Origin of the sequence: Campylobacter sp. US50a, from assembly GCF_004379015.1 — a bacterium.
GTDB lineage: Bacteria > Campylobacterota > Campylobacteria > Campylobacterales > Campylobacteraceae > Campylobacter_D > Campylobacter_D jejuni.
This window is the reverse complement of sequence record NZ_RYYJ01000011.1, coordinates 1-57,671: the sequence shown is the minus strand read 5'-3', so window position 1 is coordinate 57,671 and position 57,671 is coordinate 1. Positions and strand designations below refer to the sequence as shown.

58 protein-coding genes and 2 pseudogenes (1 of these 60 running past the window's edge) are annotated in these 57,671 nt (G+C 29.9%); 37 read left to right on the top strand and 23 right to left on the bottom strand.

What is annotated here, in order from left to right; translation table 11 throughout:
- Together flgL and ELQ11_RS07915 are read left to right on the top strand one after the other, a co-directional pair.
- Positions 1–1,469: the 3' portion of a flagellar hook-associated protein FlgL gene (gene flgL / locus ELQ11_RS07920; RefSeq protein ID WP_134225234.1), read on the top strand. The gene continues 781 nt to the left of window position 1, outside the view; the window shows 1,469 of its 2,250 coding nt (coding positions 782–2,250); its start codon lies beyond the left edge, outside the window; it ends in the stop codon at positions 1,467–1,469.
- A gap of 107 nt (positions 1,470–1,576) precedes the next feature.
- Positions 1,577–4,417: a DNA translocase FtsK gene (locus ELQ11_RS07915; protein ID WP_044779241.1), complete on the top strand. Its 2,841-nt coding sequence runs from the start codon at positions 1,577–1,579 to the stop codon at positions 4,415–4,417.
- 85 nt (positions 4,418–4,502) lie between these two features.
- Here the strand turns inward: ELQ11_RS07915 and rpsO are convergent, their stop codons facing one another.
- A complete protein-coding gene (gene rpsO / locus ELQ11_RS07910) occupies positions 4,503–4,775 on the bottom strand; it encodes a 30S ribosomal protein S15 (protein WP_002852579.1) in 273 nt (90 codons plus the stop codon).
- Between the two features lie 174 nt (positions 4,776–4,949).
- Between rpsO and ELQ11_RS07905 the strand changes: the two genes are divergently transcribed.
- The 5 genes from ELQ11_RS07905 to ELQ11_RS07885 are packed head-to-tail and all read left to right on the top strand — an operon-like array spanning position 4,950 to position 9,431.
- A complete protein-coding gene (locus tag ELQ11_RS07905) occupies positions 4,950–5,360 on the top strand; it encodes an RrF2 family transcriptional regulator (protein ID WP_052950063.1) in 411 nt (136 codons plus the stop codon).
- Positions 5,347–7,521 carry a flagellar biosynthesis protein FlhA gene (gene flhA / locus ELQ11_RS07900; protein WP_002852599.1) on the top strand — a complete coding sequence of 725 codons (2,175 nt, stop codon included), beginning with the start codon at positions 5,347–5,349 and terminating at the stop codon, positions 7,519–7,521. Before ELQ11_RS07905 ends, flhA begins: the two co-directional genes overlap by 14 nt.
- Positions 7,522–7,529: 8 nt before the next feature.
- A complete protein-coding gene (locus tag ELQ11_RS07895; protein ID WP_044779242.1) occupies positions 7,530–8,576 on the top strand; it encodes a DHH family phosphoesterase in 1,047 nt (348 codons plus the stop codon).
- Positions 8,560–8,802 carry a hypothetical protein gene (locus ELQ11_RS07890; RefSeq protein ID WP_070242824.1) on the top strand — a complete coding sequence of 81 codons (243 nt, stop codon included), beginning with the start codon at positions 8,560–8,562 and terminating at the stop codon, positions 8,800–8,802. Before ELQ11_RS07895 ends, ELQ11_RS07890 begins: the two co-directional genes overlap by 17 nt.
- The gene (locus ELQ11_RS07885; RefSeq protein ID WP_002861507.1) at positions 8,799–9,431 is read left to right on the top strand and encodes a hypothetical protein; all 633 of its coding nucleotides are present in this window, start codon (positions 8,799–8,801) and stop codon (positions 9,429–9,431) included. Before ELQ11_RS07890 ends, ELQ11_RS07885 begins: the two co-directional genes overlap by 4 nt.
- Here ELQ11_RS07885 and ELQ11_RS09920 read toward each other — a convergent pair.
- Positions 9,409–9,559: pseudogene (locus ELQ11_RS09920) on the bottom strand (hypothetical protein). The gene ELQ11_RS07885 and the pseudogene ELQ11_RS09920 overlap by 23 nt on opposite strands.
- A 201-nt stretch (positions 9,560–9,760) precedes the next feature.
- Here ELQ11_RS09920 and ELQ11_RS07880 point away from each other — a divergent pair.
- Positions 9,761–10,747, top strand: a complete 987-nt coding sequence (locus tag ELQ11_RS07880; protein WP_044779283.1) for a c-type cytochrome — start codon at positions 9,761–9,763, stop codon at positions 10,745–10,747.
- Between the two features lie 34 nt (positions 10,748–10,781).
- On the opposite strand, the gene ELQ11_RS07875 is transcribed toward ELQ11_RS07880, so the two are convergent.
- The 3 genes and pseudogenes from ELQ11_RS07875 to dsbI all read right to left on the bottom strand — a co-directional run bounded on the left by ELQ11_RS07875 (position 10,782) and on the right by dsbI (position 13,026).
- Positions 10,782–11,423 (bottom strand): thiol:disulfide interchange protein DsbA/DsbL, encoded by a 642-nt coding sequence (locus ELQ11_RS07875; protein ID WP_044779244.1) that lies wholly within the window; start codon positions 11,421–11,423, stop codon positions 10,782–10,784.
- An 87-nt stretch (positions 11,424–11,510) separates the two neighbouring features.
- Positions 11,511–12,050: pseudogene (locus ELQ11_RS07870) on the bottom strand (aryl-sulfate sulfotransferase); the annotation flags it as partial.
- Between the two features lie 184 nt (positions 12,051–12,234).
- Positions 12,235–13,026, bottom strand: coding sequence for a protein-disulfide oxidoreductase DsbI (gene dsbI / locus ELQ11_RS07865; RefSeq protein WP_044779246.1), 792 nt, complete (start codon positions 13,024–13,026; stop codon positions 12,235–12,237).
- Between the two features lie 560 nt (positions 13,027–13,586).
- On the opposite strand from dsbI, the gene ELQ11_RS07860 reads away from it, so the two are divergent.
- From ELQ11_RS07860 to ELQ11_RS07835, 6 genes are all read left to right on the top strand, one after another.
- Positions 13,587–14,651 carry a tyrosine-type recombinase/integrase gene (locus ELQ11_RS07860; RefSeq protein WP_126229096.1) on the top strand — a complete coding sequence of 355 codons (1,065 nt, stop codon included), beginning with the start codon at positions 13,587–13,589 and terminating at the stop codon, positions 14,649–14,651.
- On the top strand, positions 14,641–16,425 hold the full coding sequence (locus tag ELQ11_RS07855; protein ID WP_070261307.1) for a bifunctional anthranilate synthase component I family protein/aminotransferase class IV: 1,785 nt from the start codon (positions 14,641–14,643) through the stop codon (positions 16,423–16,425). The genes ELQ11_RS07860 and ELQ11_RS07855 overlap by 11 nt, the downstream gene beginning before the upstream one ends.
- Positions 16,422–16,988: an aminodeoxychorismate/anthranilate synthase component II gene (locus ELQ11_RS07850; RefSeq protein ID WP_044779249.1), complete on the top strand. Its 567-nt coding sequence runs from the start codon at positions 16,422–16,424 to the stop codon at positions 16,986–16,988. Before ELQ11_RS07855 ends, ELQ11_RS07850 begins: the two co-directional genes overlap by 4 nt.
- 126 nt (positions 16,989–17,114) lie before the next feature.
- Positions 17,115–17,543 carry a flagellum-secreted nonflagellar protein FspA2 gene (gene fspA2, locus ELQ11_RS07845; RefSeq protein WP_044779250.1) on the top strand — a complete coding sequence of 143 codons (429 nt, stop codon included), beginning with the start codon at positions 17,115–17,117 and terminating at the stop codon, positions 17,541–17,543.
- A 65-nt stretch (positions 17,544–17,608) separates the two neighbouring features.
- A complete protein-coding gene (murA, locus tag ELQ11_RS07840; RefSeq protein ID WP_052950050.1) occupies positions 17,609–18,865 on the top strand; it encodes a UDP-N-acetylglucosamine 1-carboxyvinyltransferase in 1,257 nt (418 codons plus the stop codon).
- Positions 18,862–20,022 (top strand): molybdopterin molybdotransferase MoeA, encoded by a 1,161-nt coding sequence (locus ELQ11_RS07835; protein WP_070252950.1) that lies wholly within the window; start codon positions 18,862–18,864, stop codon positions 20,020–20,022. Before murA ends, ELQ11_RS07835 begins: the two co-directional genes overlap by 4 nt.
- A 21-nt stretch (positions 20,023–20,043) precedes the next feature.
- Here ELQ11_RS07835 and lepB read toward each other — a convergent pair whose 3' ends face one another.
- Complete coding sequence (lepB, locus tag ELQ11_RS07830; RefSeq protein WP_070242820.1) at positions 20,044–20,892, bottom strand: signal peptidase I; 849 nt, start codon at positions 20,890–20,892, stop codon at positions 20,044–20,046.
- Positions 20,893–20,901: 9 nt separating this feature from the next.
- The gene (gene folD, locus ELQ11_RS07825) at positions 20,902–21,750 is read right to left on the bottom strand and encodes a bifunctional methylenetetrahydrofolate dehydrogenase/methenyltetrahydrofolate cyclohydrolase FolD (RefSeq protein ID WP_052858680.1); all 849 of its coding nucleotides are present in this window, start codon (positions 21,748–21,750) and stop codon (positions 20,902–20,904) included.
- Between the two features lie 79 nt (positions 21,751–21,829).
- Between folD and ELQ11_RS07820 the strand changes: the two genes are divergently transcribed.
- Genes ELQ11_RS07820 through ELQ11_RS07790 form a run of 7 tightly spaced genes read left to right on the top strand, consistent with a single transcriptional unit; the run spans position 21,830 to position 27,962 of the window.
- Positions 21,830–22,177 carry a c-type cytochrome gene (locus ELQ11_RS07820; protein WP_002852485.1) on the top strand — a complete coding sequence of 116 codons (348 nt, stop codon included), beginning with the start codon at positions 21,830–21,832 and terminating at the stop codon, positions 22,175–22,177.
- Positions 22,174–23,448, top strand: a complete 1,275-nt coding sequence (gene hemL / locus ELQ11_RS07815; RefSeq protein WP_126234965.1) for a glutamate-1-semialdehyde 2,1-aminomutase — start codon at positions 22,174–22,176, stop codon at positions 23,446–23,448. Before ELQ11_RS07820 ends, hemL begins: the two co-directional genes overlap by 4 nt.
- Positions 23,445–23,774 (top strand): AtpZ/AtpI family protein, encoded by a 330-nt coding sequence (locus ELQ11_RS07810; protein WP_044780763.1) that lies wholly within the window; start codon positions 23,445–23,447, stop codon positions 23,772–23,774. Before hemL ends, ELQ11_RS07810 begins: the two co-directional genes overlap by 4 nt.
- Positions 23,774–24,277 (top strand): hypothetical protein, encoded by a 504-nt coding sequence (locus ELQ11_RS07805; protein WP_070293593.1) that lies wholly within the window; start codon positions 23,774–23,776, stop codon positions 24,275–24,277. The genes ELQ11_RS07810 and ELQ11_RS07805 overlap by 1 nt, the downstream gene beginning before the upstream one ends.
- Positions 24,255–25,442 carry an MFS transporter gene (locus ELQ11_RS07800; protein WP_070293592.1) on the top strand — a complete coding sequence of 396 codons (1,188 nt, stop codon included), beginning with the start codon at positions 24,255–24,257 and terminating at the stop codon, positions 25,440–25,442. Before ELQ11_RS07805 ends, ELQ11_RS07800 begins: the two co-directional genes overlap by 23 nt.
- Positions 25,435–27,684: a flagellar hook-length control protein FliK gene (locus ELQ11_RS07795; protein ID WP_134225233.1), complete on the top strand. Its 2,250-nt coding sequence runs from the start codon at positions 25,435–25,437 to the stop codon at positions 27,682–27,684. Before ELQ11_RS07800 ends, ELQ11_RS07795 begins: the two co-directional genes overlap by 8 nt.
- Positions 27,681–27,962: a FlhB-like flagellar biosynthesis protein gene (locus ELQ11_RS07790; protein ID WP_002852641.1), complete on the top strand. Its 282-nt coding sequence runs from the start codon at positions 27,681–27,683 to the stop codon at positions 27,960–27,962. The genes ELQ11_RS07795 and ELQ11_RS07790 overlap by 4 nt, the downstream gene beginning before the upstream one ends.
- On the opposite strand, the gene ELQ11_RS07785 is transcribed toward ELQ11_RS07790, so the two are convergent.
- Both ELQ11_RS07785 and ELQ11_RS07780 read right to left on the bottom strand, forming a co-directional pair.
- Positions 27,959–28,759, bottom strand: a complete 801-nt coding sequence (locus ELQ11_RS07785; protein WP_134225232.1) for a phosphatidylserine decarboxylase — start codon at positions 28,757–28,759, stop codon at positions 27,959–27,961. The genes ELQ11_RS07790 and ELQ11_RS07785 overlap by 4 nt on opposite strands.
- Entirely contained in the window at positions 28,756–29,880 is a 1,125-nt protein-coding gene (locus tag ELQ11_RS07780) for a metallophosphoesterase (RefSeq protein ID WP_070233334.1), read from the bottom strand. Before ELQ11_RS07780 ends, ELQ11_RS07785 begins: the two co-directional genes overlap by 4 nt.
- A gap of 85 nt (positions 29,881–29,965) precedes the next feature.
- On the opposite strand from ELQ11_RS07780, the gene gltX reads away from it, so the two are divergent.
- The 3 genes from gltX to ELQ11_RS07765 are packed head-to-tail and all read left to right on the top strand — an operon-like array spanning position 29,966 to position 33,167.
- Complete coding sequence (gene gltX / locus ELQ11_RS07775; protein ID WP_126222663.1) at positions 29,966–31,261, top strand: glutamate--tRNA ligase; 1,296 nt, start codon at positions 29,966–29,968, stop codon at positions 31,259–31,261.
- Between the two features lie 2 nt (positions 31,262–31,263).
- Complete coding sequence (locus tag ELQ11_RS07770; protein WP_002852501.1) at positions 31,264–31,545, top strand: YggT family protein; 282 nt, start codon at positions 31,264–31,266, stop codon at positions 31,543–31,545.
- Complete coding sequence (locus ELQ11_RS07765; RefSeq protein ID WP_072223938.1) at positions 31,542–33,167, top strand: lytic transglycosylase domain-containing protein; 1,626 nt, start codon at positions 31,542–31,544, stop codon at positions 33,165–33,167. Before ELQ11_RS07770 ends, ELQ11_RS07765 begins: the two co-directional genes overlap by 4 nt.
- Here ELQ11_RS07765 and ELQ11_RS07760 read toward each other — a convergent pair.
- A complete protein-coding gene (locus ELQ11_RS07760) occupies positions 33,064–33,549 on the bottom strand; it encodes a hypothetical protein (RefSeq protein ID WP_002861482.1) in 486 nt (161 codons plus the stop codon). The two genes, ELQ11_RS07765 and ELQ11_RS07760, sit on opposite strands and share 104 nt — an antisense overlap.
- Before the next feature lie 96 nt (positions 33,550–33,645).
- Here ELQ11_RS07760 and mobB point away from each other — a divergent pair, with 96 nt between their 5' ends.
- Genes mobB through ELQ11_RS07735 form a run of 5 tightly spaced genes read left to right on the top strand, consistent with a single transcriptional unit; the run spans position 33,646 to position 38,012 of the window.
- Positions 33,646–34,137: a molybdopterin-guanine dinucleotide biosynthesis protein B gene (gene mobB / locus ELQ11_RS07755; protein ID WP_052950028.1), complete on the top strand. Its 492-nt coding sequence runs from the start codon at positions 33,646–33,648 to the stop codon at positions 34,135–34,137.
- A gap of 1 nt (position 34,138) precedes the next feature.
- Positions 34,139–34,981 (top strand): class 1 fructose-bisphosphatase, encoded by an 843-nt coding sequence (locus ELQ11_RS07750; protein ID WP_070242811.1) that lies wholly within the window; start codon positions 34,139–34,141, stop codon positions 34,979–34,981.
- A complete protein-coding gene (locus ELQ11_RS07745; protein ID WP_002861479.1) occupies positions 34,974–35,171 on the top strand; it encodes a hypothetical protein in 198 nt (65 codons plus the stop codon). The genes ELQ11_RS07750 and ELQ11_RS07745 overlap by 8 nt, the downstream gene beginning before the upstream one ends.
- Positions 35,172–35,180: 9 nt before the next feature.
- Positions 35,181–37,067 carry a methionine--tRNA ligase gene (gene metG, locus ELQ11_RS07740; RefSeq protein WP_126265479.1) on the top strand — a complete coding sequence of 629 codons (1,887 nt, stop codon included), beginning with the start codon at positions 35,181–35,183 and terminating at the stop codon, positions 37,065–37,067.
- Between the two features lie 3 nt (positions 37,068–37,070).
- Positions 37,071–38,012, top strand: coding sequence for a hypothetical protein (locus tag ELQ11_RS07735; RefSeq protein WP_070242808.1), 942 nt, complete (start codon positions 37,071–37,073; stop codon positions 38,010–38,012).
- On the opposite strand, the gene ELQ11_RS07730 is transcribed toward ELQ11_RS07735, so the two are convergent.
- On the bottom strand, positions 38,004–38,456 hold the full coding sequence (locus ELQ11_RS07730) for a methylated-DNA--[protein]-cysteine S-methyltransferase (RefSeq protein WP_002856786.1): 453 nt from the start codon (positions 38,454–38,456) through the stop codon (positions 38,004–38,006). The two genes, ELQ11_RS07735 and ELQ11_RS07730, sit on opposite strands and share 9 nt — an antisense overlap.
- Before the next feature lie 54 nt (positions 38,457–38,510).
- On the opposite strand from ELQ11_RS07730, the gene ELQ11_RS07725 reads away from it, so the two are divergent.
- From ELQ11_RS07725 to trmA, 5 genes are read left to right on the top strand one after another with little or no spacing between them, the layout of a single operon-like run.
- Positions 38,511–41,057, top strand: a complete 2,547-nt coding sequence (locus ELQ11_RS07725; protein WP_134225231.1) for a bifunctional aconitate hydratase 2/2-methylisocitrate dehydratase — start codon at positions 38,511–38,513, stop codon at positions 41,055–41,057.
- A gap of 59 nt (positions 41,058–41,116) precedes the next feature.
- Positions 41,117–42,355, top strand: a complete 1,239-nt coding sequence (locus ELQ11_RS07720; protein ID WP_070261294.1) for an ankyrin repeat domain-containing protein — start codon at positions 41,117–41,119, stop codon at positions 42,353–42,355.
- On the top strand, positions 42,352–43,101 hold the full coding sequence (locus tag ELQ11_RS07715; protein ID WP_052858706.1) for an SDR family NAD(P)-dependent oxidoreductase: 750 nt from the start codon (positions 42,352–42,354) through the stop codon (positions 43,099–43,101). The genes ELQ11_RS07720 and ELQ11_RS07715 overlap by 4 nt, the downstream gene beginning before the upstream one ends.
- A complete protein-coding gene (locus tag ELQ11_RS07710) occupies positions 43,098–44,831 on the top strand; it encodes a Na+/H+ antiporter NhaC family protein (protein ID WP_044779268.1) in 1,734 nt (577 codons plus the stop codon). The genes ELQ11_RS07715 and ELQ11_RS07710 overlap by 4 nt, the downstream gene beginning before the upstream one ends.
- Entirely contained in the window at positions 44,828–45,901 is a 1,074-nt protein-coding gene (gene trmA / locus ELQ11_RS07705; protein WP_070261293.1) for a tRNA (uridine(54)-C5)-methyltransferase TrmA, read from the top strand. Before ELQ11_RS07710 ends, trmA begins: the two co-directional genes overlap by 4 nt.
- Here trmA and ELQ11_RS07700 read toward each other — a convergent pair.
- Entirely contained in the window at positions 45,888–46,304 is a 417-nt protein-coding gene (locus tag ELQ11_RS07700; RefSeq protein WP_002856751.1) for a membrane protein, read from the bottom strand. The genes trmA and ELQ11_RS07700 overlap by 14 nt on opposite strands.
- A 118-nt stretch (positions 46,305–46,422) precedes the next feature.
- On the opposite strand from ELQ11_RS07700, the gene ELQ11_RS07695 reads away from it, so the two are divergent.
- Together ELQ11_RS07695 and ilvA are read left to right on the top strand one after the other, a co-directional pair.
- The gene (locus tag ELQ11_RS07695) at positions 46,423–46,836 is read left to right on the top strand and encodes a CoA-binding protein (protein ID WP_044779272.1); all 414 of its coding nucleotides are present in this window, start codon (positions 46,423–46,425) and stop codon (positions 46,834–46,836) included.
- Entirely contained in the window at positions 46,836–48,047 is a 1,212-nt protein-coding gene (gene ilvA / locus ELQ11_RS07690; RefSeq protein WP_044779273.1) for a threonine ammonia-lyase, read from the top strand. The genes ELQ11_RS07695 and ilvA overlap by 1 nt, the downstream gene beginning before the upstream one ends.
- On the opposite strand, the gene truA is transcribed toward ilvA, so the two are convergent.
- The 7 genes from truA to glmU are packed head-to-tail and all read right to left on the bottom strand — an operon-like array spanning position 48,044 to position 54,290.
- Entirely contained in the window at positions 48,044–48,769 is a 726-nt protein-coding gene (truA, locus tag ELQ11_RS07685) for a tRNA pseudouridine(38-40) synthase TruA (RefSeq protein ID WP_074487121.1), read from the bottom strand. The two genes, ilvA and truA, sit on opposite strands and share 4 nt — an antisense overlap.
- Positions 48,766–49,791 (bottom strand): LptF/LptG family permease, encoded by a 1,026-nt coding sequence (locus ELQ11_RS07680; RefSeq protein WP_002861467.1) that lies wholly within the window; start codon positions 49,789–49,791, stop codon positions 48,766–48,768. Before ELQ11_RS07680 ends, truA begins: the two co-directional genes overlap by 4 nt.
- Positions 49,791–50,567, bottom strand: coding sequence for an A24 family peptidase (locus tag ELQ11_RS07675; protein WP_044779275.1), 777 nt, complete (start codon positions 50,565–50,567; stop codon positions 49,791–49,793). Before ELQ11_RS07675 ends, ELQ11_RS07680 begins: the two co-directional genes overlap by 1 nt.
- Positions 50,564–51,232 (bottom strand): polyprenyl diphosphate synthase, encoded by a 669-nt coding sequence (gene uppS / locus ELQ11_RS07670; protein ID WP_044779276.1) that lies wholly within the window; start codon positions 51,230–51,232, stop codon positions 50,564–50,566. The genes ELQ11_RS07675 and uppS overlap by 4 nt, the downstream gene beginning before the upstream one ends.
- Before the next feature lie 3 nt (positions 51,233–51,235).
- Positions 51,236–51,853 (bottom strand): hypothetical protein, encoded by a 618-nt coding sequence (locus ELQ11_RS07665; protein ID WP_044779277.1) that lies wholly within the window; start codon positions 51,851–51,853, stop codon positions 51,236–51,238.
- Positions 51,850–53,004 (bottom strand): bifunctional phosphopantothenoylcysteine decarboxylase/phosphopantothenate--cysteine ligase CoaBC, encoded by a 1,155-nt coding sequence (gene coaBC, locus ELQ11_RS07660; protein ID WP_070283221.1) that lies wholly within the window; start codon positions 53,002–53,004, stop codon positions 51,850–51,852. The genes ELQ11_RS07665 and coaBC overlap by 4 nt, the downstream gene beginning before the upstream one ends.
- Positions 53,001–54,290, bottom strand: coding sequence for a bifunctional UDP-N-acetylglucosamine diphosphorylase/glucosamine-1-phosphate N-acetyltransferase GlmU (glmU, locus tag ELQ11_RS07655; protein WP_052950007.1), 1,290 nt, complete (start codon positions 54,288–54,290; stop codon positions 53,001–53,003). The genes coaBC and glmU overlap by 4 nt, the downstream gene beginning before the upstream one ends.
- Before the next feature lie 142 nt (positions 54,291–54,432).
- Between glmU and fliP the strand changes: the two genes are divergently transcribed.
- Positions 54,433–55,167, top strand: a complete 735-nt coding sequence (fliP, locus tag ELQ11_RS07650) for a flagellar type III secretion system pore protein FliP (protein WP_002852529.1) — start codon at positions 54,433–54,435, stop codon at positions 55,165–55,167.
- Here the strand turns inward: fliP and ELQ11_RS07645 are convergent.
- The 4 genes from ELQ11_RS07645 to ELQ11_RS07630 form a co-directional block, all read right to left on the bottom strand.
- On the bottom strand, positions 55,164–55,388 hold the full coding sequence (locus ELQ11_RS07645; RefSeq protein WP_002780361.1) for a hypothetical protein: 225 nt from the start codon (positions 55,386–55,388) through the stop codon (positions 55,164–55,166). The genes fliP and ELQ11_RS07645 overlap by 4 nt on opposite strands.
- A gap of 25 nt (positions 55,389–55,413) precedes the next feature.
- Complete coding sequence (locus ELQ11_RS07640) at positions 55,414–55,641, bottom strand: hypothetical protein (RefSeq protein ID WP_070280665.1); 228 nt, start codon at positions 55,639–55,641, stop codon at positions 55,414–55,416.
- A 92-nt stretch (positions 55,642–55,733) separates the two neighbouring features.
- The gene (locus tag ELQ11_RS07635) at positions 55,734–56,504 is read right to left on the bottom strand and encodes a transporter substrate-binding domain-containing protein (protein ID WP_002776733.1); all 771 of its coding nucleotides are present in this window, start codon (positions 56,502–56,504) and stop codon (positions 55,734–55,736) included.
- A 95-nt stretch (positions 56,505–56,599) separates the two neighbouring features.
- Positions 56,600–57,671 (bottom strand): hypothetical protein (locus ELQ11_RS07630; RefSeq protein ID WP_134225230.1); only part of this gene is annotated, 1,072 nt, incomplete at its 5' end.

Here is a 57,671-nt window from a genome sequence, read left to right as displayed (position 1 = left end):
TTAAAAGTGCAGTTTTAGTAAAACCAGATGATAAAATAGAAGATGTATTAGAGCAAATTGGCGCACTTTATGGCAACACTGCTAATAATAAAGTTGTAGAAGTAAGCATCAATAATAGTGGTCAAATTCAAATCACAGATTTAAAACAAGGCAATAATAAATTAGACTTTCATGCCGTAGCCTATACTCCACAAATGGACAAAACAGAAAGTTTCAAAGCAATGGAAAAATTTGTTAAGGATAATGATCTTAACATGGATAATGTTACCAATGCTGTTATGCAAGAGGCTATGAAAAATGGTGATATTACCAATCCAACTAGTCCAGTTACTATTAAGTTAACAGGAAAAGATGGAAAAGAGCAAGAGTTTACCTTTAGTTTAGCTCAAACTGATTTTATTAAAAGCAATATGACTGATTCAGCTGGCAACAAAGCCAATGGTGCAGATTATGATAATGTTTATTTTGAAAAAGATGGAAATACTGTTTATGGTAATGTTTCTCAAGTTATTAAAGGAAGTAATGCTTATGCAACTGATTCAACCAAACTTAGCGAGGTAATGGCAGGAAATAGTCTAAATGGTACTACTTTAAATTTAAAAGTCAATTCCAAAGGTGGAAATTCTTACGATGTTACTATAAATTTACAAACTTCAACTGTAAGCTATCCTGATCCTAATAATCCAGGTCAAACCATAAGTTTTCCTATAACCCATACTGATCCTGCAACTGGAAATAGTGGAGTTGTTACAGGATCAAATGATATTACTTATGGTCAAATCAATGATATTATAGGTATGTTTGCCGCAGATAAAATTCCAACCCAAAGCATAACAGCTACAAATGGAAAAGTTGATGCAAATGGTTATAATAGTTTACAACAACTCATGAAAGATTCTCAAGCTACTGTTGATGTAAGCATGGATTATAAAGGTCGCATTAGCGTTACCGATAAGCTATCCTCAGGAACCAACATAGGAATTTCTTTAAGTGATTCTCAAAGTGGACATTTTCCGCAACCACCTTATACCACAACTGCGCAAGTAGAGAATGGTCCAAATTTTAGTTTTAGTGCCAATAATGCTTTAGTTATAGATGAACCAAATGTTGATCTTATAAAAGATTTAGATACTATGATAGATGCGGTTTTAAGTGGTAATATGAGAGCCGATGGAAATTCGGCCGATCCAAGAAATACCGGAATGCAAGGAGCTTTAGAAAGACTCGATCATTTAGCAGATCATATCAGCAAGCTTAATACAACCATGGGAGCTTATCATAATACTATAGATGGTGTCAATACTCGAGTAAATTTCTTAAGCGTAAATGTGCAAAGCATTAAGTCAAATGTTATTGATGTAGATTATGGTGAAGCTATGATGAATTTAATGCAAGTTCAACTTGCATATCAAGCTTCTCTTAAGGCTAGTACAACAATTTCTCAACTTAGCTTATTAAATTATATGTAAAAATTTATGGTATAATTTGGCTTTGATTTTATTTTTAAGGAAAGAATATTAAAAAAGAAGCCATTTTTACCAGCTCTACACTTGTTATTTTTTATATTTGTCTTTGTATGCTAGCACCTAGCATGGGAGAATGGGTTTACAAGGCTAATTTATTTTTATTTGGAGAATTTGGGTATTATTATCCATTTTTTTTACTTGTGTTAAATTATCTTTACTATAGAAAAAATTATAAAATAGAAAATTTTAAGCGTAGAGAGCTTTTTGGTTTTTCTTTGGCCTTTTTTTCTACTTTGCTTTTATTTTCTGTCTTTTATAGAGAGTTTGGGTATATTTTAGAAATTGTATATGGATTTTTTTCTATAATCTTAGGACATACAGGGAGTGGAATTTTTGCTCTTTTACTTTTGCTATTTTCTTTGATCTTATTGTTTCCGAAATTTGCAAAAGAAATTTTAAAAATAGAATTAGATTTTACTTTTTTATTAAAAGTAGAGCAAGCTTTTAAATCTTTACTTATGCGTGTATTTGGCGGAGAAAATGAGAAAGAAGATGTAGGTAAATCAGAACCTATGGCTCCAAAATTAAATATTTTGCAAGATAGTATTTATGAGAATTTACAAATAAATAAAAAAGAAAAAACCAATAACTTAGAACAGATAATCAAAGATTGCAATATCAATGCAAGTAAAAATTCAATTACCACAGCTAAGGAAAACTTTGAAAAACTAAAAAATCAAATTTTAGATGAAACCATAGAGATTGATACACAAAGCTTAAAAGAATCAAGAAGTTTTGTTTATGAGCATTCTCAACAAGTGCGAAATTTCGCACAAAAGGCTAGCAAAATGAGCATTAGTCTTGATGAAGATTTTAATTTTATTTCAGAAGAAGAGGTAGATATGATTCCTGAACGTTTTTTAAAACCTAAAAAACTTGAAGATATAAAGCAAATAGATACAAATAAAAATTTAGATGAGCCAAGTTATAAGCGTAAAAATATTGAAATTCCAGTTTCTAAACAGGAAGTTAAACCAAAAATTTTCACAAAAGAGCTTGAACTTAGAGAGAATTTGATAAAAAAAGAAAAACTAGAACAAGAATACAAAGCCTATCAAAATGAAATTTTAGAAAATAAAGTAAAACAAGAAATTAAAAAATTAGAAGAATATGATGCGATAAATTCAAGCGATATTATAGAAGGGAATAAATACAGTTTTAATAACTCAAAGACAATCAAAACAGAAACAGAAGAATCAAACAAAATAAATGAAAATAAAAATCCAGTTAAAGCAGATAATATCTTTGAATTTACTCCCATTGTAGAAGAGTTAAATCATCCTTATATAGAACCTACTCCTATAAAAAATATAAATGAAATAGTTATAGAAGAAAAAAATACACTCGATTTTATCCAAAATACAGAAATTAAACTCGATAATAAAAAAACAAATGAACAAGAAATTAAACTTCAAAAAGCAGTTTTAGCCAAAGAAATTGCTATTAACCAAGCTTTATTGCGTGAAATAGAGCAGGGCGAAGTAGAAAAACCAAAAGATTTCACCTTGCCACCATTAGATTTTTTAGCTAATCCAAAAGAGCATAGACAAGAAATCAATGAAAGTGAAATAGATAAAAAAATTTATAATCTTCTTGAAAAGTTGCGTCGTTTTAAAATAGGTGGCGATGTTATAAGCACTTATGTTGGTCCTGTGGTAACTACTTTTGAATTTCGTCCTAGCGCAGATGTGAAAGTAAGTCGTATTTTAAATTTACAAGATGATTTAACTATGGCTTTAATGGCAAAATCAATCCGTATTCAAGCTCCAATACCAGGAAAAGATGTTGTAGGCATAGAAGTCCCAAATGATGAAATTCAAACTATTTATCTAAGAGAAATTTTACAAAGCGAAGTTTTTAAAAATGCTAAAAGTCCTTTAACTATAGCTTTGGGCAAAGATATAGTAGGCAATGCTTTTGTAACCGATCTTAAAAAACTTCCGCATTTACTCATCGCAGGAACTACAGGTAGCGGTAAAAGTGTGGGGATAAATTCTATGCTTTTAAGTCTTTTGTATCGTAACTCTCCTAAAACCTTGCGTTTGATGATGATAGATCCTAAGATGCTTGAATTTAGCATTTATAATGATATTCCTCATCTTTTAACTCCTGTTATCACAGATCCAAAAAAAGCGGTCAATGCGCTTTCAAATATGGTAGCTGAAATGGAAAGACGCTATCGTTTAATGGCAGATGCAAAAACCAAAAATATAGAAAATTACAATGAAAAAATGAAAGAATTAGGTAACGAAGAGCTCCCTTTTATTGTAGTAATTATTGATGAACTTGCCGATTTGATGATGACTGCAGGTAAAGATGTAGAATTTTACATAGGAAGACTTGCACAAATGGCAAGAGCAAGTGGAATTCACTTGATTGTAGCTACACAACGACCTTCTGTTGATGTTGTAACAGGACTGATCAAAGCGAATTTACCAAGTAGAATTTCTTATAAAGTAGGGCAAAAAATTGACTCTAAAGTTATTTTAGATGCTATGGGTGCCGAGAGTTTACTTGGAAGAGGGGATTGTTTATTTACTCCTCCTGGAACAAGCTCTATAGTGCGTTTGCATGCGCCTTTTGCAAGCGAATTTGAAATAGAAAAAATCGTGGATTTTCTAAAGGATCAACAAAGTGTAGAATATGATGAAAGCTTTTTAAAAGATCAACAAAGCATGGGTGTTACAACAAATGAAAGCTTTGATGGGGAAGTAGATGAGCTTTATGAAGAAGCTAAAAGAGTAATCTTAGAAGATGGAAAAACAAGCATTTCTTATCTACAACGCCGTTTAAAAATCGGCTATAACCGCTCTGCAAATATTATTGAACAACTTACGCAAAACGGGATTTTAAGCGAACCTGATGCCAAAGGACAAAGGGAAATCTTGTAAGATTTTTCTTGTATTTTTGATATATAAAACTGATTACAAAAGAAGAAATTTAAAAAGCAAAAGCCCAGTAAAAAGGGCTTAAAAATTATTTATCTCTAAGATTTAATTCGGTAATTAACTTACTATAAGAATTATAATCTTTTCTTTTAAGATAAGATAAAAGTCTTTTTCTTTGACCTACAAGTTTTAGAAGTCCTAGTCTTGATGAAAAGTCTTTTTTGTAGATTTTTAAATGTTCTGTAAGTTCTGCAATTCTTGCAGTTAAAAGAGCTACTTGAACTTCTGTTGAACCAGTATCACCTGGTTTTTTAGCGAATTTCGCAACTATTTCTGCTTTTTTGGCCGAATCCAAAGCCATGATAGACCTCCTGATTGGTAAAATAATAAAATTAAAGAACTGTAATTTTATCTTAAAAAGCAAAAAATAAACTGAATTTATCCTTTTTAGAAGGTTTTGTCAAAATTTAAGTCTTTTTCTAAGAATTATTTATTATAATTACAGCTATTTCTATAGTTATAATAAGGAGAATCTGTGCTATTTACCAAAGCTAGCGAATACGCTTTACTTTCTTTAATTTATATTTCTCAAAAAGAAACACCTCAAGATGTAGATTCTTTAGCTTTAGAGCTTGATATTCCCAAAAGTTTTTTAGCTAAAATTTTACAAACTTTAGCTAAAGATGGTTTGTTAAAATCCTTTAAAGGGGCAAAAGGTGGTTTTGTTTTAATCAAAGAACCAAATCAATATACTATAAAAGAAATTGTTAATAGTGCTGAAAAAAAGGATATCAGTGTATTTGAATGCAGTGGTGGTACTTGTCCAAATAATAAAGAAAAAAATTGCACCTTAATGCCTATGTTAGTAAATTTACAAAATAAAGTAGATGAATTTTTAGATTCTATTACTTTAGAAGATATTATGAAAAATAATGGCAAAAAATAAAATAGTCGATTTAGTTTTTCCTTTTTTGGGGCCTTTAATTGCTCCTGTTTTAAAAGCTAAAAGCTTAACTATTGTTGGTTTTTTAGTTTGTATTTTAGCTATTATCATAGTTCCTTTACCAAGTCCTATTTTGGACTTTTTCTTAGCTTTAAGTATAGCTTTATCAGTATTAATTATTTTAATTTCTATTTATATACCTAAACCGACAGATTTAACAACTTTTCCAACTTTAATCTTGATTATTACTTTATTTAGACTTTCTTTAAATATAGCTACTACAAGGATGATTTTAAGCGAAGGGCAAAACGGCCCTGAAGCTGTGAGTGAGATTATAGCAGCATTTGGAGAATTTGTTGTTGGTGGAAATATGGTCATTGGTGTGATTGTATTTTGTATCTTAGTATTAATTAATTTCATGGTTGTAACAAAAGGTAGTACAAGGGTTTCTGAAGTACAAGCAAGATTTACACTTGATGCAATGCCGGGTAAACAAATGGCTATTGACGCGGATTTAAATGCGGGACTTATCGATGAACAAACCGCTAGAGCAAGACGTCAAGAAGTTATTGCTGAGGCAAACTTCTATGGTGCAATGGATGGTTCTTCTAAATTTATCAAAGGAGATGCTGTTGCAGGAATTATCATAACTATTATAAATATCATAGGTGGTTTTTTAATAGGATCTTTTCAGCACGATATGGCTTTAAGTGATGCTGCATCTACCTATACTATTTTAACCATAGGTGATGGACTTGTATCGCAAATTCCAGGGCTTATTACTTCTACTGCAACCGCTATAATTATCACTCGTGCAAGCAAAGATGAGGAAAATTTTGCAGAAGGAACTTTAACTCAACTTTTAAGTGAATATCGCACGCTTTTAATAGTAGGTTTTGTACTTTTTATCTTTGCGTTAGTGCCTGGTTTGCCAACTTTATCCTTGGGCTTTATGGCTTTAGTTTTTTTAAGTCTTGGCTATCTTACCAAGCAGGTTAAGGAAGGTAAAATTGATATAACCACAGTTAAAAAAAGCAAACCAAGTGCTGCAGCTGCATCTCAAAGTGGAGCAGGTGGGACAACGGCAGCGCCTGCTAAGAAAAGCGAAGAAGAAATTCTCAAAGAAGAAGAGCACAAGATTAACGACATACTCAAAGTTGAAATTTTAGAACTTGAACTTGGATACGGACTTATTAAGCTTGCTGAAAACGAACTTACAGAAAGAATTCGCTCAATGAGAAGAAGCATTGCTGAAAGTTTAGGATTTTTAATGCCAAAAATAAGAATAAGAGATAATTTAAGACTTAAACCAAATGAGTATAGTTTTAAACTCAAGGGCGTGTCTATAGCAAGTGCTGAAATTTATCCGGATAAATATTTAGCCATGGATAGTGGTTTTATCACGGAAGAGATAGAAGGGATTGCTACAAAAGAACCCGCTTTTAACTCTGATGCACTTTGGATTGATGCGAATTTAAAAGATGAAGCAACATTAAATGGCTATATAGTAATAGATCCTGCAAGTGTTATTTCAACACATATGAGCGAACTTATCAAAGCACACGCAAGCGAACTTCTTACACGCCAAGAGGTGCAAAATCTTCTTGATAAGGTTAAAAATGATTACCCAATCATCGTAGAAGGCGCTTTAGGTGTTGCACCTGTAAGTCTTATTCAAAAAATTCTCAAAGACTTGCTTAAGCATCATATACCAATTAAAGATATGCTTACTATTTTAGAATCTGTAAGCGATATAGCAGAAGTAAGCAAGAGTTTTGATATGATTATTGAACATGTAAGAGCGTCTTTAGCTAGGATGATTACAAATATGTATTTAGATGATAAAGGAAATTTGGATATTTTTATCTTAGACTCTGCTAGCTCTGCAGTGTTAATGGAAAATGTACAATTTAGAGATGGAAGTTATCACTTGCCTTTAAGCGTAGCTCAAACAGGCACTTTAGTAGATACTCTAAGGGCTGAAGTTGCCGCAGTAGCAAATGGTCGTATCAAGCCTTTTATACTTTGCGTTGAACCGCAACTTAGAAAATTTATTGCTGATATTTGTTATAATTTTAGCATTAATATAGTAGTGTTAAGTTTTGCAGAAATTGCAGAAAATACAAATTTTAATACCGAGGGTATTATTAGGATAGAACTTTAAGGAATATAATGAAAATTTATCATCTTTCACACACAGATCTTGATGGTTATGCTTGTCAATTTGTAGTAAATTTTTATTTTAAAAATGTGAAATTTTATAATTCTAATTATGGTAAAGAAATTAATGAAAATTTTAACTCTATTATAGGCGATATAGAAAAAGATGAAAATTTCGGAAAAGCTATTATTCTAATAACAGATTTAAATTTAAATTTAAATCAATGCGAAGAATTTGATAAAATTTGTAAAGAGAAAAATATTAAAATTTTTCTTCTTGATCATCATCAGAGTGGCGAAGAATGTGCTCAAAAATATTCTTGGTATTTACTTGATTCTAAAAGATGTGCAACTAAAATCGTTTATGATTTTTTCTCTAAAATCTGCACCCCAGTTTTAAAACTTTCAAAATTTGTTGATGTAGTTAATGCTGTTGATATTTGGCTAAGCGAGGATGAAAATTTTGAACTTGGAAAGGTTTTTTTAGGCTTGATTGCCAATGCAAAAGAAATAAATCGCGTGATGTTTAAAGAATCGCAAATTGATTATATGTTTTTCTTGCTTGATAAGGCTTGGAAATTTATAGGAAAAGAAAATGCGAATATTTTACTCGATAATGCTACTCATTTTATAAAAAAGGATTATTTTGCCAGAAAAAATGATGATACTCTTTCTAATTTAATTTCTTATTTTGTAGTTGAAAAACTAAGTGAGCTAAAAGAAAATTTCAGTATAGAATATGAAGGCCATAAAGGCATCTTAACTTCAAATATAGGCAATACTTCTGTTATTGGAAATGATTTTTTAGTAAAAAATCCTGATTATGACTTTTTTATTGATGTTAGTTCTAGAAAAACCTTAAGTTTTCGTGCAAATGGAAAAATAGATGTAAGTTTAATGGCTAAAAATTTAGTAGGTGGTGGTGGACATAAAAATGCTAGTGGTGGACTTTTTGCGACATTTAAAGATGGAGCAAATTATAATCATATTAAGGCTCAAATTATTGATTTAATTAAAAGCAAAGAACTTAAAAAGGAAAACAATGAATCAAAACAATAATAAAACCTTAAAAAATGAACTAGAAGATTTACAATATGAACTTAACATAGTTTTAGAAGCTATGCTTTTATACGCTGGAGTTAAAAGAGAAAAATTAGAAAATGCAATAGAAGCTTATATCGATAATATAGATAATGTGCTCGAAAATTCGAACAAAGAAGGGGTTGATGAAATTTTAGAAGTCGTGGAATTTCTAAAAAATAAATACAAAGATTTTTTTCAATGAAAAAGTGTATTTTATTTTTTTTTAGTTTATATTCTTTAAGTTTTGCTAATATTTACGAAAAATTAAATGATTTTGCTTATGAAAAAAAACCGAACAAAGATTTTAAGATTCAAGAAGTTAAATTAGTACAATTTTCACAAGAAAATAAAGATTGCCTTGAGCTTTTAATAGAAGCTGGTCAAGTTAGAATTTTAAATAGCTATAACTCTTGTCAAAAATTATCTAAAGATAAAAGTTTTCAAAAATTTCTTAATGAAGATTTTTTAAAACTTTATAAAAATAATGGATACTTGATTAATGAAAATTTACAAAATTTGAAAAATACCATGCAAGATATTATGATATATTATAAACTCCGATATTCTTTTAGTAAAGACGTAAAAGATATGAGTAAAGATAAGAATTTGGATGTTTTAAATATAGATGAAAAAGATGGTGGTACTTTGCTTTATAAAATCAACAATCAAGCTTGCGTTGGAATAGAACTTACAAGACATGACTCAAGAATGGCTATGAAAATATACGGAATAGAAAATTTGGATAAAGAGTGCAAACTATTTATCCAATCGCCTTCTTTTAAAGATCTTTCTTACACAAAAAAAGATTTTAAGTGGTATTATTTAGAATAAACAAATGCTTTAATTTTTAAATAAAAATTTTTAAAAATCGCACTTAAAGTAAAAGTATCTTGCCTTCCAAGATTTTGAAAAACGCAGTTATCTAAGTCTTTTTTTTCTTGAATGCTTAAATTTTTCATTAAACCAACCTCTAAAAATATTGCAAACTTCAATTTTATCAAAAAAACTTTATTTTTATTTTAAAGTTTTAATTATAAGGCAAATAAATATTGTTTTAAGAATTTGAAGTTTTTTATTGAAATATTATTAACTTTTATTGACTTTTTTGAAGCAAAGTTATATACTGAATTCGAATTAGACAAATTTAAGGAGGAAAAATGATGAATAAATTTTCTATAGTTTTAACTTTGTTGTTATGTGGAAGTTGTGCTTTAGCCTTAGATCCAAATTTGGAAAAAACTAAGAGTGCAACAGGTATTGATCTACCTACTGCCAAATGGAATTTACCTAAGGCTTTAAATGAAGATGGTACCATAGATGAAACTAAAATGCCAAAAAATTCAGAATATAGCAAAATGGTTATTTTGGGAAATAAAATTCTTAATGAAACAAGCAAATATGTAGGTCCACAGGCCAAAGATCCTAAAAAAAGATTTGCGGGAAATAATCTTTCCTGTTCAAGTTGCCATGCTAATGGTGGAAGTGTACAAAATCAATCAGGTTTTGTAGGAATTTGGGCAAGATTTCCACAATATAATGCCAGAGGAGATAAAGTAATTACCTTAGCAGATAGGATCAATGGCTGTTTTGAACGCTCTATGAATGGCAAAAGAATGCCTAGTGATGCGCCTGAAATGAAAGCCATGCTAACTTATATGCAATGGTTATCTCAAGGAGTTCCAGTAGGAGCTAAGATAGAAGGGCAGGGGCTTAAGAAGATAGATTTCATCTCGAGAGCAGCTGATCCTAAAAAAGGTAAAGCAATTTATATGGATAAATGTGCCGTTTGTCATCAAGAAAATGGATTAGGGCTTAAAAATGAGGATAGTGCAGGCGCGTATTATCTTTATCCACCACTTTGGGGCAATGATAGCTATAATACAGGAGCTGGAATGTATCGTCTTATCAAAGCTGCTTCTTATATTAAAGAAAATATGCCTCAAGGTGCGCCTGACTTAAGTCTTGAAGATGCTTATGATGTAGCAGCTTACATGAATTCACAAGCTCGTCCTATTAAAGCAAATAGAGATAAAGACTTTCCAGATAGAAAGGTTAAGCCTTTAGATATGGATGTAGGACCTTATGATGATAGCTTTTCTACAACCCAACATCGCTATGGACCTTATACAAATATGATCAAAAAATAATTTTAAGGCAATTTTTATTGCCTTAAAAAATTTATTATTTCATATTGCTTAATTTTTTAACTAGATCTTCTAAATCTTGCATCGAATTGATTGCACTTGGGTTAATTTGATATTTTCCATTAACAACAAAAGCAGGGGTGCCATAGGTTTTAGCTATATCATTAGCTCTTTGAAACTCGCTTAAAATTTCTTTAGCTTTTGGGGTATTTAAAAAATTTAATACTTCATTTTTATTTACATTCATAGCCTTTAAACCTATGTCGTAAAATTCATCTAAATTCGAAAAATTTCTTTGCTTGTTTAAAAAATAAGAAACAAAATAAACATCAGCAAGTTTATGAGATAAACTATCAGAATAACTCGCGTCTTTACCATTTTGCTCATCTTTGTATTGAGCAAAGGCAAAAAGATCATTCATTTCTTTGGAAAAATCTCCATTCATTAAACTTACAGGATAGAGTTTAAAATGTAAATTTGGAAAAGCTTCTCTTAGTTTTTCAAGGGTTCCAAATTTATGATGATTATAACAATGTATACATTTATAAGAAAATGCTTCTATTACACTATTTTCGGAGTTGGGTAAATTTGGATTAAGAGTAATAAAACTATTATTTGCTAACGCAAAACTTGAGCAAAATACAAGCGCTAAAACAAATTTGCAAAAAAAATTACGCATACTATATCCTTGATTAAATAAAATTTTCAAAGATAATTTTATTTAAAAAAAATAAATAAGCCCAAATTTATTTTTGGGCTTATTGTTTTATTTTTTAGGATTGAATGCTTGATCAACACTAAAAGGCATTGCTTGATAACCCGTGCCTGAACCGCTAAATTGAATTTGAACCGAAGGTTCCTTAGCGCCCCAGTTAAATTCATCAATTTCAGGTTTTGGTTCCCCAAGACTTACACCTTTGCTAAGATCAAAAGCCATTCCAGCTGTTGCGCTATAAACCATAATAGAATCTTTATCTGGTTCATATTGAGTTAAAGAAGTTACAGGAGAAAACCATTCATTTCCACGATTTTTACCATATTCCCAAATTTGTTCCACGGTTTTATTTTGCTGATCGATTTTATAAATTACAGCACGAGAATATTTTTGACTTGCAAATGCAGGTTGTTCAGCTCCTCTTGCATCACCATTATCAAAAACACTTATATAGATATAACGCTTGTTTGATTTACTATCAATTCTCCAGCCTGTATACTGTGTCCAAGTGAAATCAAATCCACCATTTTCATTTTCATAACCTGGGCATTTGCTATAATCATCATCGCAAACAATTTTTTTGCCATTTTTTTATCTACAGGCTACAAATAACCATTATCCATGATAATAACAGTCAAAGGAGCAATCCATTAAAAGTGCCATGCAAAGAGTTTTGCTAAGTCTCATGATAAATCCTTTAAAATTATTTAAGCCATCCTAAAATAGCTTAATAAAATTTTTAATAATACGCAACAAAAATAATTTGTTGCGTATTTTAAGAGCATCTTAAAACGACTTGATTTAAATGATTTAAACTAGCTATATTTTGATTTGAATTTTTTGGTTCGCCTATAAATTTAAGTACCAAAACCAAAATAACAATCGCCAATGCAAAAATTTTAGCATTAGGTTTATTTTTATCTAAAACATAGGCTATAAACATTGTAAAAAGCACAATAAAGCAACATAAAAATGCTATAAGACAGGAAATTGCCATATTCATAAACTTTAAACTAGGTATCAAATACCAACCATTACTATAAAGCCCATTTTCAAAATCAGGTGGAGTTCCTATAAAAAATTTTTGAAAAGTATTAAGATGATTATAAGCATTCTCTGGAACTACGGGGGTATCCATCCCACATTCTCCTGCTGGCAAAAACCAACTAGGAGCCCATTCATGTAAAGGTAAATTAAATGGATAAATAGGAATTTCACGACATCCATCTACACCTGCAAAAGGATTTTCAGAATGAACCACTTCATGGATATGATTTAAAGTTAGACAATGCTCCAAGCCAAGCCAAATTCCATAAAAAGCTAAGCTATAAGAAAAAATTTTTATAATATTATTTGTAGGATTGATTAGTGCAACCATACCACCTATAGCCATAACAAGCATATCGAATCTTATATACACACATTGTTCGCAAGGTTCCATAAAAAGATATTCTTGAAATAAAAAATGTGCTATACAGGTAAGTCCTATAGTAACTATGATCAAAATCAACCAAGGTTTACGTGTATCTTGCCATTTGGAAATATTAATTACAAAATTATTTCTCATTAGTCTTTTGCCTATTTCATTAGTATTAAATTTCTAAAGCAAATTTTAACCAAAAAAATATTAATCAAGAATAGGGGATTAAAAAATTGAATGCACAAGTTATCATTTTTATATATATTTTGATAATAATATAAAATAATTTAATTTTTAAATATTCTTTATAGTTTTCAATAAAAGTAAAATATAATTTTAATTTACAAAATAAAATTATCAATTTTTTACATTATATTTTGTGGATAAATTTATTTCACTCAAAAGGTAAAATCATAAAAGTATGTAAAAATAGTAGCTTAATCTATATCAAAGTAGAATAATCTAGGTATATATAAAAAAGTTTGAAAATTATAGTTTTCAATACAAAATTATAAATTTTACATATTTTTACCTTTTATCATATCTTTTTATGATTGATATAAGATTTATTTAATAAAAATATTTCAATCTTTTTGCCTTGTATATAAAAACAAACTTTTTCCTAAAAAAGCTTTTTTTTACTAAGTTAATACTAAAATACCTTTTATAGTTAAAAAGCTAAAATTTTAGATTTAGGAAAAGTTTTTATGAAATACCCTTTAGATTGTGAAGAAAATTTTGAAAAATCATTCTTATTTTGGCTAGCAAAATATGTAAAATTTAAACTCAACTCACTATCCAATAAAGAATTAAAAAATCCACAAGCTTTAGCAGAAGTTAATTTTGCTCTTACAAAAGGTGTAAAAAACATTGAAGAACTTGACGCTCTAGCAAAAAAAGCAAGAAATGCTGGTTTAAGTGGAGTTAATACTTATTTTAATCCTTTAAAAAAAGTATTTGAATATTTAAATTTTTACAAGCTTTACTCTTTAAAACAGATTGATGAAGAACTCATTGTAGAAGTTTTAGCAAGTATAACAGGTGCTTTATCAGATGCAAGTAAAAAAAATTACCGTATTGCTGTGATTAATTTTTTTGATTTTTTAGGCAAGCAAAACGAAGAAGATGAAAAAGCACATATTTTCGATATCAATCTTAAAAATTGGGCAGGTATAGCAGGTTCTAAAGGGGTAAAATTACCCGAATTTATGAGCGAAGAGGAGCTTAAAAAATTTCTTGATGCTATTGAAAATGCAGATTTTAAAAACAATACCATACGCAATAAACTTATTATTAAAATCATCATTTTTACAGGCATACGGGTAAGCGAAGCTATCAATATCAAAATGGGTGATATTAGTGAAGAAAACGATCTTTATATCATAAGAATAAGAGCTAAAGGCAATAAATATCGCGTTGTAATGATAAAAAAAGAACTTATTTACGATTTGCTTAAAAATGTAAGTATTAATTATATGAGTAAAGACGCCCTACTTTTTGTCAATAAAAAAGGCACTCCACTGACTCAATCTTATGTCAGTCGCATAGTAGAACAGCTTTTATTTCGTGCAGGAATTCGCAAGCAAAAAAATGGTGCTCATATGTTGCGTCATACTTTTGCCACCCTGCTTTATAAAAAGCAAAAAGATTTAGTTTTAGTCCAAGAAGCTTTAGGACATGCGAGTTTAAATACCTCAAGAATTTATACTCATTTTGATAATGATAAATTAAAACTTGCCGCACAGGTTGCAAAGGAATTAAGTGACTCTTGAAGACTACGCTGTTTTTGGTAAATATTTTTACCATGATTTAAAACACACTTTAAAAGCCTTTAACCACAAAGAAAGTAAAAAATGCTTTAAATTTATAGAAAAATATAAAAATGATTTTTATATTTTAATGCTTGCTGATTATGAGCTATATAGATATTTTCAAGATAAAAATTTCACAAGCAAAAAAGCTTATTTGTCGGTATTTGCTTTTAAAAAAAGAAAAAAATTTCAAAAAGAATATATTGATGAAGAAAAATTTATTCCTGAATTTATAAATTTTTTAGATCAAGATAATTACAAAGAAAATTTCATCAAGGTTAAAGAGGCAATCTCCAAAGGAAGAGTTTATCAAATCAACCTCACTCAAAATTTTAAATTTCATAGCAAAATGGATTCTTTCGAACTTTTTAAACTTTTGCTTTCTAGACAAGATACCGAATTTAAAACTTTTATAAAAGATGGAGCAAGAGAAATTTTGTCCTTCTCTCCTGAACTTTTCTTCAAAACCAAAAAAAGAAAAATATTTACAAAACCTATGAAAGGCACAATTAAGCGTGATAAAGATCCTATAAAAGATGAAGAAAATAAAATTTTCTTGCAAAATGATACAAAAAATCTAAGTGAAAATGTTATGATTTGTGATCTTTTGCGTAATGATCTTTCAAAAATCATCACAAAAAAAAGCTTAAAAACCAAACTTTTTGAAATTCAAAGCCACCCTACTTTACATCAAATGACTTCAAGCGTACAAGGAAAACTTAAAAAAAATATTTCTTTATATCAAATTTTTAAAGCTCTCTTTCCTTGCGGTTCTATTACAGGTGCTCCAAAGCTTGAAAGTATTAAATTTATTAAAGAATTAGAACAAAGAGAGCGTGGTATTTACTGCGGAACCATAGGTTTAATACACAAAAATAAAAATAAATTTAGCGTAGCCATACGCACCTTAGAAAAACAAGATGAAATTTATACTTATAGCACGGGTAGTGGCTTGGTTTGGGACTCAAATTTCAAAGATGAATTTGAAGAATTAAAACTTAAAAGCGCGATCTTAAATCCTTGTGATTTTCATCTTTTTGAAACCATGTATTTTAAAAATTCTCAAATTTTATTTTTAAAAGAGCATTTATTAAGGCTTATAAATTCAGCTCTTAAATTTAATTTTAATACTCACAAGCTCTTTAAAGATTTTTATAATATTTTAAATCAAAAAAGTTCTTATAAAGAATATCAAAATTTTACACTTTTTAAACTCGATGAAAAAATTTTTCACAAAAAACACTCTTTATTTTATCATTTTCCCCTACCCTTTAAAAATCCACATAAAGAAGGAATTTTAAAACTGATTTTATATAAAGACGGAAGATACGAATTCCAACAAAGCGCCTTAAAACAAAATTCAAACGATATTTTGCTTTTAAGTGATGATAAAATCAACTCAAAAAGTGACAATCTCTATCACAAAAGCTCTTTACGTACTTTTTATAATCAACACTCATACAAATGGCATCAAAACTTGTGTTACGACATAGCTTTTTTTAACGAAAAAGATGAACTTTGTGAAGGCTCAAGAACCAATCTCATCTTAGAAAAAAACGCTCAGTTTTATACTCCACAAATTCAAAGCGGTATGTTAAATGGAGTATATAGAAATTTCTTAATCAATCTTGGTTTGATAAAAGAAAAAACATTATTTAAGCAAGATTTATTTGAAGCAGAAAATATTTATTGTATTAATTCCGTGCGTGGTTTAAAAAAGGTAAAATTACAATGAAGAAAATTTTATTTATAGATAATTATGATTCTTTTAGTTACACCATCATCTATTATCTTAAAGAACTTGGTTTTGAATGTAAAGTGATAAAAAATGACGCCTTTAAAAAAGCTAAAGAATTAGAAAAATTTGATTTCACTCATCTTATTATCTCTCCTGGCCCTCATTCTCCTAAGGAATCTAAATTAAGCCTAAAAGTAATCAAATATTTTAAAAAAAATAAAAAAATTTTAGGTATATGTTTAGGACATCAGTGTATAGCTGAAATTTTTGGCGGTAGTGTTTCTAAAATGCAAAATCCTACGCATGGTAAAATTTCTAAACTTTATTTTAAAAAAGATCCTATTTTTAAGGGTATTAAAAAAGAAATTGAAATTTGCTTATATCATTCTTTGTATATCAGTTCTATGCCTAAAAAATGCAAAATTTTAGCTCATAATTCAGAAAATATCATTATGGCAATTAAACATAAAAAATATCCTATTTATGGATTGCAATTTCACCCTGAAGCAGTTTTAACGCAAAAAGGCAAAAAAATACTTAAAAATTTTATGAAACTTTAAACTTTTTTGCATTTAAAATATAAATATGAAAATCTAAAATAAAATATCCTTAAAATAATTATCATTAATATAAATTTATAAATAAAAAAACCGATAACAATATAAATTAATTTAAAAAGATTTAAGATGAAAATAGATACTTTGACAAAAAATTTTAGTAATTATCAAACACAAACAAACAAAAACAATAATTTGGTAAGTAATGTTCATAGTGACAATGTGGTTAAAATTCAAATTTCAGATGAAGCAAGAAGTTTAAGTCAAACAAATTCAAAAAATGAAAAAGAATATGAAATCAAAGCAAGTCAAGAAAAAATAGAAAACCACAAAGACCAAAATTCCATCCAAAGTAGCAAAGGTGGCGTAAATCCCGCATTAGAGGCTTTAATAGCAAAATTAGCTGAAATTTTAGCTAAAATTGCAGAACTTACTCAAAAAATGACAAACGCTAACGAACAAATGAAAACGACATTTCAAAAACAAATTGATGTGCTAAAATCTCAAGCAGATGTAATTCAAGCTCAAATTCAAGAACTCCAAAGTCAACAAGCTTGATTATATTTTTTCAAAAGTTTAAGAATGCTATAATGATGCATTTTTAAACTTTTTCAAGGAAAAATATGACTTATCTAGAAATCGAAGGCACAAATCATCTAAGCGGAAATGTTACAATAAGCGGAGCAAAAAATGCTGCCCTACCCTTGATCGTTTCAAGTATACTTGCTAAAAATGAAGTAAAAATCAACAATGTTCCTAATGTTGCTGATATAAAAACTCTTATATCTTTGCTAGAAAATTTAGGAGCTAAGGTTAATTTTCAAAACAATAGTGCTTTTTTAAACACAAACACTCTTAATCAAACCATAGCCAAATATGACATTGTGCGTAAAATGCGTGCTTCCATACTTACTCTAGGGCCTTTACTTGCTCGTTTTGGACATTGTGAAGTATCTTTACCTGGAGGATGCGCTATAGGACAAAGACCTATTGATTTACATCTTTTAGCCTTGGAAAAAATGGGTGCAAATATACAAATTAAACAAGGCTATGTCGTAGCTAGTGGAAATTTAAAAGGCAATGAAATTCTTTTTGATAAAATCACGGTTACAGGTAGTGAAAACATCATCATGGCAGCAGCTTTAGCTAAAGGTAAAACCAAGCTCTTAAATGTTGCAAAAGAACCCGAAGTAGTTCAACTTTGCGAAGTTTTAAAAGACGCAGGACTTGAAATCAAAGGCATAGGTACAGATGAGCTTGAAATTTATGGTAGCGATGGGGAACTTTTAGAATTTAAAGAATTTAGCGTTATACCTGATAGAATTGAAGCAGGAACTTATCTTTGTGCAGGGGCTATTACAAATTCTAAAATTACTTTAGATAAAGTTAACGCCACTCATCTTAGTGCAGTTTTAGCAAAACTTCATCAAATGGGTTTTGAAACTTTGATTGCAGAAGATAGTATCACCCTACTTCCTGCTAAAGAAATTAAACCTGTAGAAATCATGACAAGTGAATATCCAGGCTTTCCAACCGATATGCAAGCGCAGTTTATGGCATTAGCCTTAAAAGCTAATGGAACTAGTATTATCGATGAAAGACTATTTGAAAATCGTTTCATGCATGTAAGTGAACTTTTAAGAATGGGTGCGGATATTAAACTCAATGGTCATATTGCTACTATAGTAGGTGGAAAAGAACTTAACGCTGCTGATGTCATGGCTACAGATTTGCGTGCTTCTTCAGCCCTTATCCTAGCAGCTCTTGCAGCCAAAGGCACAAGCAAAGTCCATAGAATTTATCATCTTGATAGGGGTTATGAAAATTTAGAAGAAAAATTTAAAGGTTTAGGTGTAAAAATCACAAGGCTTGAAGAATGAAAAATATCTTTGAAACCTTAAAAGACTTAGAAGATCAAATTTCATGCTTAGATGAAAGTGAGCTTATTAGCCTTGAAAAAGCAAAAGATAGAATTTTAGCTAAAGATTTATACGCTAGAAAAAATCTACCCAGTTTTGACAATGCTGCTCTTGATGGCTATGCTTTTAATTATGCTGATATCAATGAGGCTTTGGAGATTAAAGGGACTATTTTTGCAGGAGATAAAAATTTTTATACAGTTGCTAAAAATGAATGCTATAAAATCATGACAGGGGCTAAAATGCCCAAAAATGCTGATACTATCTTAATGTTAGAAGATGAGTATATAGAAGAAAATAAACTCATCATTAAAAAAGCCCCTAAACAATACAATGCCTATCGCTATAAAGGCGAAGAATTAAAAAAAGGTGAAATTTTACTTCAAAAAGGCACCAAACTTAATGATAAACATATCGCCCTGCTTGCTTCTCAAGGGCTTTATAAAATAGAAGTCATAAGAAAAATTCGCATAGGTATTTTTTCAAGTGGAAATGAACTTAAAGAACCTTGGCAAGAATGCGATGAAGAAAGTATTTATAATGCCAATGCTTTGCCTTTACTAACCATGCTTCAAAATGCTTCTTATTTAGGTATTATCAAAGATAATTTTAAAAGCACTAAAGAGGCTTTAGAAAATACAAATTTTGATCTTTTAATCACTTCAGGAGGTGCAAGCGTTGGCGAGGCTGATTTTATGGAAAAAGCTTTAGATGAATTAGGCTTTACTCCGCTTTTTAAAGGACTAAAAGCACGCCCTGCAAGGCCTACTAAGCTTTATCAAAAGGGTAAAAATTTCGTATTGATTTTACCAGGAAATCCTATGGCAGCTTATCTTTCTTGTTTTATTTTTGCTAAAAAAATCATTGATTTATTAAGTGGAAACCTAGATAATCCTTTAACATTTTACGCCAAAATGGGTATGGATTTAAAGCTTAAAAGTGGAAGAAATAATCTCATCTTAGGAAATTTAGAAAAAGATATTTTTACACCATTTAATGAAAATAAATTTGGATCTGGTATGATACTTCCACTTATTAAAAGTGAGTTTTTACTTATAAGCGAAGAAAATACAAGTGAATTAAAAAAAGGTGATGAAATCACGCTTTTAAAAATATAATGTTTGTGTTTTTCACAAACATTAGCTTAATTTATCCTCATCATCATGATCATGGATATATTGTTCATCATTTTCCAAGGTGTCAACAAAACGCCCTATCCTTTCCCAGCGAACATTTTTATCTTTATCCCAAGAGAAATATACAAACCAAGGTTTACCTACTATCAACCTATAAGGAACAGAACCCCAAAAACGACTATCATAAGAATAGTCACGATTATCACCCATCATGAAATACTCATTTTCAGGTACATCAAAAACATAAGCATTTCCGCCACTAAAACCTATATGATTTCCAAGTTCTTTAATATAAGTTGGAGACATGGCAAAATCACCTATGCTAAGAAAGCGTAAAATATCACTTTCTATATCTTTTTTTGGATCATAATGAATGCCTTTTTGTTTATAAGGTTCTTTTACATAAATTTGCCCTCCAAGAGTAACAAGATCATTTGGATAATGTTCTTTCATAAAATCATCACCTTCATGCATTCTTACATAAAGTGTTTTATTTGCATAAACTATCCTATCTCCTCCTGTACCTACACAACGCTTTACAAAGTGTTCTTTTTCATTTCTAGGATTTCTAAAAACAACTATATCTCCTCTTTGTGGCCCTTGTGCTTTTATCAAATGTCCATTTTTATTAAAATCTGGCAAAACAGGAATTTCCAACCAAGGAATATGAGGAGTTGGGATACCATAGCTAAATTTTTTAACAAATAAAAAATCCCCTACCAATAAGGTGTTTTTCATAGAACCAGAAGGAATAACAAAAGCTTGTATAAAGAAAAAAATCACCAAAAGAACAATAACTACAGTTCCAGTCCAAGACTGCGAAAATTTATATAATCTCTTTAAAATTTCCATAGATTTTCCCTAATTAAGTCTATTTTTAGCAGATTTAACTGTGTTTTCTAAAAGCATGGCTATAGTCATAGGACCTACTCCACCTGGAACAGGAGTTATATAACTAGATTTTTTAGATACTTCTTCAAAATCTACATCTCCTGCTATCTTTCCACTTTCAAGACGATTGATTCCAACATCAATAACAATCACTCCTTCTTTTACCATATCCGATCGAAGTAAATTCACACAACCTGCTGCTACTATAATCAAATCAGCCTGTCTAGTATAAAAGCTCAAATCTTTGGTTTTGATATGACAAACGCTTACTGTAGCTCCAGCATTTAAAAGCATAGTAGCCATAGGACGACCTACTATATTTGAAGCACCTATAATAACAGCGTCTTTTCCTTCTAAATCAATTTCATAAGCCCGTAAAAGCTTCATAACTCCAAGTGGAGTACAAGGCAAAAACCCAGTTTCTAAGCCTAAATTTAAATATCCTACATTAATAGGATGAAAACCATCAACATCTTTACTGCTTATAATGCTTTCAAGTATTAAATCTTTACAAATATGATCAGGCAAAGGAAGCTGAACCAAAATTCCATGAACACTATCATCGTGATTTAAGGTATTAATCAATGCCAAAAGTTCATTTTGCGTAGTATTTTCATTAAGATGATAAACTAAAGATTTAATTCCACATTCTTCGCAGGCTTTAGCCTTAGATTTTACATAAGTTTGACTTGCAGGATTATCTCCAACCAAGATAACAGCTAAACAGCTTTCAATCCCTTTGCTTTTCAAAAATTGATTTTTTTCTTTTAATTCTTCTTTAATTTTTGCGCTCAAAGCTTTACCATCAAGCAAAGTCATTATTTTCCTTCTATAAATTTAATCACTTTTTTAAAGTAAAAATTGTATCATATTAAAACTTCATTAACAAGGTGAAACTTTGAAAATTGTTTTAATGTTTTTTTTATTTAGTATTAGTCTTTTTGGTGCTGATTTTATCACTCTTAAAGAATACTCTAAAATGCTTTATGAAAATCCAAGGGGTATTAGTTGTAAAGAATGTCATGGAGCAGATGGAAGCGAACAAATTTTAGGATATTATATGAAAAATGGTATTAAAACAGCTTATAAAGTTCCAAGTATACAAAATCTTAGTTTTGAGAATTTTAAAAATTCTCTTAATCAGAGTAAAGACGCAAAATCAATCATGCCAAATTACTCTTTAACAAATGATGAAATTGTAACTTTATATAATTACATCAAGCAATTTAGCAAGGAAGAAAAATGACAAACAAAAAAGCTTTTAAAGAAGCGTGTAAATTCATCGCAGGTGGTGTAAATTCTCCAGTTCGTGCTTTTGCAAATGTTCAAAGTGAGCCAAAATTTATTTCCCATGGAAAAGGTGCTTATATTTTCGATATAGATGGAAATTCTTATATAGACTATGTTCAAAGCTGGGGGCCTTTACTTTTTGGACATTGCGATAAAGATATACAAAAAGCTTGTCAAAAAGCACTTCATAAAGGTTCAAGTTTTGGAGCTCCGACTTTATTAGAAACTGAACTTGCCAAACTTGTTTTATCTGATTTTCCTCATTTAGAAAAAATCCGCTTTGTAAGTAGTGGAACAGAAGCAACCATGAGTGCTATTCGTCTTGCCCGTGGCTTTACTAAAAAAGATAAAATTTTAAAATTTGAAGGATGTTATCACGGGCATTCTGATTCATTATTGGTGAGTGCAGGAAGTGGTGCTGCTACTTTTAACTCTCCTAGCTCCTTGGGTGTTTTAGAAGATGTAGCTAAACACACTTTAGTAGCAAAATATAATGATATAAATAGCGTTAAAGAGCTTTTTGAAAAAAATAAAGATATTGCATGTGTTATCATTGAGCCTATTGCTGGAAATATGGGGTTAGTTCCAGCTAAACAAGATTTTTTAGAAGAACTTGCTAAGATCTGTAAAAACAATCAAACTCTGCTGATTTTTGATGAAGTAATGAGTGGATATAGAGCATCTTACCTTGGTTCCTATGGAATCAATCATATCCAAGCAGATATAATTACTTTTGGCAAAGTAATAGGAGGCGGTCTACCTGCAGCAGCATTTGCTTCTAGAGCTGAAATTATGGATATTTTAAGTCCTTTGGGTGGAGTCTATCAAGCAGGAACTTTAAGTGGAAATCCTTTGGCAATGGCTGCAGGTATAGCAAGTCTTACAAAAGCCAAAAAGAAAACCAAGCTTTATGACAAGCTTGGAAAATTAGCAAAAAAACTTACCCAAGGAATGAAAAAATTAGCAGATGAAAAAGGACTTCCGCTACAAGTTTGTCATGTAGGTTCTATGTTTGGATACTTTTTCACCAAAAATCCTGTATCAAACTACCAAGATGCATTAAAATCTGATCTAGCATTATTTTCAAAATTTCACAAAAATATGCTTGAAAATGGAGTTTATTTAGCGCCTTCTCAATTTGAAACAGGCTTTATATGTTCAAAAATGGATGATAAAATTATAGATACAACATTAGAGGCTGTTAGGGAAAGCTTTAAAAGAATATGAGCAATATTTTAAAAGAAGAAAAAAATCACTTAGAAAATTCCAACAGCAAAAGACAAAAAATCATTCGCAAAACTCTTGAAGCTGCGGATGGTTTAAGTCTTGGTATCTCTATGGTTATTGCTGTATTTATAGGTGTGGGAATAGGATATTTGCTTAAAAAATTTACTCCTTATCCTTGGCTTTTTTGGCTTGGAGTTTTTTGGGGGATCAGTGCTGCTATACTTAATGTTTATAAAGCTTATAAAGTTCAAGTAAAAAGCTATGAAGAATTTAAAGAAAGAGATGAGTTGATCAAAGAAAAAATTCAAAAAGAAAAGAACAAATAATGGAACATAAAAAAGCTCTATTTTATATTTTTGCCATTATTCATTTATTTTTTTGGATCATATTTTCATCGTTAAATTATTTTAAATTAGATACATTTTTAAGCTATGAAATAGCTTTTTTTAGTGTTTTATTGATTATTTTTGCTTCTTATTTAAATTATAAAAAAGTCATTATAAAAAAATCAAAAAATTATGAAAAAGATTTTAATTTCATTTCATCGCTTTTTATCAAAAAAAAACAAAATTTATCAAAAATTATTCATTTTAAAGTTCTAAAAGACGATTTAAAGCCAAATGTTAAAGAGAAAATCCATTTTTTTGCTATGTTTTTTACTCTCTTTAAATTGATGGCTTATGTAATATTGGTTGCTGGATTTTTATTTTTACATCGCCAAGATAAATTAGATATCTTTGCTTATATTTGTGGAATTTCATCCTTGCTAGTTTGTGTGTTTATTTTTATTTTATATATAAAAAAGTATGAGTCCAAAAAAAATTATTAAATCAATGACAGCACTTTTTGCTGGTATGGCATTTTTATTTGCAGGTAATGCCTTGATAGTAAGCTCTATAGGTGTTATATTAAAAGAAAACGGAGAAAGTTCTTTAGCTGTTGGAGTGGTAAGTTCTTGTTTTTTTATAGGCGCTCTTGTTGGAACCATCAGTGCTCATAAAATTATTTCTCGTATAGGTCATATACGCTCTTTTGGGCTATTTGGGGCTATTTTTGGAATTTCAGCTATGCTTCATACAGTAAGCGAAAATCTTATTTTTTGGGCTGTTTTAAGATTTTTCATAGGGATTTGCTACTATGGTCTTTTAATGGTCATAGAATCATGGCTTAATGAAAAAAGCAAAAATGCCATTCGATCTAGAATTTTAGGTTTTTATGAAATTGTTTTTTATCTTGCCTTTGGTATTGGAGTTTTAATCATAGCGTTAAATTTAAGCAAACATAGTGTATTTATTCTCAGTGCAACTTTGATTTTACTTTCATCTTTGCCTTTAAATTTGATTAAAATCAAAGAACCTGTTTTGCCCGCACCAAGTCCTATTTCTATACCTAAAATTTTTGATATAGCCCCTTTGGCTATCGTCACAAGCTTTATAGCTGGAATGCTTATAAATGGCTTTTTTTCTATGGCATCTTTATTTATACTTTTGCAAGGTTTTGATGCAAAAGCGGTTTCTTATTTTGTATTTTGTGGGGTTTTAGGTGGTTTTATTGCACAAACCATCATAGGAACTATTTCAGATAAACTTGGTCGCAAATTTGCCATTATCACTTGTGCAAGCATAGGATTTATCACTATGCTTATATTTATCTTTTTTAAACTTCACTTGTATATGCAATATTTTTTAGGAATTACTCTTGGTGTAGGAATATTTTGTTTATATGCTTTAGCACTTGCTAGAGCAAATGATGTTTTAGTAAGCAAAAATAAAGGCGTAGAGTTAGGTCGTGGTGTTCTTTTTTGCTATTCTTTGGGCTCTTTGTTTGGCCCTTTAATTTTAGGTTTTTTAATGCAATACTTTGAAATCAAAGGTTTTATATGGTTTTATATAGTTTCTTTAGCATTTTTAATTCTTTTTGCTATCAATAAACCAAATATTTTAAATAAAAAATTTAAGAAAAAGCCTGGAAATATGGTGATATTTGATGATTAATACTCAACTAGCAAGTCAAATTGCCAATACGCAAAAAAATGATTTAAAAGTAGATAACTCTACTTCAAAAGATAAAACAAATTTAAAGGACAATCCAAAAGAAGCACTTGCACAAGCTTTAAAGCAAAACTTAGGTTTAAGCAAGGACGCTAGTAGTGAAGAAATACTAGCAAAATTTGTTCAAAATGAAACAGGCGCCAAATTAAAAGAACTTGTTAATAAACTTTTAGATCAAATCAATGCTCAAAAAAATCCCGATTCCCCTGTACTTAAACAAGGAAAAAATTTAAATTTAGCTCCTAATTTTGCTAATGAATTAAAAACTTTAAGCACAGAACTTGCAAAAAGCGATACTTTTACACAAGTTTTAGACAGATTAAATCAAATTTTAAAACCTGCCAGTGAAATAAAAAACAATAACTTAGCTCCTTTGTTTAAAAATTCGGGCGTATTTTTAGAAGCTAAATTAAAAGATGCCCTAAACGAAGAATTACTACCCAAAAGCTTTCACTCTCTTTTAAGTACAATTAAAGGTCTTAGTAGTGAAAAACTAAGCATTCAGATAGCCCAACTTGCAGATGCAAATTTAAGCCCAAAAGACACTCTAAAAGAATTAAAAAATATTATCAATTCTAACAAAAATGAAAATAAGCAAATTTTAAATCAAAGTTCTTTTAAAGCACTTTTAAATTTAAGTTCTAAATTGGAAAATTTTAAAAATTATATAAGTAAAAATCCCAGTCATGCTCAAGAAAAAATCACCCCTATAGCTAATAAAATTTTAAAAGAATTAAATTCCATCAAAAATGATTTTTTCAAAGCTCTTAATAAGCCAGAAAATTTAATGATAAAAGATCCAAACATCCTTAAGCAAACTGCTACCGCCTTTGAAAAACTTGAAAATACTTTAAAAAATATACTAGGCAATCAAGCTTCTAAAATACAAGATAAAGAAAATATTTTAGAAAATCTTTTAAGTAACAAAGAAAATATGAAAGAAGAAAAACTTAATCATAACACAAAAAACCAAGATGAAGAAAAACATATAAAAGCATCAAAAGAAGAAACTCTCACAGATGATACTAAAACCGATATTAAACAAGATTCAAAAAACGAAGAAAATTCACATGTAAAAGAAACTGATATAAAAGAAGATGAAAATTTAGATTCTGATATAAAAACTCACGAAGAAGATACTCAAGATACAAAAAATGATATTCAAAATAATGAAACAGAAAATAAGCCAGATAATGATATAAAAAATTCTACTCCAAACCAAGAAAAAATCAAAGATGAAAAACAAGAAAAATCAAAAGAAAATATCAAAGAAAATCCAAAATTTTATGAAACAAAAACAGAAAATAAAACTTCAATCAATACAAATACCAACACTTCAAATCCTAACACAAACAATACGCAAAATTTAAATAATTCTCAAAATATTCAATCTAACAATAACCAAACTATGCAAAATATTTTTAAAAATCAGGAATTTATAAAACAAAATATTATAAAAAATTTAGCATTTAATGTGGAAAATTTAGATCTAGAACAAGTGCAAGATTTAAGTAAAAATTTAAGCAATCTTTCTCGTAGACTTAATGAAAGTTTAAAAGAACTTGAACCTTATACTCAAAATGCCAAACTTAATCAAGCAGAACTTAAAAATCTCGAACACAAACTCAATCTTTCTACCAAAGATCTAGCGCAAATTAAACCAAAAACAGAACAAGATATAGCTGAATCTTTACATCATGATGTAAAATCAACACTTTTACAAATTTCAAATTTAGCTAAAAATGAAGGCAATGAAGCTATATATAATCAAGCTAATCGTCTTTTAGCGCAAATTGAAATCAATCAGCTTATGTCTTTAGCTAATGATTCTATCAATACTTATCTGCCTTTTTCTTGGGATGATTTAAATGATTCTAAAATTATGTTTAGACGCGGAAAAAAGGATAAATTTTTTGCTCAGATTAAACTCGAATTTGCAAAACTTGGGGATTTGGAAATTCTTATTTCTTTAAATAATGAAAAATATATAGATATTAATATTATGGCAGAAAATATTGAATTTAGAAAAACCATCTATGAAAATGCCCATGAGCTTAAAAGAAATATCAATAAAGCAGGACTTTTAAGTGCAAATTTCTTTGTAGGTGATATCATAAGAAGTAAATTTGATACTAGAAATATGAAAAATTTAGATCTTGAAATGGGTATGGATAAAAAAGTATGAGCAAAATCAAAAGATCGATTAAAAAAGCTGTAGCTCTAGGCTATCAAAAAGAAAAAAACTCTGCCCCAAAAGTGCTTGCAAGTGGCAAAGGTGAAAGTGCTGCTAAAATTATTTCTTTAGCCAAGGAACACGGAGTTCCCATTAAAGAAGATGAAGATTTAATAGAAATTTTAAGCAAGCTTGACTTAGGTGATGAAATTCCACCTAATATGTATAAAGCTGTGGCTGAAGTTTTTGCCTTTATCTATCAAATGGCAAATAAAACTCCTAAAAACTAATCCGCTATTTTTTCTCCAAATTTAATACCCTGCCCTATCTTTAAATTAAAATTTAAAAGTCCTTTTTGAGAGATTAAAACTATAGTAGAACCCAGTTCAAAATTTCCTAGTTCTTCGCCTTTTTTGAAATTTAAATTTTCATATTTTCTAGTAAAATTATGAGAAATTTTAGCATTGGTTTGTATGCTTATATCAAAATTAAAACGCATTTTTCCTACATTTTGCGCTCCTACAAAAACAAGCCAAAAAATACCTTTTTCATTTTGACATTTTAAACTCACTCTTTCATTTTTTACATACAAATTACTAATGCGTTCTAAATGCTTTTCATTTACACTATAAAGGGCGCCACTTGTGTAAGTTGCACTCAAAATTTGCATATCACAAGGGCTGTGATAACGATGATAATCTTTTGGAGAAAGATAGATATTGACATAATCAAGCCCATTTTTAAGCTCATCTTTTTCAAAGCTATCTTTTAAAAGCTCCTCAACGCTATAAGTATGCCCTTTTATAGAAAAAGCAAAATGTTCTTCATTTGCCAAAAAAGTACTTCCACACTCTAAAATTTTACCATCACTTGGACTGATAAAACCTTCTTCAAGTTTCCTTGGAATGTGAAAAGTTCTTGTAAAAAGAGCATTTAAACTCTCGTATTCACAAGGAGCTTTAAATTCACTCATATCGATATTAAAATACTTAACATAATTTTCATTAATAACTTTTTGTATCATTTTGGGAAATTTAATCCCCGCTACAAAACCAAAAAGCCTCGAACTTTCTTTTGAAAAACTCATTTTTTTCCTTTTAAATTTAAAATCACTATTTCACTTGGAGCAAAAACTCTAAGACTTGGCCCCCAAAATCCTGCTCCACTACTCACATAAAGCTTAGTTTTTTCTCCTAAATCATAAAGCCCATGAACAAAACCTTGCTGAAGTTTAACTAAAAACATAAAAGGGAAAATTTGCCCTCCATGCGTATGCCCACTTAAAACAAGGTCAAAATCACTTAAATCATAAAGCAAAGCTGTTTTGGGTTGATGTGTGAGTAAAATACTAGCTTTACTTGTATTTAAATCCACTTTTATTCTTGCTAAATCAGGAGCATATAAACCCTTATCAAGTCCGGCTAAATCTCCAAGTCCAGCAATATTTATAAAACCTAAATCTAAATTTTGATTGACTAAAATTTTCATATTAGTATGTTTTCTAAGTAAATCCAAAACTTTATTGATACCATGATAATACTCATGATTTCCCAAGGCATAAAAAGTTCCATAAGTGGAATTAAAATCATTAAGTTTTGAGATGTAATTTTTTAAATCTTTAGGATTAGTATCAATCAGATCTCCTACTATTACAACCATATCAGGACTTTGCAAATTCACTTTAGTGATGAGCTTATCTAAAAAATTTTCATGCAAATTTTTACCCAAATGTATATCAGTAAGCATGACAATTTTTAAATCTTGTTTAAGATTTGGTATTTCAACATCAACACTCTTTACTTCAGGTGTTTTTAGAGCATTATTTATACTTATATAAATTAAAAACACACTTAAAACTATAAGAGAAAGCTCAAAAATCAAACGCAAAATAAGATTATATTTTTTATCTCTTTTACCCATAAGAGCTAAAATCAATTTAATAAAATCCCAAGCTAAAGTCATAAAAAACAAACAATAAGTCGGCGCATAAAGCATGGCTAAAATTTCATACCAAGTATCACTTAAATATTCATCTCTACGAAATATTAAAAACACAGCTTGGGCTAAAAAAAGCACAATAAAAATAAAGGCAAAAATTTTATAAAAATACTTGAAAAGAGTAATTTTCTTGATTAATCTTTTATAAATATAAACATTTGCTAAGCCAAAAATCAATAATACAATGAAAGAAAAAATTAAAAATATCATAAAAGTATTATAACCAAGTAAAATTAAATATCCGTATAAATTTTTCTGTTATAATAAACTTTTAAATAATTTTAAAGGCTATAAAATGTACCGTTTTGCACCTTCTCCCACAGGTGATATGCACATAGGAAATTTACGCGCAGCAATTTTTAACTATATCTGTGCAAGACAAAAAAATATGGATTTTATCTTACGTATTGAAGATACTGATAAGGCTAGAAATATAGCAGGAAAAGAAGAAGAAATCAAAGAAATTTTAAATCTTTTTGGTATTTCATGGCAGCATTACTATATACAAAGTGAAAATTTAAAATTCCATCGCCAAATGGCTTTAAAACTTGTAAGTGAAAAAAAAGCTTTTGCTTGTTTTTGTACTGAAGAAGAACTTGAAGCAAAAAAAGAGCTGGCTAAAAAACAAGGTAAAGCTTATCGCTACGATGGCACTTGTGAAAAACTAGCCGATATCGATGTTTTAGAATGTGAAAAACCCTTTGTTATCCGTCTTAAAAAACCTACTCACACTATGAAATTTACAGATTTTATCAAAGGTGAATTAAGTTTTGAACCTGAAAACATAGACTCTTTTGTGATTATGAGAACGGATAAAACTCCAACTTATAATTTTGCTTGTGCGGTTGATGATATGCTTGAAAATGTTACTTGTATTGTACGCGGAGAAGATCATGTTTCAAACACTCCAAAACAAGAACATATCCGCGCAAGTTTAGACTATAATAAAGCCATAACTTATGCGCACTTGCCTATCATTTTAAACGAAGAAGGTGTTAAAATGAGCAAAAGAGAAGCACATTCTTCTGTAAAATGGCTACTTGAAAGTGGAATTTTACCTAGTGCAATCGCAAATTATCTGATCATGCTAGGCAATAAAACTCCTTGTGAAATTTTTACCTTAGAAGAGGCTATAAAATGGTTTGATATTTCTAAAGTTTCAAAAGCTCCAGCAAGATTTGATCTTAAAAAACTTTTGCAAATCAATCGCGAACATATCAAAATGATAAAAGATGATGAGCTTAATAAAATTTTAGATTTAAACAAAGATCTTGCACAACTTGCTAAATTTTACACTCAAGAAGCAAGCACCATAAAAGAACTTAAAGAAAAAATGCAGGCTATTTTTAGCACAAAAGACTTTGGCGAGTTTGAAACAGAATGTAAAATTTTAAAAGAACTCTTAAAAGATATTGAACTTTTTGAAAATTATGAAGATTTTAAAAATGAACTTTTAAGCAAAAGCAACTTAAAAGGTAAAAAATTTTTCATGCCTTTAAGAATAATTTTAACAGGAAGTATCCACGGACCTGAACTTAGCGATCTTTATCCTTATATTAAAAATTTTATTCACGAATTAGCAAGGATTTAACTATGGTTATAGACTCTTTTATTATTTCTATTTTTCAAGTACTACAAATTGTCATTAACATTTATACTTGGATTATTATCATCACAGCACTTTTAAGCTGGGTAAACCCTGATCCTTATAATCCCATAGTGCAAATTTTATATAAATTAAGCTATCCTGCTTACGCCTTAGTTAGAAAAATTCCAACACGCATTGGCAATATTGATCTTGCACCTTTGATTATAGTCTTAGCATTGCAGTTTCTTGGCATTTTTCTTGGGAATATCTTAAGGAGTATATTGTGATAAAAAAAATACTCGTTTTTTTATTTATTTTTTCAAGTTTAAATGCTACACAATATAGCATAGAAAAACTCAAAAAAGAAGAAAATTCACTTGCTAAGGATTATTATATTTATAGGCTTTTAGAAAAAAATAAAATCAGTAAAAAAGATGCACAGGATTTAAATTCTCATATTTTTCGCTATATAGGAAAAATTAAATCCGAACTTGAAAAAATCATCCCTTTAAAGCCTTATATCAACCCAAAATATGCTAAATGCTATACCTATACAGCAAATACTATCTTAGATGCAAATTTAACTTGTCAAAGCGTGCGCTTAAATTCATTAGTTTTTATAGCGAGTTTAAATTCCAAAGACCGAACTACTTTAGCTCAAACCTTTAAAAATCAAAGACCTGATTTGACAAATTTATTGCTAGCTTTTAATACTTCTGATCCTATGAGCTATATGGTACAAAAAGAAGATATTAATGGCTTTTTTAAACTTTATAATTATTCTAAAAAATACGACTTAGATTTAAATACAAGTTTAGTCAATAAACTACCATACCACATTGGTTTTAAAGATTTTGCACAAAATATTATTATTAAAAAAGAAAATCCAAAATTTAGACATTCTATGCTAGAAATAAATCCTGAAAATGTAAGTGAAGATTCTGCTTTCTATTTAGGAGTCAATGCCTTAACCTATGATAAAACAGAACTTGCTTATGACTTTTTTAAAAAGGCGGCTCAAAGTTTTAAATCGCAAAGTAACAAAGACAATGCTATATTTTGGATGTGGTTGATTAAAAACAATGAAGAAGATTTAAAAACTTTATCGCAAAGTTCTTCTTTAAATATTTATAGTCTTTACGCAAAAGAACTTACTAACACACCTTTTCCAAAGATAGAAAGCCTCAATCCAAGCAAGAAAAAAAATAATTTTAATATGCAAGATCCTTTTGCTTGGCAAAAAATAAACAAACAAATTCGCGATGCTAACGCAAGTCAACTAGATGTCTTGGCAAAAGAATTTGACACACAAGAAACCTTGCCTATTTATGCTTACATATTAGAACGCAAAAATAATTTTAAAAAACATTATTTTATAATGCCTTATTATGACAATATAAAAGACTATAATAAAACAAGACAAGCTTTAATTTTGGCTATTGCCAGACAAGAAAGTCGTTTTATTCCAACTGCTATTTCAGTTTCTTATGCTTTAGGCATGATGCAATTTATGCCATTTTTAGCCAATCACATAGGGGAAAAAGAATTAAAAATTCCAAATTTCGATCAAGATTTTATGTTTAAACCTGAAATAGCATATTACTTTGGAAATTATCATCTAAATTACCTTGAATCACGTTTAAAATCTCCACTTTTTGTCGCTTATGCTTATAATGGTGGTATAGGATTTACTAACCGTATGCTTGCAAGAAATGATATGTTTAAGACGGGCAAATTTGAACCTTTCTTGTCTATGGAGCTAGTTCCTTATCAAGAAAGCCGAATTTACGGAAAAAAAGTTCTAGCTAATTATATTGTGTATCGACATCTTCTGAACGATAGTATAAAGATTTCGGATATTTTTGAAAATTTAATTCAAAACAAGGCAAATGATCTAAACAAATCTTAGCTACAAGCCTAGTCTCTTCCTTGACACTAGGAAGAGATACTTTAAAATAATCAGTATAGTTATTTTGTATTATATATTTTAAATATTCATCATCCAGTTTTTCAATATTGGCTTTTTTATTATTGATAAAAACTTCTAAATTTTGAATTTTTAATGTATTTGGAGTAAAAGACAAGGCCAATACATCATCTTTACTTATCTTGTCTAGAATTGGGTTTAAATAAGACATGGTTACAATGGCATTAATCTTATCTTGTGTGATTTTGTATTTTTGAGTAAACATTAAAGTTTGAGATTTTAAATTTGTATCCACAATCGCCTGATCTTTTAAAGAACAAGCTCCAAGCAAAAAAGCACCTAAAATTACACTATAAATTTTCATTCTTTTTCCATATTTTTTAGTATTATTGTAGCCTTTTAACCCTATTTTTTGGTTTAAAAAGATATAATTTTACAAAAAAAATTAAGAGTATATTTTATGAAACAACTTATCATAGCTTTTAGCGGGCCTTCAAATTCAGGTAAAACTACACTTATTACCAAAATAGCTGATAGTTTTTTACAACAAAATTTAAAAGTTTTAATCATTAAACACGATCCTGCCGATAAAGCTCAATTTGATTTTAACGGTAAAGATAGTTTTAAATTTTTTCAAAGTGGAGCTGAAGTCATGGTTTTAAGCCCTACAAGAACAACTTTTTTTTCTCATAAAAATAGAGATATTTTAAAAGCTTTAAAATTAAGCCCTGATTTTGACATTTGTTTGGTTGAAGGATTGAAAACTCTTGATTTACCACGCATTAGCGTATTTTGCAAAGAAATTGATGAAAGTTATTTTACTTTTTCAAACGCCATTGCAAGCTATGAAAAAATTTCTCACCCTTATCTTACTTGGCTTGATTTAAACGATATACAAGCTATTTGTCGATACATACTTAAAAATGCTAAAAATTTACAAGGAGAATTATAAAATGCAAGAAGTGATTTCTTATATACAAAAAGCTGTTTTAGAAATTTCTAACGCTTTAAAATTTCCCGATACAAGCTACAGTCAAAATCAAAATTTTACAGGCGATACCCAACTTAAATTTGATGTTTTAAGCGATGAAATCATCACAAAAACCCTAAGTCAATGTTCAAGCATTAAAGCCATTATAAGTGAAGAAAAAGACGAAATTTTAATGCTTAACGAGAGGGCAAATTTTATCGTAGCTTATGATCCTTTAGATGGTTCTAGCTTAATGGATGTTAATTTTGCCATAGGTTCTATTTTTGCCATCTATGAAGAAAAAGCAAGTGCTAAAAATTTAAGAGCTGCACTTTATAGTATGTATGGAGCGCGCTTAGAACTTGTGATTTGCAAAGATCAGCCAAAACTTTATCGCTTAAATGCAAATAATGAATTTATTTTTATAAAAGATCTTAAAATGAATGAAAAAGGCAAAATTAATGCTACAGGCGGAACGCAAAAATTTTGGGAAGAAAAACACGCTAATTTTATCAAAAGTCTTTTTGATGAAGGATACCGCTTAAGATATTCTGGAGCCATGGTAAGCGATATCAATCAAATTTTATTAAAAGGGGGTGGGATTTTTAGTTATCCTGCAACACAAGATGCGCCTAATGGCAAACTTCGTGCTTTTTTTGAAGTCTTTCCTTTAGCCTTTATTATAGAAAAAGCAGGCGGAAAAACCACAAATGGAAAAAATCACTCCTTACTTGAACTTGAATTTGATAAAATCCATGCTACAACTCCTTGTTTTTTTGGCTCAGAATATGAAATTTCAAAACTTTTAAAGGCTTACAATGAATGAAACTAGAGATGAATTTGAGCAAGATATGGATAAAAAGAAAGAAATTTTACTTTCATGTCAAAACTCAAAAAACCTAAACTCTTGTTATAATTGCAATGAAATTTTTAACTGCCAAACTAGAAAAAATTATGTTGATGCAGTCTATAATAGTATGTCTAAGGGTAAAACCGAAGGCGGATTTGACTTTTAAAGGAAAAAAATGCGTTATATTACAACACCAATTTATTATGTAAATGATGTACCTCATTTAGGTCATGCTTATACTACCATCATAGCCGATACTTTAGCAAGATTTTATCGTTTGCAAGGACATGAAACAAGATTTCTAACAGGAACAGATGAGCATGGACAAAAAATTGAAGAAGCTGCCAAACTAAGAAATTCCACTCCTCAAGAATATGCTGATAAAATCAGTTTTGAATTTAAAAAATTATGGGATGAATTTGAAATCACCTATGATATTTATGCAAGAACAACTGATACAAGGCATATTGAATTTGTTAAAGCTATGTTTTTAAAAATGTGGCAAAAAGGTGATATTTATAAAGATGAATACGAAGGACACTATTGTATTTCTTGTGAAAGCTTTTTTACTCAAAGTCAGCTTATCAATGATTGTTCTTGTCCAGATTGTGGCAAACAAACTAGAATTTTAAAAGAGGAAAGCTATTTTTTCAAACTTTCAAAATATCAAGATAAAATTTTACAATGGTATGAAGAAAAAGATCCCATCCTACCAAAAAACAAAAAAAACGAACTTATAAATTTTGTCCAAAGCGGCCTTAAAGATCTTTCCATTACAAGAACAAGTTTTGATTGGGGGATTAAACTGCCTCAAGAAATTAATGATGATAAACATATTATTTATGTATGGCTTGACGCACTTTTTATCTATATAAGCTCTCTTGATTTTCAAAGCAAGGGAAAAAATGCTAAATTTTGGCCTGCGCATGTGCATTTAGTAGGAAAAGATATTTTGCGTTTTCATGCCATTTATTGGCCAGCTTTTTTAATGAGCGTGGATTTACCTTTACCTAAATTTATAGGTGCACATGGCTGGTGGACTAAAGAAGGCGAAAAAATGAGCAAATCTAAAGGCAATGTTGTAAAACCTAAAGAAGTAGTTGATGCCTACGGAAGCGAAGCTTTTAGATATTTCTTGCTTAGAGAAGTGCCTTTTGGTAATGATGGGGATTTTAGCGAAAATATGCTGATAAATCGTATCAATGCTGAACTCAGCAATGAATTTGGAAATTTACTTAATCGCATTATAGGTATGAGTACAAAATATGATCAAGGAAATATTTCAAAAGAAGGTGTTTTAAAATTTTACAATGCCGAACTAAATCAAGCAAAAGAACACTTAAATTTAGCGGTAGAATTTTTAGAAAGCTTACAGTGTAATCGTTATTTAGAAGAACTTTTTAAAGCCTTAAGTGTGGCAAATTTAGCCATTAGTAAATACGAACCTTGGAATTTAATCAAAGAAAACAAACACGAACAAGCTAATGCTTTAGTGGCACTTTGTGCAAATATTTTAGCCAAAACAAGTCTTTTGCTAAGCCCTGCTCTACCAAAGTCTTGTCAAAAGGTGGCCTTAGCTTTAAATTTTGAAATTTCATCTACAAATTATGCAAAAATGATACTTGATAATGAACTTTTAGATTTTAAAGCAAATCCTTGCGAAGCTTTATTTCCAAAAGTAGAAAAAGCTCTTTTAAAACAAGAAATTAAAGAAGAACCTAAAAAAGAAGAAAGTCCTAAAATAAAAATCGATGATTTTGCAAAAATTGAAATCAAAGTTGCTAAGGTACTTGATTGTCAAAATATAGAAGGGAGTGAAAAACTTTTAAAATTTCAACTCGAACTTGACAATAAAGAAATCCGTCAAGTACTCTCAGGCATAGCAAAATACTATAAAGCCAGTGATTTAATCGGTAAACAAGTATGTGTTATAAGTAATCTTAAAAAAGCTAAAATTTTTGGACATGAAAGCGATGGTATGATACTTTCTGCAAAAAGCGGAGATAAACTTGTTTTAATCACCCCTGAACAACTTGTACAAAACGGTTCTTTAGTAGGCTAAAATATGCAAATTAGCAATTTAGGCGAACTTTTAAACGCGACACTCATTCATGAAGGTAGCGTTTTAAGCGTGGAGGGTTTTGCCATAAATTTAAACGAACTTAAAGCAGGCTTTGCCTTCTTTAATAACGATAAAAAAGAAATTACCCAAGCTGTAAAAAAAGGCGCTTATGCTATAATTACAGAAAATGACATTACTATTGAAGATAAAGACATTTTTTACTTTAGGGTAGAAAATCTAGAACAAGCTCTTGTAAGATTTTTACGCTTTTTTTGTGAAGATAAAGAATGTGAATTTTTGCTTTTTAAATCTTACGAACTAAGTCTTTGCAAGGCTTTTTATTTTAACATTTTAAAAGGAAATATTTTTGCTGATTTTGAAAAACTAATCAAAGCAAAAAAAGGTGAAATTTTTTGCTGCTGTGAAGAAAATTACTTAAATAAACTTTGTGCCTATTCTCATAGTCTAAAAGATGCTAATTTTACTTTATTATCGCGATCTAGCTTTTTTTTTACAACTTTGATTTGTGAAAATTTATATTTTAAAAATCTTAATTTGCCTTTTTTTTACGCAAATAGTTTTGCAAAAATTATTTCTTTTTTAAAAGAAAAAAATCAAAAAATAATATTTGATTTTAATAAGATTGATGATTTTAAAATTTATTTTATTGACGATAAATTTGAAATCACTCCTTTTGGTTCAAGCTCTCAAGCGTTTATTGTAAGTAACAACCAAAATACCTTTGAATTCTGGAAAGAAAAATTTAAAAACATAAAAGACTTTAAAATTGCTTCTAAAAATTCTTTATTTTGCGATTTTTCCTATAATCAACTTTCAGATTTAAGAAAATTAAAAAATTTTAAATATTGTTTAATTCTTGAAAATTATGATATTTTTGAACAAGAATTTGAAAACAAAGAAAATCAAACCCCAAGCTTATTTTAAATTCACTCCTTCATTTTCAAGCAAAAATCTTTTTATTTCAAGCCCTCCATTATATCCTCCTATGCCATTGCTTGCAATAACTCTATGACAAGGTATAAAAATAGGAATTTGATTTTTAGAATTTGCATTTCCAACAGCTCTAAAAGCTTTTGGATGATTAATTTTTTCTGCTATATCTTTATAAGTAGCTATTTTACCATAAGGAATTTTCATTAAAGCCTTATAAACCTTTGATTCAAAATCTGTACCTTGTATCAAAACAGGAATGCTAAATTTTCTAAGCTTATGAGTAAAATATAAATCAAGTTCATATTTTGCTAAGTCAAGCAAACTACAATTTTTTTCTGATCTTTTATTATCACAAAAATCGACTCTAGTTAAAAATTTTCCATCACTATGTAAAGATAGGTAACATAAAGGCATTTTATAATAAACTTTAAACATTTTTTATCCTTCAAAGAGCTACAATTATAATAAAAAATATTTAAGGAGTAGAAAATGTCTTTTATGCAAGAATACAATAAACTTGTTGAAGAAAGAGCCGCTTTGGGTATACCACCCCTTCCTTTAAATGCAAATCAAACTAAAGAACTTTGTAAACTACTTGAAAATGAAAATAATGAAGAGCTTGCAAATCTTTTAGAAAATAGAGTAAATCCTGGTGTTGATGATGCAGCTTTAGTAAAATGTGAATTTTTAGATTCTATACTTAAAGGCAAAATCAGTGCTCCAAATATAGACAAAAAAAGAGCCTTAAGAATGCTTGGAACTATGCTAGGCGGATATAATGTTAAAGTTTTAATCGATGCCTTAAAAGATGAAAACATAGCCAAAGATTCTGCAGAAGTGTTGAAAAATATTATTTTTGTACATGATAATTTTCATACCATAGCTGAACTTAGTAAAAACAATCCACACGCTAAAGAAGTTTTACAAAGCTGGGCAAATGCGGACTGGTTTAACAAAAAAGAAAAATTACCTCAAGTGATTAAATGTATAGTTTTCAAAGTAGCAGGCGAAACAAATACCGACGATCTAAGTCCTGCAGGAGATGCTTTTACAAGAAGCGATATTCCTTTGCATGCAAATGCCATGCTAAAGGTAAGACAAGCAGGATCCTTAGAGAAAATCAAAGAGCTTAAAAAAAGCGGTCGTGAAGTAGTTTATGTAGGTGATGTTGTAGGAACAGGTTCGAGTAGAAAATCAGCAATAAATTCTATACAATGGCACTTAGGAAAAGAAATAGAAGGGGTACCAAACAAGCACAGCGGTGGTATAGTAATGGGTTCAACCATAGCACCGATTTTCTTTAACACTGCTCAAGATAGCGGAGCTTTACCTATCATCTGCGATGTAACAAACTTAGAAATGGGCGATGAGTTTGAAATTCATCCTTATGAGGGAAAAATCATAAAAAATGGCTCTACAATCGCAGAATTTACACTCAGTCCAAACACTCTCTTAGATGAAGTTAGAGCAGGAGGAAGAATCCCACTTATCATAGGTCGTGGGCTTTGTGCTAAGGCTAGAGAATTTTTAGGCATGGAAAGCGAAAATATCTTTACCAAACCTGAACAACCTAAATCTTCAAGCGGTGGTTATACCTTAGCTCAAAAAATGCTAGGTCATGCCTGTGGAGTTGAAGGTGTGCGTCCAGGTATGTATATAGAACCTATAACTTTAACTGTAGGCTCTCAAGATACCACAGGTCCTATGACTAGAGATGAAATTAAAGAACTTGCAAGCCTAGGTTTTAATGCAGACTTTGTTATGCAAAGCTTTTGCCATACAGCTGCTTATCCAAAAGTAAGCGATTCAAATTTACATAAAACTTTGCCCAATTTCATGACAAGTCGTGGTGGGGTGAGTTTAAAACCAGGTGATGGGGTTATCCACTCTTGGCTTAATCGTTTTGTATTGCCAGATACCGTAGGAACAGGTGGGGATTCTCACACACGCTTTCCTATAGGAATTTCTTTCCCTGCAGGAAGTGGACTTGTGGCTTTTGCTGCGGTTACTGGTTCTATGCCTTTAAATGTCCCTGAAAGTGTTTTAGTGCGTTTTAGCGGGGAATTACAAGCTGGAGTTACCTTAAGAGATTTGGTTAATGCTATACCTTATTATGCAATCAAACAAGGACAACTTACCGTTGAAAAGAAAAATAAGAAAAATATTTTTGCAGGAAAAATTTTAGAAATAGAAGGCTTACCAAACTTAAAAGTCGAACAAGCTTTTGAACTTAGTGATGCAAGTGCTGAAAGATCTGCAGCTGCTTGCAGTGTGGATTTAAGCATAGAAAGTGTAAGCGAATATATCAAATCCAATATTTCTTTAATTGAAGCTATGATAGAAGCAGGATATGAGAATAAAGCTACCCTTGCTAGAAGGGCTGAAAAAATGAGAGAATGGCTTAAAAACCCTACTCTTTTAAGAGCAGATAAAGATGCAAAATACGCTTATATTATAGATATTAATCTTAATGACATTAAAGAGCCAATCCTAGCTTGTCCAAATGACCCTGATGATGTGGCAACCTTAAGCGAAATTTTAGCCGATGATAAGCGTCCAAAAAATATAGATGAAGTTTTTATAGGTTCTTGTATGACAAACATAGGACATTATAGAGCTTTAGGAGAAATTTTAAAAGATAAAGGCATACTTAAAACCAGACTTTGGGTAGTGCCTCCAACAAAAATGGATAAAGCACAACTTACCAATGAAGGTTATTACAGCATCTTTGGCGCAGCAGGTGCTAGAATAGAAGTTCCTGGTTGTTCTTTATGTATGGGTAATCAAGCTAGAGTAAATGATGGAGCTGTAGTTTTCTCAACTTCTACAAGAAATTTTGACAACCGTATGGGAATGGGTGCTAAAGTATATTTAGGCAGTGCAGAACTTGCGGCAGTTTGTGCGATTTTGGGTAAAATTCCAAGCAAGGAAGAATACTTACAAATTGTCAGCGAAAAACTAAGTGATGAGCATAAGGCAAATATCTATAGATATTTAAATTTTAATGAGATTGAAAATTTCAAACTTGAAAATTAATTCAAATTTAATACTTATTTGGATTAAATAACAAAATTAAAATTTTCAAAGGAAAAATATTGAAGTTATTATTCACTTCCTTTTGTTGTTTTGCAAGTTTAATGGCTAGCGATGCCATTAACTGCGACAACATTAAAAATAATAAAACATTGCTAAATCAAAGTTCAAATTTAAATTATTTAAATATAGCTTCAAGCTGTAAAGAATCTTTAAAAAATCAAGATTTTACAAAAAAACTCTATGCAATTTCCAATGAAATTCGCGGAAGCAATAGCTCTTGTAATGGTGTGGCTTATTTGCCAAAATTACAACAATTTGATTTTTTATTATTAAAAATAGCTATCGATCCCATCGCTTATCAAAAAACTTTAGATACACCCGAAAATTTAGAAAAAAAATATGATATTTTAAAATCTTATTTTAGATATTGGGCATATCAAAGCATAGGAAATTTTAGACTTTACAAAGCTTTTTGGCAAGAATACAATAATGCTATAGAACCTTTGGAAAAGTATTTTGAAAGTAATTTTAATTTTGACAAAGGTAGTAATATTTACTATACTAGCAATGCCTTAAACGAATTTTTAAATTGGGCTGTTGGTGAAACAAAAATTTACAAAGACATTAGTCCTTTAGCAAAAATCATGTCAAATAAAAATTATTCAGTATCTTATATACAAGATTTTATTTTTTCAAATAATCCAAGCCAAGATGATCTTACTATAGCCTTGCAAGCAGCGCTTCTAAATCAAAGAGAAAAAGAAATTTTAGAACTTTTGATTCGTTTTGGTGCTAGGATTGACGAAGGTTATGAAAGTGCTATTTTTTATGCATTGGAAAATTATGAAAATACAAATTTTTTAATCCAAAATGGAGCGAATGTTAATCAAGCCAATGCCTTTGGTAAAACCCCACTTTTTTATGCCATAGAGTTTAATCGTCTTGATATCATAAAACTACTTCTTGATAATGGAGCAAATGTTAATCAAAAATATATTAATAACAATGAAAAATTAGCATTAAGTGCGAACATAGGTTCAAATACGCCTTATTTTATTACATTTTGTGCTCTAGAGCACACTTCAAAAAATGTTTTAATGCATGCTGCAGCCTATGGAAATGTTGAAATTTTAAAACTTCTTATTTCAAAAGGAGCAAATTTTAATGCTGTTGATGATCTTGGTTTTAATGCACTTGACTTTGCGCTAGCAGCAGGTAAAAAAGAAAATGCTGATTATCTAAAAAGCTTGGGTTTAAAAGCAAACGAAAATCTATTTTACGGAGGTAGTTTAGAATGAAAACCGCATTTATTACAGGAGCTAGTTCAGGTTTTGGTAGAGCTTGCGTTGAAGCTTTTATACAAGAAGACTACAAAGTAATCGCCCTTGCTAGACGCAAAGAGCGTCTAGAAGAGTTAAAAAATGCTCACAAAGATAAGATTTACACGCTTTGCATAGATGTAAGAAATCAAAAAGAAATCTTTGAGGCTATTGAAAATTTACCCAAAGAATTTCAAGAAATTGATGTGCTTTTTAATAATGCAGGTTTAGCTTTAGGGGTAGATGAATTTGATAAATTAAACCTTGAAGATATTAACACTATGGTAGATACAAACATCAAAGGGTTTTTATATATTGCAAAAGCTGTTATTCCTATACTTCGCAAACAAAAAAATGCTTATATTTTTAACTTAGGTTCAGTTGCGGGACGCAATCCTTATTTTGGAGGCAATGTGTATTGCGGAACCAAAGCCTTTGTAGGACAATTTTCATTGGCCTTAAGAAATGATCTTAGAGGAAGCAATATCAAAGTAACAAATATTGCTCCAGGACTTTGCAAAACTGAATTTAGTGAAGTACGTTTTAAAGGAGATATTCAAAAAGCTGATGCAGTGTATGAAAATACGCAATTTATCAGCGCTAATGATATTGCCAAAGTGGTAATGTCTATCATTAACCTACCAAGCCATATTAATGTTAATGAAATCGAACTTATGCCTGTCACACAAACTTGGAATGGATTTTATATAGAAAGAGATGAATGAATAAATTTTTAGTTTTATTGTTTTTACCTTTAGTTGCATTTGCAAACTCCTCAGAAGCAGCTGCAAATGCTAATTTATTTGGAGTTTTTACGCTTATACCACCTTTAGTTGCTATTGCTTTAGCTTTTATCACAAAAGATGTTATTTTGTCACTCTTTGCTGGAGTTTTAAGTGGAACTTTTCTACTTAGCCTTTCTGCAAATATTTTCAAAGCACAACATTTAGCTTTTGTAAATTTTTATAATACTGCAGTAGAATCTTTTTCAAAGATTATTTCTTATATCTTAGGTTCAACTTCTGATCCAGTAAATGCGGGAATCATTTTACAAATTCTTTGTATAGGTGGTCTTGTGGCGCTTATCACAAAAATGGGTGGTGCAAAAGCTGTAGCATTAAAATTTGCCAAAAGAGCCAAATCAGCTGTATCAGCTCAAGTTAATACTTGGTTTTTAGGGCTTTTAATATTTTTTGATGATTATGCTAATTTACTGATCGTAGGTCCAATTATGCGTCCTTTGGCGGATAAATTTAAAATTTCTCGTGAAAAATTTGCCTTTATTATCGACTCTACCGCAGCTCCTGTGGCAGGAATAGCTGTAATTTCCACTTGGATAGGCTTAGAAGTTTCCTTAATTAAAACCGCTTATGAACACATAGGCATTAGCGATATTAGTGCTTTTGGAATTTTTGTCGAAACCATACCTTATCGTTTTTATAATATCTTCATGCTTTTTTTTGTAGTCATGACTGCAATCATGGGACGTGAGTTTGGTTCTATGTACAAGGCTGAAGTGCGTGCAAGAACCACAGGGCAAATTGCTCCTCTACCTAAATCAGGCACACTAGATACTGCTGAATTAGAAGATCAGTTTTTAGCACCAAAAGAAGGTATTAAAATTCGTGCTTTTGATGCTATTGTTCCTATTTTTACTTTAATCATTTTAGCTATATTAGGATTTTATTTTAATGGACTTAGCACTTTAGAAGGTGAAGAACTTGCAAAAGCAAGCGCCAATCCTTTGTCTTTTGAAACTTTTAGGGCTGCTTTTGGAAATGCTGATTCTTCTGTGGTGTTATTCCAAGCTGCTTTGTTTGCTGCTATTGTAGCGATTTTTATCGGGGTGCGTCGTAAAATTTTCAATCTTAAAGAAGCAGTAGAAACTTGGATATATGGCTGGAAAACCATGATTTTTACTATAGTATTGCTTTTATTTGCTTGGTCGCTTTCAAGTATAGTAAAAGATCTAGGAACTTCTTTATTTATCACTAGTTTGCTTGCAGATAAATTGCCTGAGTTTATTTTACCTGCTACTATTTTTGCTTTTGCTTCAGCCATTTCTTTTGCCATAGGAACAAGCTATGGAACTATGGGGATTTTAATGCCTTTGGCTGTGCCTTTAGCTCATGAAATCGCCAAAATCAATGGTATGGATGCAAATGCTATGCATCATTATATGGTTATTAATATAAGCTGCGTTTTAACAGGTGCGATTTTTGGAAACCATTGCTCACCAATTTCAGATAATGTAATCCTTTCATCTATGAGTGCAAAATGCGATCATATGGAGCATGTAAGAACACAAATTCCTTATGCTTTATTTATCTGTGGTATTTCTTTAATCGCTGGATATATTCCTGTATCTTTAGGACTTAGTGTTTGGTTTGTCTTGCCTTTGAATTTCATACTTATTGCACTTTTACTAAGACTCATCGGAAAGAAAGTTCCATGAGTCTTGAAAATTTTGGAAATTTTCTTACTTTAGATGAAAAACATTCTTTCATAAAAAAATATTTTAAAGAATTTTATACAAAGGATTTTAAACTTTTTGCTTCAAAAGATAAGCATTATCGTACAAGAGCTGAACTTTCATTTTATCATGAAAACGATACGCTTTTTTATGCGATGTTTGATCCAAAAAACAAAAAAAAGTACATTATAGAATATTTAGATTTTGCTGATGAAAAAATTTGTGCTTTTATGCCAAAACTTCTAGAATACTTGCGTCAAGATAATAAATTAAAAGAAAAACTTTTTGGCGTGGAGTTTTTAACCACAAAGCAAGAACTTAGCGTAACTTTACTCTATCATAAAAATATAGAAGATATAAAGTCAAATTTAGAAAATTTAAGCAATAATCTTCATATCAACCTCATAGCAAGAAGTAAAGGCAAAAAGCTTATTTTTAAAACAGAAAATCTAAGACAAACTTTAAATATTCAAGGTAGAAAAATATTTTATGAATTTAACAATGATTGTTTTATTCAGCCTAACACTACTATAAATGAAAAAATGATTACTTGGGTGTGTGAAATTTTAAACACTCAAAAAAGAATGGATTTACTTGAGCTTTACTGTGGATATGGAAATTTTACTTTAGCTTTAGCACCATTCTTTTTTAAAATTTTAGCCACTGAAATTTCAAAAAGCAATATTAATTTTGCTTTAAAAAATTGCGAGCTTAACAATACAACAAATATCCACTTTGCAAGACTTTCAAGCGAAGAATTAAGCCTTGCTATCAAAAAAGAAAGAGAATTTTTTCGTTTAAAAGATATTCGATTAGATGATTTTAATTTCTCTCATGTTTTAGTTGATCCACCCCGTGCAGGACTTGATAAAAGCGTAATTGACTTAATAAAAAAATATGAAAATATTATTTATATTTCTTGTAATCCTATCACTTTAAAAGAAAATTTAAAGGAATTAAGCCTAACACATAGAGTGGAAGAGTTTGCTCTTTTTGATCAATTTGCCAATACTCCACATCTTGAATGTGGAGTATTTCTTAGCAAGGTATAAAAAAATAATTCATTAATTTAGCTAGTATTACTATCGCGATACAAAGCACAAATACAAAAGGGTGGATAAAAGCACCAAGCGGGTTTTTCTTCTTTAATATAAAATGACAAAATAAAGAAAAAACAACTAAAGATAAAATTCCAAAAGCCAAAATAATTTTTACAGCAAAAAGTAAATTTAAAGGTTTAAAATGAAAACCTGCCAAAGCACCTCCGCTTAAAAAAAGCAAAAGAACCACAAAAGGCATTATTTTAACCCCAGTAGCACTAAAAAGACTTTTGTCAAAATTAGGATTTTTCTTTTTAACTACACCCAAAACAAATACATCAACAAACAAATAACCTATAAACAAAATAGCACAAAGAAGATGGATTGTTAAAGTATATGGATAAAATTCTTCCATTTTTCCCTCCTTATTAAACTTCGGAATTTGCTATATTATAACACTTTTTTCATTTTTTGAATTCACTTTAGTTAATTTTTTAATCATTTAAGATAAAATACCAAAACAAAGGTTAATAATGAATGAAAAAGAAACTATCTCTTATATTATAAATACAAGTAAAAATATTGCCATATTTTCTTTAAGTCCAGATAAGACAAAAGCTTCTTATAGGGTAGCAGAATTTTTACAAAGAAAAAATTATAAAATTTTTCCTATTTATCCTAAAGAAGAGTTTGTTTTAAATGAAAAAGTTTATAGAAATTTGGATCAAATAGAAGAAAAAATCGATACACTTATACTTTTTAGAAAAGGCGAAGTGGCACTAGAAATTCTTCCTAAGCTTGTTGAAAAAAATATTAAAAACCTATGGCTTCAACTTGGTATTAGTAATGAAACAGCCAAAAAAGAATGTAAAAAATTAGATATAAATTTTATACAAAATCGTTGCATTATGTTAGAATATCCGCATTTTAAAACAAAGGAAAAATAATGTTAGAGCTTAATAAAATTTACAAAGCAAAACAACAAATTTCAGGGTTTGTAAACAAAACTCCTTTCATATACTCTTCTTTTTTAAGTGATATTTGTCAAAGTGAGATTTATCTTAAAAATGAAAATTTACAAATTACAGGTGCTTATAAAATTCGTGGAGCTTATAATAAAATAGCCAATCTTAGCGCTGAACAAAAACAACATGGAGTCATTGCCGCAAGTGCGGGAAACCATGCTCAAGGCGTGGCCATTAGTGCAAAAAAATTTGGCATTAAAGCGGTTATTGTAATGCCAGAATCCACTCCGCTCTTAAAAGTTTCTGCTACAAAAGCCTTAGGAGCAGAGGTGATACTCAAAGGGGATAATTTTGATGAATCCTATACTTTTGCAATCTCTTATGCTAAAGAAAATAATCTTAGTTTTATCCATCCTTTTGAAGATGAATTTGTAATGGCAGGACAAGGAACTTTGATGCTTGAAATGCTTGATGAAATAAGTGATCTTGATATGATTATCGCACCTGTTGGAGGTGGAGGACTTATAAGTGGTATCGCAAGTGCAGCTAAACAAATCAATCCAAACATTAAAATCATCGGCGTTGGAGCCAAAGGAGCTCCTGCAATGTATGAAAGTTTTCATGCTAAAAAAATCAAAAATGCAAAAAGCGTACGCACTATAGCCGATGGTATTGCTGTGCGTGATGCAAATCCTATTAATTTTAATATTATTTTAGAATGCGTAGATGATTTTATCCAAGTTGATGATGAAGAAATCGCTAATGCGGTATTGTTTTTACTTGAAAAACATAAAATCATAGTTGAAGGCGCAGGAGCTGCGAGTGTAGCCACCCTACTTCATCAAAAAATAAATACACAAAATCATAAAAAAATTGGCGTAGTTTTAAGCGGAGGCAATATCGATGCACAAATGCTAAATATCATCATAGAAAAAGGTTTATTTAAATCTTACAGAAAAATGCAAATTCATGTTACTTTAGTAGATAAACCTGGGGCATTATTACACCTTACAGACAGCTTAAAAATAGCCAATGCAAATATAGTAAAAATCGACTATGATAGATTTTCCACCAAGCTTGATTATGGCGATGCGATGATTTCAATTACCCTAGAAACCAAAGGCAAAGAACATCAAGAAGAAATAAGAAAAATTTTAACCCAAAAGGCGTTTAATTTCTATGAAAGTTTTTAATAACATATACGGCTTAAATAAAGCCCATTTGGCGGTGCTAAAAAGTGATTGTATTGCTTTTTAGCATCAATCTGTTCTTTGAGTTCTTTTTCACTCATTTTTCCTTCTAAAACCTTTAAAACACTTGCTACGCTTAATCTAATTTGCCCTCTTAAAAAACCATTAGCTTTAAAATGAAAAATGCTAAAATCTTTATAAGCATAAGCTCTAGCAATAAAAATTTCTCTTAAAGTCGTTTTATTATCTCCTCCACTTTTGCAAAAAAACTTTAAATCCTTTTTTCCCACAAAAAAACCCAAAAGCTCATTAGCCTTATCTAAGTCAAATTTAGGATAAAAATGTACATAAGAAGCCATAAAAGGACTATAAGAAGAGTGAGAAAATATATAGCGGTATTCTCTACTTTTTACATCAAATCTTACTTCAAAATCATCTTTTGCTTTTTCAATTTTTTTGATATGGATAAAAGGATGGGAAAATTTATTAAGCTGTTTTTGAAGATATTCTAAATTTGTAAAATAATCTCCGCATTCTACACTAGCTACAGCATAGCTTGCATGTACTCCTTTATCTGTACGAGAAGCCATCAAAAGAGGTGAAACAATACCCAAATGCGATAAGGCACCACTTAAAGCATCTTGAACACCTTTTTTATGAGGCTGAGTAGCAGAACCTAAAAAAGCAGAGCCATCATAAGAAAATATAATTTTTATTTTCATCAATAACGACTCAAAATCATTTTCTTAAAACAATAAGCCGAAACAAATAAACTTAAAGAAAAAATTCCAAGGCAAGCCAAAATTGGAGGTTGAGAAAAAGAACTTAAAAGTCCAAAATATATAGCAATCACTCCAAACATACCTAAATACACATAGCCTTTTTCATAACGATAAGTAACCAAACCAAAACAAAGCGCAAAAAGCGTACTAGCAAGTGGAAACAAGGCTATAGTTGTATAAATCACAAATTCTCTTGCTCTTTGTGGATTTTCGTTTAAATCATTCCAGTATTCATAAAATTTCTTTGTTTGAAGATTGTCTGTATTAAACTGAGTATTTACTACTAAAGTGTCAAATTCTCCACTAAAAATACTTTGACCTTGCTCAAAATTATACATTTTGCCTTGATTTAAGCTAAAAGCAAAGCTATCATCTTTTCTTTGCACATGCGCTTCTTTGGCTATGATAAGTTGTTCTTTATCATCTGTTTTATGTTTAGGGCGATACATAATTATGTTTTCATACTTATCACTATCTTGTTTTTCTATAAAAATCATCCAGTCTAAAAATTTTTGTCCAAATTCTCCTGTTTTGTAGTTAAATTTCACTTGAGTGCTTTTATAGTTTACAAAGTTATCCTGAAGTTCAAATACTATAGGTATCATTACCAAAGCCACAACAAGCATAAAAGCACTAATCAAGCTTGCAATTTTAAGGAAAAATTTTGCCAAAATCATTGGTGAAAATCCCAAAGTAAAAAGTACTATGCTTTCATTTTCCTTAGAAAGCCTAAACAAAGCCAAAGTTAAAGAAATAAAAAAAGATATAGGCAAGGTAAAAATTAAAATTCTAGGCAACATAAACCCATAAAGCTTTAAAAGATCCAAAAAACTAATCTCTATGCTTGAAGTAAGTTTTGCAAGTTGAATAAAAAACACCATAGATACAATAGCAAAAAGTACGAAAAATATAGACAAATTCGTACTTAAAAATTGATTTAAAACATATCTTAAACTAAGCTTCATTAGAATAATCCTAAGTTTTTATAAAATAAAACTGCCACAAAAGCGATATTTAAAAAGGGTATCATAGCAAGTTCTTGCTCTTTTATTGCTTTAATTTTAAAAAAAATAAAAAAAGGCAAAGTTAAAATAGAAGCTATAAGTAATACTAAAAATCCATACTCAAAACCTAAAATTCCACCTATACAAGACATAATGATAATATCAGCATCACCCAAATTTTCTAAAATTTCATCTTTTTTTCGGAAATTCATTAGAAAAAAAACCAAACTTTTTAATAAAAAAACAAATCCTCCAAAACTAAAAGCATTTAGTAAAAAACCTCCGCTAAACTCTTTAAAAATCAAAAAATGTAAAATTTCACTTTCCCTAAAGGCGTAAAAAAAAGCAAATAAAAAAGCGCTCCAAAGTAAAATTTGTGGTACGGCTTTGAGTTTAATATCAATTAAAGAAAGTAAGAAAAGATTAAATAAAAATAGAGATAAAAATAAAAAATCATAAAAATTTTGACTTAAAGAATAAACCAAAATAAGCAAAATTATGCCTAAAATTTCATTGATTAATAAAGAAATAGGCAAATGACATTTGCAAGTTTGACATTTTGCCTTTAAAAAAACATAAGAAAAAATAGGAATAATTTCATAGTATTTTAATTTTGTATCGCAAGAAAAACAAAAAGAGCGCGAGATAAAAAAAGGTTTTTTTTCAATTATCCTACTTGCCAAACTTGCGCAAAAAGAACCCAAACAAGCCCCTAGAATTATTATGAAAAGTATCATTTTCCAAAAGTTCTTTCTCTATTTCTAAATTCTTTAATAATCCTTTTAAATTCTCTCTTGGTAAGAGATGGAAATAAAGTTTCACTAAAATAAATTTCAGCATATGAACACTGCCAAAGTAAGAAATTTGAAAGTCTTTTAGCATTTCCAACGCGAAGCATCAAATCCACATCTAAAGGTAAATCTAAATTTTGCGTTAAATTTTCTTCATTTAGCTCAAGTTTTTTTTCGATCACACGCTTAGCAGCTCTTATAATTTCATCTCTTGCACCATAACTTATAGCCAAATTAACACAAAGTGCGTCACAATGCTTTGTTTTTTCTTCAACTAAGGTAATTTTTTCTCTTACTTTATATTCCAAACGCGATAAATCACCTATAGCTCTTAAACGCACATTATTTTTTTCAAATTTTTCTAAAGCTTCATCTAAACAACGATCTAAAAGTTCAAAAATAAAATCAATTTCATCTTTAGGACGCTTCCAATTTTCCGTACTAAAAGCAAAAAGGCTTAAATTTGAAATATTTTCTTCCATGCAAACTTCCATCAATTTTTGCATAGTTTTGACTCCTTGGGAATATCCAAGTTTTGCCAAAAAACCCTTAGCCCTAGCCCAGCGCCTATTACCATCCATAACAACAGCAAGGTGTTTTAATTCATTCATTTTTCATCCTTTAAAATCAAAAAGCCTTTTGAAAACAAACAAAGGTTCAATCTTGTTTTCTTGCGATACATTAAAATCTAAATGTTCGTTTAAAAATTTTTGTACCTTGGCAAAAGGTGTAAAAACGCTAACACCTTGTGAATCTATCAAAATTTTCAAAGCTCCAAAAACACTAAAATATAAGTAAATTTCTAAATATTTTGCTCTTTTACGCATTTGAAACAAACAAGATTTATTTTCAAAGATAAAAGGAATATGATAAATATTTTCAAAACTTGCAAAAAGCATTTCTTTTAATATCTGATAACGCTCTATATCTTTACAATCTAAAAGATTTTGTATGATGAATTTTTTATAAGAAATTTTATTCTCTAAAATAGCGATTATCAAAGCCAATCCCTCTTCAAAAGGTTTGAAATTAGGACGCTTTGAAAGATGTTTAAATTGTATAACTCCACCATTTTGCATATAAAGTTCAGCTAAATATTCAGCACCAATTTCAAGCTCTATCATGCTTTTGGTTTGAATCTTTTTGTGATTTAACAAAAGCGTATAGTGTCCATAGCCTGATTTAGCCAAAACTTTCATTTGTATAGGCAAGGTAGAATTAATCATACTCATAATTTTTCACACCATTTTACTAATTCAAATGCCAATTTTTCTTTGCTTTGCAAGGTGCTTTTATTTTCATTATTTAAAGTGATAAAATAAAGTTCATTTTGATCGCTTCCAAAATAATTTTTTTGATCAATGATATTAAGACAAATCATATCAAGTTGCTTATCTTTTAAAGATTTTTTCGCATTTTCTAAGGCATTTTGAGAATCAAATTCCATCTTAAAACCTATCTTTTTGCCTTGAAATTTGCAAGTTTTAAGCAAATCTTCATTTAAAGATAGATGCAAGTTTAAACCCTGTAAATGCTCATTTTTTTTAATTTTTCCTTTTACACTTTGAGGGATAAAATCACTCACTGCAGCCGTCATAATCAAAAAATCATGACTTAAATTTTTATCCAAAAGCTCTTTTAGATCCTTAGAACTTTCAAATTTGCAAAGCTCATAAGGAGTATCAAATTCCACAGAGCTTAAAAATTTTACCCTAGCTCCTAAAAAATAAAAAGCATCAGCTATGGCTTTTGCCATTTTTCCACTTGAAAAATTACTCACACAACGCACATCATCAATTCTTTCTCTTGTGCCACCACCTGTGATAACTACGCTTTTATCGCACCAAAACTTTTCTTTTAAAAGTTCTCTTTTGCTAATATTAAAAATATCCTTAACTTCAGCTAAGGCTCCTGCGCCTTCATCTTTACAAGCTAAAACTTTACAAATAGGCTCTATAATCAAAGCTTTATTTTCTTTAAGCATCTTTAAAGAATTTTGCGTGCTAAAATGATGAAACATATTTGTATTTGCCGCAGGAGCTATGATAAGAGGTTTATTTGCTGCGATTAAGGTTTGGATAAAAAGATTATCCGCTATACCAAAAGCAAGTTTATTGATAGAATTAACACTTGCAGGGGCAAATAAAACAAGGTCTACATCCTTGCTAAAAGCTATGTGATTGTTTAAGTTTTGCCAACTTTCATTTTCCTCGCATAAAATCTCATCAGCCAAGGCTTCAAAACTCATTTTGCTAGCAAATTTTAACAAACCATTAGAAAGCAAAACTTTTACCCTAAAGCCTTCTTTTTTAAACAGAGAAATAAGCTCGTAAGATTTATAAAAAGCTATACTGCCACTAATAGCCAAAAGTATGGTTTTCATTTTTGAAATTTCTTGTAATAATAATCTTTTATCATCTTATGCTCTGCTCTATTGATAAACAAAGCACCTTTTTCTACATTGACACTTACTGTGCTTCCTGCTGCTATGATTACTTCATCTTCGATTTTTACAGGTGCGATAAATTGCGTATCAGAGCCTACAAAAACATTTTTTCCTATGATGGTTTTATGCTTTTTTACCCCATCATAATTGCATGTAATAGTCCCACAGCCTATATTAGTTCCACTATCTATCTCACAATCTCCTAAATAGCTCAAATGTCCTGCTTTTACGGTATTTAACTTTGCATTTTTGCATTCTACAAAATTTCCTATATGAGTGTTTTTTAACTCACAATTTGGACGTAAATGTGCCAAAGGTCCTACATCGCTATTTTCTACGATGGAATTTTCTATCACGCTTGAACTTTTAATGATAGAGTTTATAATCTTACTTTTACCCTCTATCCTTACATTTTCATATACTTCGCATTCACCTACAAATTCAACATCTGCACCTATAAAAGTGCTTTGCGGTAAATGAAAAATCACACCCTGTTGCATCCAGTGTTTTTTAATTTTTTCTTGCATGAAATTTTCAGCTATACTGAGTTCAAATTTATCATTAATCCCCATAAATTCATCTTCATCTACAAAAACCGCTTTAATCATCACATCTTTTTCTTTTGCTAGTTTTACAATGTCGGTTAAATAATACTCTTTTGCCGCATTATTATTATCAATCAAAGGTAAAAGCTCTTTTAAAAGCCTCGAGTCAATCACATAAACCCCAGCATTGCAAGTATTTATCTCTTTTTCTTGCGTATTTGCATCTTTAAATTCAACAATTTTTTCAACGCTATCGTTTTTTATCACCACTCTGCCATAACTTTTAGGATCTCTTGCTTTAAAAACTGCTAAATTTAATTTTGCATTATTACCCAACAAAGCTTCCAAACTTGTTTGCTCAACCAAAGGCATATCGCCACAAAGAATCAACACTCTTTCATTTTTAGGCTCAAACCCCCTTAAAGCTCCCGCAGTTCCTGGATAATTTTGCAAGTCTTGCTCTAAAATTTGTGTTTTTGGAAAGTGTTCTAAAATTTCTTTTTCAACGCGTTCTTTTTGATGCGATAAAACTACACTTACATCATCACTTAAAGCAAAAGCCTTTTTTAAAATGTGTAAAATCATACTTTTTTGACAAAGCTCTTGCAAAACCTTTGGCTTTTGTGATTTCATTCTAGTGCCTAATCCTGCCGCTAAAATCAAAATAGAAGTTTTCATTTTTTACCTTTGTTATTAAGAAGTCTAAAAGACTATTTTAGCAGTTTAAAGTTAAAATCCTAATACCCTTAAACTAGTTTTTAGTCATCAAAAGATAAAATTTAAATTTCTTTAGTAAAAAACAAAAAAAGGTTTTTAAATTTTGAAAAAAATATTATTATTTTTACTTTTAAGCATGAGTTTATTTGCTGCTGAAGCAACTATCCCTACAGTAAATTTAAGCTTAAGTGCACCCAATACACCTAATCAGCTTGTTACTACTTTAAATATAGTGATTGTTTTAACCATACTTGCGCTCGCTCCAAGTATAGTTTTTGTTATGACTTCTTTCTTGCGTCTTATTGTGGTATTTTCATTTTTGCGACAAGCTATGGGGACGCAAAGTATGCCACCTAATACCATTTTAGTAACCTTGGCTTTAATTTTAACTTTTTTTATCATGGAACCTGTAGCTACAAAATCTTATAATGAAGGTATAAAACCTTATTTAGCAGAAAAAATAGGCTATGAAGAGGCTTTTATAAAAGGAGCAAAACCTTTTAAAGATTTTATGCTTAAAAATACTCGAGAAAAAGATTTAGCCCTTTTTTATCGTATACGCAATCTACCCAATCCCAAAACCATAGATGATGTTCCCCTTACGGTTTTAGTTCCTGCTTTTATGATTTCAGAGCTTAAAACCGCTTTTGAAATAGGGTTTTTAATCTACCTGCCCTTTTTAGTCATAGATATGGTTGTAAGCTCAGTTTTAATGGCTATGGGTATGATGATGCTACCTCCTACTATGATCTCTTTACCTTTTAAACTCTTAATTTTTGTATTAGTGGATGGATGGAATTTGCTAGTGCAAAGGCTTGTGGAAAGCTTTGTAACCTAAGATTTATAAAATCTTAAAAACAAAATTCCAAGAAAAAGATACAAAAGCAAAAATAATTCTAAAGCTAAAAGTATATACAAAAACAAGCCTTTAACGCAAAAAAGAGCTATAAAAACAACAAAAAGAATTACTAAGGCTGTTCGCCCTAGAAAGACTTTTTCTAGGGTCTTGATAGAATAAAAAGTAAAATCTAAAATAAGAGTAAAAATAAATTCTAGCATTGTAAAATACACCCAAAAACTAAGCTTAGTGGTATCTTGCAGCCATCATGTCAATTTTTGAATTGTAAGCACTTCCGCCCGGTGCAGGTGCATTCGCAACCCCAGCACCTACTACCCCCAATCTTATTCCATAATTTAAAATTAAAGGTATAGCTCTATCTTCTTGATAAGCATATTTGCAATACTCCCCAGCTGCGTTTAGTGCAGTGCAAGATAAAAACAAAAATAACAAAAAAAATGCAACTTTTTTCATTATCTTAAATCCTTTTATTTAAAATTTAGATAATGATATTGTATATCAAAATTTATAAAATTAATATTAATTATCAATATTTTATTAAAAGCCTACAAGAAAAAAGTGATATTATTTTGCTTAAAAACTTCTTTAATGTCTTTTAAATACTTATTGCCCAAAAAATCTAAAAAGCCATTTTTCCTACTCTCATCAATGAAATTATCAAGCTTGTCCTTTAAAGCTTCATCACCTTTTCTTACAGCTATACCCCAAAACTCAGGATTTTCTTGAAAAGGCGCTAAAATGGCTCTGGTTGTATCTTGATGCTTTTGCCAAGTCCGATAAATCGTAAGTTGATCATAAAAAAATCCATCAGCCTTGCCTTGAATCACTTCCAAAATAGCAGCATTTTCTTTATCAAATAAATTAATAGTTGCATTTTTTAAATTTTTAACCGCATATAAATGCCCTGTAGAACCACGCTTTAAAGCCAAAACTTTGCCCTTTTTATCTAAATCTTTGATATTTGTAATATCAGAGTTCAAAGGAGTTAAAATAGCCAAATTTGCCTTAGCATAAGGAATGCTAAAATCCACCACTTTCTTTCTCTCATCGGTAATTGTCATAGAGGACATAATAAGATCTATCTTGGCTGTTTTTAAAGCAGGTATTAAACCATCCCAAGCGATATTTTTTACTACAAGTTTATAGCCGTTTTTCTTTGCAAAAGCTTCTAAAAAATCCACACTAATTCCACTTGCTTTGCCTGTTTTATCGCTCATTTCAAAAGGCGGATATCCAAGCTCCATTCCTACAACCAAATCTTTTGCACTCAAATTTAAAGCAAAAAAAGAGATAAAAATCAAAATAATTTTTTTCATAATTTCCTTTCAAATTTTTTTGTAAAAAAATTATACTAATTTTATCTTATTTTGTTATTAGCAATTTATTTCAAACTTAAAAAATTAATACTTCTTTAAACCCTAGTTTGTCCTATAAGATTATTAAGTCTATCCATTATAGAATCAGCGTAGGAATTAATGGTGCTAGGTTTTGCTTTCCAGCCATTAGCAAGAGCTTGTTTAATTTCAGCGTCTAAAGCCCAGTTACCCATAGCAGATTCTTTAGGAATGTTATTTTCATACATATATAAATCACCTTCTGCTATGCCACGCTCTGCCCAGTATCTAAAAAAGCTTTTAAAGTCACTTTTACCTGTCATAATACTATCTAAGTGTATGGCTGGACCACTAAAACTCTCTTTAGCCATAGCCCTATTATAAGCTTCTATTGTTGGATTAAGTGTGGTTTTTGGACTATATAAAATACGCCCTTCTTGAGATTTTATTAAGCTCATAAACAAAGCTTCTTTAGAATAACTTCCATCTTCATTTTGTGGATAAACTGACATATCAGGATTAAACTGCCAATCTTCACCTTTAGAAACATTTTTGATTTCTTCTAAGGATAAACCTAAAGTCTCAGGTTTAATTCCACTTATTAATCCCGCAGAATCAGAGTAAATACTATTTGCTTCGTTAAGTTGCTCTTGACTTCTATAAATATTTGAAATTAAAACATTAGAATAGTCAGCTACACTCTTAATAGCAATATCATCATTTCTTATTGCATCTGGATGTTTGAAAGCTCCATATCCATTATAAAATCCATCAATAGCATATCCACTAGGCATAGAATTTATATCTGCTTCACTAAAACTTGTTTTATCACTTGGAAAGCTTTGACCTAAAGCATTAGAAAAAAGATTATAATATTGTTTTATGGTTTCAGCCATATCTATATTAGAATAATATTTATCTACACCTAGATATTCTCTTATATCAGAAACATTATATTCAGCCACTCTCTCTATCTCATCCAAAGTAGATTTATGTATCTTAAAATCTTCAGGAAGTCCTGCAGCTTTGTTAAAATCACTTCCCATATAACCATCTTTATCTACACTATAACCATAGGCTGTATTGGTAGAAGTGCTTATATCTGCTTGTTTATATTTTAGAGTATAAATAGAGTTTTTAAATTCACTA

Excerpts from the sequence above, each read along its gene's own strand:
- ELQ11_RS07785 (WP_134225232.1), bottom strand. The coding sequence starts at position 28,759 with ATGAGTTTTTCAAAAGAAAGTTCGAGGCTTTTTGGTTTTGTAGCGGGG.
- ELQ11_RS07885 (WP_002861507.1), top strand. The coding sequence starts at position 8,799 with ATGAAAAAGTGTATTTTATTTTTTTTTAGTTTATATTCTTTAAGTTTT.
- ELQ11_RS07780 (WP_070233334.1), bottom strand. The coding sequence starts at position 29,880 with ATGATATTTTTAATTTTTTCTTTCATTGTATTATTGATTTTTGGCTTA.
- ELQ11_RS07730 (WP_002856786.1), bottom strand. The coding sequence starts at position 38,456 with ATGTTTAAAGTTTATTATAAAATGCCTTTATGTTACCTATCTTTACAT.
- folD (WP_052858680.1), bottom strand. The coding sequence starts at position 21,750 with ATGACTTTGCTTGATGGTAAAGCTTTGAGCGCAAAAATTAAAGAAGAA.
- ELQ11_RS07710 (WP_044779268.1), top strand. The coding sequence starts at position 43,098 with ATGAATAAATTTTTAGTTTTATTGTTTTTACCTTTAGTTGCATTTGCA.
- ilvA (WP_044779273.1), top strand. The coding sequence starts at position 46,836 with ATGTTAGAGCTTAATAAAATTTACAAAGCAAAACAACAAATTTCAGGG.
- ELQ11_RS07700 (WP_002856751.1), bottom strand. The coding sequence starts at position 46,304 with ATGGAAGAATTTTATCCATATACTTTAACAATCCATCTTCTTTGTGCT.
- ELQ11_RS07645 (WP_002780361.1), bottom strand. The coding sequence starts at position 55,388 with ATGCTAGAATTTATTTTTACTCTTATTTTAGATTTTACTTTTTATTCT.
- ELQ11_RS07675 (WP_044779275.1), bottom strand. The coding sequence starts at position 50,567 with ATGATACTTTTCATAATAATTCTAGGGGCTTGTTTGGGTTCTTTTTGC.
- ELQ11_RS07795 (WP_134225233.1), top strand. The coding sequence starts at position 25,435 with ATGATTAATACTCAACTAGCAAGTCAAATTGCCAATACGCAAAAAAAT.
- ELQ11_RS07890 (WP_070242824.1), top strand. The coding sequence starts at position 8,560 with ATGAATCAAAACAATAATAAAACCTTAAAAAATGAACTAGAAGATTTA.
- ELQ11_RS07915 (WP_044779241.1), top strand. The coding sequence starts at position 1,577 with ATGCTAGCACCTAGCATGGGAGAATGGGTTTACAAGGCTAATTTATTT.
- ELQ11_RS07860 (WP_126229096.1), top strand. The coding sequence starts at position 13,587 with ATGAAATACCCTTTAGATTGTGAAGAAAATTTTGAAAAATCATTCTTA.
- gltX (WP_126222663.1), top strand. The coding sequence starts at position 29,966 with ATGTACCGTTTTGCACCTTCTCCCACAGGTGATATGCACATAGGAAAT.
- ELQ11_RS07810 (WP_044780763.1), top strand. The coding sequence starts at position 23,445 with ATGAGCAATATTTTAAAAGAAGAAAAAAATCACTTAGAAAATTCCAAC.
- ELQ11_RS07725 (WP_134225231.1), top strand. The coding sequence starts at position 38,511 with ATGTCTTTTATGCAAGAATACAATAAACTTGTTGAAGAAAGAGCCGCT.
- uppS (WP_044779276.1), bottom strand. The coding sequence starts at position 51,232 with ATGAATGAATTAAAACACCTTGCTGTTGTTATGGATGGTAATAGGCGC.
- ELQ11_RS07680 (WP_002861467.1), bottom strand. The coding sequence starts at position 49,791 with ATGAAGCTTAGTTTAAGATATGTTTTAAATCAATTTTTAAGTACGAAT.
- lepB (WP_070242820.1), bottom strand. The coding sequence starts at position 20,892 with ATGGAAATTTTAAAGAGATTATATAAATTTTCGCAGTCTTGGACTGGA.
- murA (WP_052950050.1), top strand. The coding sequence starts at position 17,609 with ATGACTTATCTAGAAATCGAAGGCACAAATCATCTAAGCGGAAATGTT.
- hemL (WP_126234965.1), top strand. The coding sequence starts at position 22,174 with ATGACAAACAAAAAAGCTTTTAAAGAAGCGTGTAAATTCATCGCAGGT.
- ELQ11_RS07895 (WP_044779242.1), top strand. The coding sequence starts at position 7,530 with ATGAAAATTTATCATCTTTCACACACAGATCTTGATGGTTATGCTTGT.
- glmU (WP_052950007.1), bottom strand. The coding sequence starts at position 54,290 with ATGAAAACTTCTATTTTGATTTTAGCGGCAGGATTAGGCACTAGAATG.
- ELQ11_RS07805 (WP_070293593.1), top strand. The coding sequence starts at position 23,774 with ATGGAACATAAAAAAGCTCTATTTTATATTTTTGCCATTATTCATTTA.
- ELQ11_RS07770 (WP_002852501.1), top strand. The coding sequence starts at position 31,264 with ATGGTTATAGACTCTTTTATTATTTCTATTTTTCAAGTACTACAAATT.
- dsbI (WP_044779246.1), bottom strand. The coding sequence starts at position 13,026 with ATGAGAAATAATTTTGTAATTAATATTTCCAAATGGCAAGATACACGT.
- ELQ11_RS07750 (WP_070242811.1), top strand. The coding sequence starts at position 34,139 with ATGCAAGAAGTGATTTCTTATATACAAAAAGCTGTTTTAGAAATTTCT.
- ELQ11_RS07790 (WP_002852641.1), top strand. The coding sequence starts at position 27,681 with ATGAGCAAAATCAAAAGATCGATTAAAAAAGCTGTAGCTCTAGGCTAT.
- ELQ11_RS07640 (WP_070280665.1), bottom strand. The coding sequence starts at position 55,641 with ATGAAAAAAGTTGCATTTTTTTTGTTATTTTTGTTTTTATCTTGCACT.
- ELQ11_RS07850 (WP_044779249.1), top strand. The coding sequence starts at position 16,422 with ATGAAGAAAATTTTATTTATAGATAATTATGATTCTTTTAGTTACACC.
- ELQ11_RS07800 (WP_070293592.1), top strand. The coding sequence starts at position 24,255 with ATGAGTCCAAAAAAAATTATTAAATCAATGACAGCACTTTTTGCTGGT.
- mobB (WP_052950028.1), top strand. The coding sequence starts at position 33,646 with ATGAAACAACTTATCATAGCTTTTAGCGGGCCTTCAAATTCAGGTAAA.
- ELQ11_RS07760 (WP_002861482.1), bottom strand. The coding sequence starts at position 33,549 with ATGAAAATTTATAGTGTAATTTTAGGTGCTTTTTTGCTTGGAGCTTGT.
- ELQ11_RS07695 (WP_044779272.1), top strand. The coding sequence starts at position 46,423 with ATGAATGAAAAAGAAACTATCTCTTATATTATAAATACAAGTAAAAAT.
- ELQ11_RS07875 (WP_044779244.1), bottom strand. The coding sequence starts at position 11,423 with ATGCGTAATTTTTTTTGCAAATTTGTTTTAGCGCTTGTATTTTGCTCA.
- rpsO (WP_002852579.1), bottom strand. The coding sequence starts at position 4,775 with ATGGCTTTGGATTCGGCCAAAAAAGCAGAAATAGTTGCGAAATTCGCT.
- fspA2 (WP_044779250.1), top strand. The coding sequence starts at position 17,115 with ATGAAAATAGATACTTTGACAAAAAATTTTAGTAATTATCAAACACAA.
- flhA (WP_002852599.1), top strand. The coding sequence starts at position 5,347 with ATGGCAAAAAATAAAATAGTCGATTTAGTTTTTCCTTTTTTGGGGCCT.
- ELQ11_RS07745 (WP_002861479.1), top strand. The coding sequence starts at position 34,974 with ATGAATGAAACTAGAGATGAATTTGAGCAAGATATGGATAAAAAGAAA.
- ELQ11_RS07665 (WP_044779277.1), bottom strand. The coding sequence starts at position 51,853 with ATGAGTATGATTAATTCTACCTTGCCTATACAAATGAAAGTTTTGGCT.
- trmA (WP_070261293.1), top strand. The coding sequence starts at position 44,828 with ATGAGTCTTGAAAATTTTGGAAATTTTCTTACTTTAGATGAAAAACAT.
- ELQ11_RS07835 (WP_070252950.1), top strand. The coding sequence starts at position 18,862 with ATGAAAAATATCTTTGAAACCTTAAAAGACTTAGAAGATCAAATTTCA.
- metG (WP_126265479.1), top strand. The coding sequence starts at position 35,181 with ATGCGTTATATTACAACACCAATTTATTATGTAAATGATGTACCTCAT.
- ELQ11_RS07715 (WP_052858706.1), top strand. The coding sequence starts at position 42,352 with ATGAAAACCGCATTTATTACAGGAGCTAGTTCAGGTTTTGGTAGAGCT.
- ELQ11_RS07880 (WP_044779283.1), top strand. The coding sequence starts at position 9,761 with ATGAATAAATTTTCTATAGTTTTAACTTTGTTGTTATGTGGAAGTTGT.
- ELQ11_RS07735 (WP_070242808.1), top strand. The coding sequence starts at position 37,071 with ATGCAAATTAGCAATTTAGGCGAACTTTTAAACGCGACACTCATTCAT.
- ELQ11_RS07635 (WP_002776733.1), bottom strand. The coding sequence starts at position 56,504 with ATGAAAAAAATTATTTTGATTTTTATCTCTTTTTTTGCTTTAAATTTG.
- coaBC (WP_070283221.1), bottom strand. The coding sequence starts at position 53,004 with ATGAAAACCATACTTTTGGCTATTAGTGGCAGTATAGCTTTTTATAAA.